At 41.0% G+C, this 51814-nt stretch carries 48 protein-coding genes, 24 tRNA genes, 2 rRNA genes, 1 pseudogene and 1 other annotated feature (1 of these 76 running past the window's edge); of the genes and pseudogenes, 9 read left to right on the plus strand and 66 right to left on the minus strand.

The features are described from left to right. Window positions 1-480 precede the first annotated feature (480 nt). The 17 genes and pseudogenes from AC4PHI_RS11040 to ykzS all read right to left on the minus strand — a co-directional run bounded on the left by AC4PHI_RS11040 (window position 481) and on the right by ykzS (window position 17612). Window positions 481-1026 (minus strand): hypothetical protein, encoded by a 546-nt coding sequence (locus AC4PHI_RS11040; protein ID WP_492199917.1) that lies wholly within the window; start codon window positions 1024-1026, stop codon window positions 481-483. 866 nt (window positions 1027-1892) lie between these two features. Beyond that, complete coding sequence (locus AC4PHI_RS11045) at window positions 1893-2636, minus strand: amino acid ABC transporter ATP-binding protein (protein ID WP_492199918.1); 744 nt, start codon at window positions 2634-2636, stop codon at window positions 1893-1895. A gap of 1 nt (window position 2637) precedes the next feature. Further along, window positions 2638-3273: an amino acid ABC transporter permease gene (locus AC4PHI_RS11050; protein WP_492199919.1), complete on the minus strand. Its 636-nt coding sequence runs from the start codon at window positions 3271-3273 to the stop codon at window positions 2638-2640. Window positions 3274-3359: 86 nt separating this feature from the next. Then, window positions 3360-4190, minus strand: a complete 831-nt coding sequence (locus tag AC4PHI_RS11055; protein WP_492199920.1) for an ABC transporter substrate-binding protein — start codon at window positions 4188-4190, stop codon at window positions 3360-3362. A gap of 761 nt (window positions 4191-4951) precedes the next feature. After that, the gene (gene yihA / locus AC4PHI_RS11060; RefSeq protein ID WP_492201589.1) at window positions 4952-5545 is read right to left on the minus strand and encodes a ribosome biogenesis GTP-binding protein YihA/YsxC; all 594 of its coding nucleotides are present in this window, start codon (window positions 5543-5545) and stop codon (window positions 4952-4954) included. 124 nt (window positions 5546-5669) lie between these two features. Then, on the minus strand, window positions 5670-6920 hold the full coding sequence (gene clpX, locus AC4PHI_RS11065; protein WP_492199921.1) for an ATP-dependent Clp protease ATP-binding subunit ClpX: 1251 nt from the start codon (window positions 6918-6920) through the stop codon (window positions 5670-5672). A gap of 136 nt (window positions 6921-7056) precedes the next feature. Beyond that, entirely contained in the window at window positions 7057-8340 is a 1284-nt protein-coding gene (gene tig / locus AC4PHI_RS11070) for a trigger factor (RefSeq protein WP_492199922.1), read from the minus strand. A 96-nt stretch (window positions 8341-8436) separates the two neighbouring features. Continuing rightward, on the minus strand, window positions 8437-9393 hold the full coding sequence (locus AC4PHI_RS11075) for a hypothetical protein (protein ID WP_492199923.1): 957 nt from the start codon (window positions 9391-9393) through the stop codon (window positions 8437-8439). A 2-nt stretch (window positions 9394-9395) separates the two neighbouring features. After that, complete coding sequence (locus AC4PHI_RS11080; protein WP_492199924.1) at window positions 9396-10037, minus strand: RDD family protein; 642 nt, start codon at window positions 10035-10037, stop codon at window positions 9396-9398. A 1-nt stretch (window position 10038) separates the two neighbouring features. Continuing rightward, complete coding sequence (sppA, locus tag AC4PHI_RS11085; RefSeq protein ID WP_492199925.1) at window positions 10039-11052, minus strand: signal peptide peptidase SppA; 1014 nt, start codon at window positions 11050-11052, stop codon at window positions 10039-10041. A gap of 56 nt (window positions 11053-11108) precedes the next feature. Then, window positions 11109-11342 (minus strand): YkuJ family protein, encoded by a 234-nt coding sequence (locus AC4PHI_RS11090; protein WP_492199926.1) that lies wholly within the window; start codon window positions 11340-11342, stop codon window positions 11109-11111. A 94-nt stretch (window positions 11343-11436) separates the two neighbouring features. After that, window positions 11437-12336, minus strand: a pseudogene (locus tag AC4PHI_RS11095) (NAD(P)-dependent oxidoreductase); the annotation flags it as partial. A gap of 89 nt (window positions 12337-12425) precedes the next feature. Continuing rightward, complete coding sequence (locus AC4PHI_RS11100) at window positions 12426-13673, minus strand: glycosyltransferase (protein ID WP_492199927.1); 1248 nt, start codon at window positions 13671-13673, stop codon at window positions 12426-12428. Window positions 13674-13703: 30 nt separating this feature from the next. Beyond that, window positions 13704-14750 (minus strand): LTA glycolipid anchor biosynthesis glycosyltransferase, IagA/BgsA family, encoded by a 1047-nt coding sequence (locus AC4PHI_RS11105; protein ID WP_492199928.1) that lies wholly within the window; start codon window positions 14748-14750, stop codon window positions 13704-13706. Between the two features lie 528 nt (window positions 14751-15278). After that, window positions 15279-17000 (minus strand): phosphoenolpyruvate--protein phosphotransferase, encoded by a 1722-nt coding sequence (gene ptsP / locus AC4PHI_RS11110; protein ID WP_492199929.1) that lies wholly within the window; start codon window positions 16998-17000, stop codon window positions 15279-15281. Beyond that, on the minus strand, window positions 17000-17266 hold the full coding sequence (locus AC4PHI_RS11115) for a phosphocarrier protein HPr (RefSeq protein WP_126809418.1): 267 nt from the start codon (window positions 17264-17266) through the stop codon (window positions 17000-17002). The genes ptsP and AC4PHI_RS11115 overlap by 1 nt, the downstream gene beginning before the upstream one ends. Before the next feature lie 157 nt (window positions 17267-17423). Next, the gene (ykzS, locus tag AC4PHI_RS11120; protein WP_492199930.1) at window positions 17424-17612 is read right to left on the minus strand and encodes a protein YkzS; all 189 of its coding nucleotides are present in this window, start codon (window positions 17610-17612) and stop codon (window positions 17424-17426) included. A gap of 147 nt (window positions 17613-17759) precedes the next feature. Between ykzS and AC4PHI_RS11125 the strand changes: the two genes are divergently transcribed. Next, a complete protein-coding gene (locus AC4PHI_RS11125) occupies window positions 17760-19985 on the plus strand; it encodes an ATP-dependent Clp protease ATP-binding subunit (protein ID WP_492199931.1) in 2226 nt (741 codons plus the stop codon). Window positions 19986-20197: 212 nt separating this feature from the next. Continuing rightward, the gene (locus AC4PHI_RS11130) at window positions 20198-20491 is read left to right on the plus strand and encodes a DUF1827 family protein (RefSeq protein WP_492199932.1); all 294 of its coding nucleotides are present in this window, start codon (window positions 20198-20200) and stop codon (window positions 20489-20491) included. A gap of 187 nt (window positions 20492-20678) precedes the next feature. On the opposite strand, the gene AC4PHI_RS11135 is transcribed toward AC4PHI_RS11130, so the two are convergent. From AC4PHI_RS11135 to AC4PHI_RS11155, 5 genes are read right to left on the minus strand one after another with little or no spacing between them, the layout of a single operon-like run. Further along, on the minus strand, window positions 20679-21935 hold the full coding sequence (locus AC4PHI_RS11135; protein WP_492199933.1) for a methionine gamma-lyase family protein: 1257 nt from the start codon (window positions 21933-21935) through the stop codon (window positions 20679-20681). After that, window positions 21932-23161, minus strand: coding sequence for a GTPase HflX (gene hflX, locus AC4PHI_RS11140; protein WP_492199934.1), 1230 nt, complete (start codon window positions 23159-23161; stop codon window positions 21932-21934). Before hflX ends, AC4PHI_RS11135 begins: the two co-directional genes overlap by 4 nt. A 14-nt stretch (window positions 23162-23175) precedes the next feature. Beyond that, a complete protein-coding gene (gene miaA, locus AC4PHI_RS11145) occupies window positions 23176-24117 on the minus strand; it encodes a tRNA (adenosine(37)-N6)-dimethylallyltransferase MiaA (RefSeq protein WP_492199935.1) in 942 nt (313 codons plus the stop codon). Further along, window positions 24107-24865, minus strand: coding sequence for a glycerophosphodiester phosphodiesterase (locus tag AC4PHI_RS11150; RefSeq protein ID WP_492199936.1), 759 nt, complete (start codon window positions 24863-24865; stop codon window positions 24107-24109). Before AC4PHI_RS11150 ends, miaA begins: the two co-directional genes overlap by 11 nt. Before the next feature lie 8 nt (window positions 24866-24873). Then, window positions 24874-25359, minus strand: coding sequence for a DUF7832 domain-containing protein (locus AC4PHI_RS11155; protein ID WP_492199937.1), 486 nt, complete (start codon window positions 25357-25359; stop codon window positions 24874-24876). A gap of 189 nt (window positions 25360-25548) precedes the next feature. Between AC4PHI_RS11155 and AC4PHI_RS11160 the strand changes: the two genes are divergently transcribed. The 4 genes from AC4PHI_RS11160 (at window position 25549) to AC4PHI_RS11175 (ending at window position 27917) form a co-directional block, all read left to right on the plus strand. Then, window positions 25549-25716 (plus strand): DUF3042 family protein, encoded by a 168-nt coding sequence (locus AC4PHI_RS11160; protein ID WP_492199938.1) that lies wholly within the window; start codon window positions 25549-25551, stop codon window positions 25714-25716. Between the two features lie 133 nt (window positions 25717-25849). Continuing rightward, complete coding sequence (locus AC4PHI_RS11165) at window positions 25850-26767, plus strand: ABC transporter ATP-binding protein (RefSeq protein ID WP_492199939.1); 918 nt, start codon at window positions 25850-25852, stop codon at window positions 26765-26767. Window positions 26768-26781: 14 nt separating this feature from the next. After that, entirely contained in the window at window positions 26782-27558 is a 777-nt protein-coding gene (locus AC4PHI_RS11170) for a DUF2705 family protein (protein ID WP_492199940.1), read from the plus strand. Window positions 27559-27605: 47 nt separating this feature from the next. Then, window positions 27606-27917 carry a hypothetical protein gene (locus AC4PHI_RS11175; protein WP_492199941.1) on the plus strand — a complete coding sequence of 104 codons (312 nt, stop codon included), beginning with the start codon at window positions 27606-27608 and terminating at the stop codon, window positions 27915-27917. Between the two features lie 94 nt (window positions 27918-28011). Here AC4PHI_RS11175 and AC4PHI_RS11180 read toward each other — a convergent pair whose 3' ends face one another. The 15 genes from AC4PHI_RS11180 to AC4PHI_RS11250 all read right to left on the minus strand — a co-directional run bounded on the left by AC4PHI_RS11180 (window position 28012) and on the right by AC4PHI_RS11250 (window position 44137). Then, complete coding sequence (locus AC4PHI_RS11180; protein WP_492199942.1) at window positions 28012-28929, minus strand: sensor histidine kinase; 918 nt, start codon at window positions 28927-28929, stop codon at window positions 28012-28014. A 13-nt stretch (window positions 28930-28942) separates the two neighbouring features. Then, entirely contained in the window at window positions 28943-29620 is a 678-nt protein-coding gene (locus AC4PHI_RS11185; RefSeq protein ID WP_492199943.1) for a response regulator transcription factor, read from the minus strand. A gap of 99 nt (window positions 29621-29719) precedes the next feature. Next, window positions 29720-29920, minus strand: coding sequence for a cold-shock protein (locus AC4PHI_RS11190; RefSeq protein WP_492199944.1), 201 nt, complete (start codon window positions 29918-29920; stop codon window positions 29720-29722). A gap of 164 nt (window positions 29921-30084) precedes the next feature. Further along, window positions 30085-30783, minus strand: coding sequence for a RadC family protein (radC, locus tag AC4PHI_RS11195; RefSeq protein ID WP_492199945.1), 699 nt, complete (start codon window positions 30781-30783; stop codon window positions 30085-30087). Window positions 30784-30887: 104 nt separating this feature from the next. Then, the gene (locus AC4PHI_RS11200) at window positions 30888-31550 is read right to left on the minus strand and encodes an HAD family hydrolase (protein ID WP_492199946.1); all 663 of its coding nucleotides are present in this window, start codon (window positions 31548-31550) and stop codon (window positions 30888-30890) included. Beyond that, window positions 31547-32842, minus strand: coding sequence for a bifunctional folylpolyglutamate synthase/dihydrofolate synthase (locus AC4PHI_RS11205; protein WP_492199947.1), 1296 nt, complete (start codon window positions 32840-32842; stop codon window positions 31547-31549). Before AC4PHI_RS11205 ends, AC4PHI_RS11200 begins: the two co-directional genes overlap by 4 nt. 20 nt (window positions 32843-32862) lie before the next feature. Further along, window positions 32863-35508 carry a valine--tRNA ligase gene (locus AC4PHI_RS11210; protein WP_492199948.1) on the minus strand — a complete coding sequence of 882 codons (2646 nt, stop codon included), beginning with the start codon at window positions 35506-35508 and terminating at the stop codon, window positions 32863-32865. Between the two features lie 118 nt (window positions 35509-35626). Then, window positions 35627-35853, minus strand: a binding site (T-box leader). Window positions 35854-35892: 39 nt separating this feature from the next. Continuing rightward, the gene (tpx, locus tag AC4PHI_RS11215; RefSeq protein WP_492199949.1) at window positions 35893-36384 is read right to left on the minus strand and encodes a thiol peroxidase; all 492 of its coding nucleotides are present in this window, start codon (window positions 36382-36384) and stop codon (window positions 35893-35895) included. 148 nt (window positions 36385-36532) lie between these two features. Further along, the gene (locus AC4PHI_RS11220) at window positions 36533-37189 is read right to left on the minus strand and encodes a redox-sensing transcriptional repressor Rex (RefSeq protein WP_492199950.1); all 657 of its coding nucleotides are present in this window, start codon (window positions 37187-37189) and stop codon (window positions 36533-36535) included. 134 nt (window positions 37190-37323) lie between these two features. Then, a complete protein-coding gene (gene thiI / locus AC4PHI_RS11225) occupies window positions 37324-38544 on the minus strand; it encodes a tRNA uracil 4-sulfurtransferase ThiI (RefSeq protein ID WP_492199951.1) in 1221 nt (406 codons plus the stop codon). Between the two features lie 9 nt (window positions 38545-38553). Further along, the gene (locus AC4PHI_RS11230; protein WP_492199952.1) at window positions 38554-39702 is read right to left on the minus strand and encodes a cysteine desulfurase family protein; all 1149 of its coding nucleotides are present in this window, start codon (window positions 39700-39702) and stop codon (window positions 38554-38556) included. Between the two features lie 206 nt (window positions 39703-39908). Beyond that, window positions 39909-41636: a septation ring formation regulator EzrA gene (locus AC4PHI_RS11235; protein WP_492199953.1), complete on the minus strand. Its 1728-nt coding sequence runs from the start codon at window positions 41634-41636 to the stop codon at window positions 39909-39911. A gap of 241 nt (window positions 41637-41877) precedes the next feature. Beyond that, complete coding sequence (locus AC4PHI_RS11240) at window positions 41878-42408, minus strand: pyrophosphohydrolase domain-containing protein (protein ID WP_492199954.1); 531 nt, start codon at window positions 42406-42408, stop codon at window positions 41878-41880. A gap of 3 nt (window positions 42409-42411) precedes the next feature. Beyond that, on the minus strand, window positions 42412-43263 hold the full coding sequence (locus AC4PHI_RS11245) for a Cof-type HAD-IIB family hydrolase (protein WP_492199955.1): 852 nt from the start codon (window positions 43261-43263) through the stop codon (window positions 42412-42414). A gap of 43 nt (window positions 43264-43306) precedes the next feature. Then, on the minus strand, window positions 43307-44137 hold the full coding sequence (locus AC4PHI_RS11250) for a DUF72 domain-containing protein (protein WP_492199956.1): 831 nt from the start codon (window positions 44135-44137) through the stop codon (window positions 43307-43309). A 130-nt stretch (window positions 44138-44267) separates the two neighbouring features. Between AC4PHI_RS11250 and AC4PHI_RS11255 the strand changes: the two genes are divergently transcribed. After that, window positions 44268-45239 carry an asparaginase gene (locus tag AC4PHI_RS11255; RefSeq protein ID WP_492199957.1) on the plus strand — a complete coding sequence of 324 codons (972 nt, stop codon included), beginning with the start codon at window positions 44268-44270 and terminating at the stop codon, window positions 45237-45239. 187 nt (window positions 45240-45426) lie between these two features. Here the strand turns inward: AC4PHI_RS11255 and AC4PHI_RS11260 are convergent, their stop codons facing one another. Further along, a complete protein-coding gene (locus tag AC4PHI_RS11260; RefSeq protein ID WP_492199958.1) occupies window positions 45427-45660 on the minus strand; it encodes a Veg family protein in 234 nt (77 codons plus the stop codon). A 158-nt stretch (window positions 45661-45818) separates the two neighbouring features. Further along, complete coding sequence (locus tag AC4PHI_RS11265; RefSeq protein ID WP_492199959.1) at window positions 45819-46394, minus strand: sigma-70 family RNA polymerase sigma factor; 576 nt, start codon at window positions 46392-46394, stop codon at window positions 45819-45821. A gap of 228 nt (window positions 46395-46622) precedes the next feature. On the opposite strand from AC4PHI_RS11265, the gene AC4PHI_RS11270 reads away from it, so the two are divergent. Next, complete coding sequence (locus AC4PHI_RS11270) at window positions 46623-47018, plus strand: DUF1694 domain-containing protein (protein WP_492199960.1); 396 nt, start codon at window positions 46623-46625, stop codon at window positions 47016-47018. A 90-nt stretch (window positions 47019-47108) separates the two neighbouring features. Here the strand turns inward: AC4PHI_RS11270 and dinB are convergent, their stop codons facing one another. Further along, the gene (dinB, locus tag AC4PHI_RS11275) at window positions 47109-48221 is read right to left on the minus strand and encodes a DNA polymerase IV (RefSeq protein ID WP_492199961.1); all 1113 of its coding nucleotides are present in this window, start codon (window positions 48219-48221) and stop codon (window positions 47109-47111) included. Between the two features lie 252 nt (window positions 48222-48473). Between dinB and AC4PHI_RS11280 the strand changes: the two genes are divergently transcribed. Next, a complete protein-coding gene (locus AC4PHI_RS11280) occupies window positions 48474-49190 on the plus strand; it encodes a DUF2087 domain-containing protein (RefSeq protein WP_492199962.1) in 717 nt (238 codons plus the stop codon). Window positions 49191-49260: 70 nt separating this feature from the next. Here the strand turns inward: AC4PHI_RS11280 and AC4PHI_RS11285 are convergent. The 26 genes from AC4PHI_RS11285 to AC4PHI_RS11410 form a co-directional block, all read right to left on the minus strand. Next, a tRNA-Glu gene (locus tag AC4PHI_RS11285) sits at window positions 49261-49332 on the minus strand. 7 nt (window positions 49333-49339) lie between these two features. Beyond that, a tRNA-Ser gene (locus AC4PHI_RS11290) sits at window positions 49340-49427 on the minus strand. Window positions 49428-49437: 10 nt separating this feature from the next. Beyond that, window positions 49438-49511: transfer RNA gene (locus AC4PHI_RS11295), tRNA-Ile, on the minus strand. 13 nt (window positions 49512-49524) lie between these two features. Continuing rightward, window positions 49525-49595: transfer RNA gene (locus AC4PHI_RS11300), tRNA-Gly, on the minus strand. An 11-nt stretch (window positions 49596-49606) separates the two neighbouring features. Further along, window positions 49607-49679 (minus strand) — tRNA-Phe (locus tag AC4PHI_RS11305). Window positions 49680-49685: 6 nt separating this feature from the next. Beyond that, a tRNA-Asp gene (locus AC4PHI_RS11310) sits at window positions 49686-49758 on the minus strand. Between the two features lie 9 nt (window positions 49759-49767). Continuing rightward, window positions 49768-49840: transfer RNA gene (locus AC4PHI_RS11315), tRNA-Met, on the minus strand. A gap of 13 nt (window positions 49841-49853) precedes the next feature. Next, window positions 49854-49943: transfer RNA gene (locus AC4PHI_RS11320), tRNA-Ser, on the minus strand. A gap of 13 nt (window positions 49944-49956) precedes the next feature. Then, window positions 49957-50028: transfer RNA gene (locus AC4PHI_RS11325), tRNA-Glu, on the minus strand. Window positions 50029-50050: 22 nt separating this feature from the next. Then, window positions 50051-50124, minus strand: a tRNA-Ile gene (locus tag AC4PHI_RS11330). A gap of 12 nt (window positions 50125-50136) precedes the next feature. Further along, window positions 50137-50207: transfer RNA gene (locus tag AC4PHI_RS11335), tRNA-Gly, on the minus strand. Window positions 50208-50225: 18 nt separating this feature from the next. After that, a tRNA-Asp gene (locus AC4PHI_RS11340) sits at window positions 50226-50298 on the minus strand. Between the two features lie 9 nt (window positions 50299-50307). After that, a tRNA-Met gene (locus tag AC4PHI_RS11345) sits at window positions 50308-50380 on the minus strand. Between the two features lie 13 nt (window positions 50381-50393). Beyond that, window positions 50394-50483: transfer RNA gene (locus AC4PHI_RS11350), tRNA-Ser, on the minus strand. Window positions 50484-50495: 12 nt separating this feature from the next. Further along, a tRNA-Ile gene (locus tag AC4PHI_RS11355) sits at window positions 50496-50569 on the minus strand. Between the two features lie 27 nt (window positions 50570-50596). Then, a tRNA-Met gene (locus AC4PHI_RS11360) sits at window positions 50597-50670 on the minus strand. A gap of 15 nt (window positions 50671-50685) precedes the next feature. Then, window positions 50686-50759: transfer RNA gene (locus AC4PHI_RS11365), tRNA-Pro, on the minus strand. A gap of 12 nt (window positions 50760-50771) precedes the next feature. Further along, a tRNA-Arg gene (locus AC4PHI_RS11370) sits at window positions 50772-50845 on the minus strand. Window positions 50846-50867: 22 nt separating this feature from the next. Continuing rightward, window positions 50868-50953: transfer RNA gene (locus AC4PHI_RS11375), tRNA-Leu, on the minus strand. A gap of 25 nt (window positions 50954-50978) precedes the next feature. After that, window positions 50979-51050: transfer RNA gene (locus AC4PHI_RS11380), tRNA-Gly, on the minus strand. A 9-nt stretch (window positions 51051-51059) separates the two neighbouring features. Beyond that, window positions 51060-51132, minus strand: a tRNA-Thr gene (locus AC4PHI_RS11385). A gap of 16 nt (window positions 51133-51148) precedes the next feature. Beyond that, window positions 51149-51230: transfer RNA gene (locus AC4PHI_RS11390), tRNA-Leu, on the minus strand. Between the two features lie 11 nt (window positions 51231-51241). Further along, a tRNA-Lys gene (locus AC4PHI_RS11395) sits at window positions 51242-51314 on the minus strand. An 8-nt stretch (window positions 51315-51322) separates the two neighbouring features. Further along, window positions 51323-51395, minus strand: a tRNA-Val gene (locus tag AC4PHI_RS11400). Between the two features lie 15 nt (window positions 51396-51410). Beyond that, window positions 51411-51526: ribosomal RNA gene (gene rrf, locus AC4PHI_RS11405) — 5S ribosomal RNA — on the minus strand. A gap of 71 nt (window positions 51527-51597) precedes the next feature. Next, window positions 51598-51814 (minus strand): 23S ribosomal RNA (locus tag AC4PHI_RS11410); it runs 2695 nt beyond the window's last position.

The following is a 51814-nucleotide window of genomic DNA, read 5'->3' on the forward strand; positions in this document are numbered from 1 at the left end:
TCTTTATATTATAGCGTAAATTTCATTTATTTTCACTAAATAGTCTTTCTTTTTTTAATCCTGAATTTTTAACCAAAGTTGATGGAAAGATAACGGGGGACGAACGGTTATGGAGTAAAAAGATTATCTTACAAAGTAGTATTGAAAAAAGTAAACAAGTTGGCAGTTGATTTTTATCTGGAATTTCTCATTCGTGCAGCAATCAGATTTTTAAAATTTTTAGAAGACTTTTAATGTACGGAAAACCTTCTTTTTTTCTTGTTCTATCACCTTTGTTGAAAAAAAACCGTCTAATCGCTTCTCAGAAGATTAGATGGCAAGTTTGTGTCGAAGCATGTATCTTTTTTAACGGTTGTATATTTTCTCAGATTTAATTTCATTATAGTTCTAGAATTTGTCATCATGATGGTGCTTCTTTATTTCATGTTCAATATCTTTTTTTGAATTTTTTCACTTACCAAAATATTGATATTCAGAGTGCTATTGAATCAAAAGATTGAATGTATAGACTTCCTCTAAAACATAGTCATCTTCATTCTTATCAAACAAAGCCAGCTGCCAAACATGATCTCCTATTTTAAAATACTTTGGATTCTCGATTCGAGACCAGCTATTTAAGAAGTGTTTTTCAGCCCCAGCAGCGGGTTCATTATAAACCTCTTGTTTCTCACCATCTACATAAAATACAATCCATTTGTCACTGGGAAGGCTTCTAAAACATAAAAACGCTGATTCTATCGTAAAATGTGAAAATTTATTTTCTATTTCTACATCCTCGCCCTCTACCCAAGCTTCAGCATCTTCTAAAGAAATAAAAGCTGCAATCTTTTCCGAATTTTCTTCCCCCTCTATATGAATCTCCTCAGGGATGTCAGAAAAAACAGCTCCTATTTTCGTCCCCTGACTTTCCTTAGATTGACTAGAATCTATGGTGATGTCTTCTTGGGGTTTCTTTTTTTCAGCACCACATCCCCCGATCAAAAATGCCATAGCAACAAACACTAAAAAATATAACATTTTTTTCATAACCAACACTCCTTACACCCTCATTAATTTTTTAATCATTCCAATTCTGTCAATTTACCCTATAGTCAACTCCCTTCTTTTTGAATTCTCTACTATCTATCTGCTATTTGTTTTAAGTATTCCACCGGCAAGCTATCAATCAATTAATGTGGATAAAGACTTTCGAATTGACCAACTACAGACTCTTATTGAAAAATTTTCATTTTGGAGCTTCTAGATAAAACCATCCCGCAATGAACAATACCTGCAAACCCAATTAACTCTTCTTAGTAAGTGAATTCACTGCAACTTTTACTGGATTTAAACATAATTCCGGATTACTCTTAGCGATTACAGAAAATAGCAAAGACGTATCCGCAGAAAAAACGCTTTCATTTATACCACCTGTTTTCGTCAAAGCCTTTTATTTGAAAGCAGACAGACATTTTTTTCTTATACATATTATATATAATGATAAGTTATCTCCATTTTAAAATCAATATCATGTCTGTAAAATAAAAAATTTCAAATTCACTCAAAAATAAAAGCAACTCGTCTTTGAAAACGATACATTTCACAGAAAAATGCTCTTAAAGAGCTCCTCATTCATGATGTCTTAGTTATCTTTCGGCCTTATCACATTCATTTTCAAAATAATGATTATAAAACATTCGAAAATTGTAGTGAAATAGAAAGGCTCTCATCTAACAAATCTATGTCTGCATTGTTTATACACACACTTTAATAAACTACTATTTTTAAAAAAGGTCCGCCTGCTTCCCTGGCAGTAGTTATTCAAAAACATCTCTTAATTACGAAACAAAAAACGGCTGTCCGCAGTATTTTAACTGCTGAACAACCGCCTTTCCCCTTTTTTTGAATAAATCCTACTCCCCCATTGGAGTCAACACGCGGGAAAGAAAATTTCTGCTCCGTTCTGTTTTAGGAGAAGTAAACATTTCTTCCGGACGCCCTTCCTCAACGATAATACCTTCGTCCATAAAAATGACACGATCAGCCACATCTTTGGCAAATCCCATCTCGTGAGTTACGACGACCATGGACATGCCCTCTTCTGCCACAGACTTCATCACCTGCAATACCTCTCCTACCAACTCAGGGTCCAAGGCGCTGGTCGGCTCATCAAACAGCAAAATCTCCGGGTCCATCGCAAGTGCGCGGGCAATCGCTACACGTTGAAGTTGTCCTCCTGAAAGCTGACTTGGTTTTGCATGTTTTTTATCCCCCAAACCGACTCGTTCAAGCAATGCTTCCCCTTTTGCCATTGCTTCCTCTTTTTTCATTTTTTTCACATATAAGGGACCTTCGACGACATTTTCCAAAGCTGTCATGTGACTGAAAATATTAAACCTTTGAAAAACCATGCCTGCTTGCATCCGCAACTCGTGAAGTTTATTTTCTTCTACACGTTGACCTTTAAAAAAAACTTCTCCTTTTTCAAAAGTTTCCAAATGATTGATACAGCGCAATAACGTACTTTTACCAGAACCAGAAGGACCGAGAATGACCACCCGCTCTTTTTTCTCCATGGAAAAACTGATACCTTTGAGTACGGTGTTGTCACCAAAACTTTTATGGATATTTTTTAATTCAAGTATCGGAACAGTCATACTAACCCAACCTCCTTTGCAGCCAATTTGATAAAATCATACATAGAGAAGTCATGATTAAGTATAGAGCTGCGACAGTGATATAAACAGGAAAATAGTTAAAAGATGAATTTGCAATGACTTGACCTTCACGAGTCAATTCTGCAACAGTAATCACTGATAAAATTGAAGAATTTTTTATCGCTGAAATAAATTGATTCACCATAGGCAGCATACATTGCTTAGCTGCCTGAGGAGCAACGATTCGACGCATTTCCGTCCAGTATCTCATTCCCAGTGCACGGGCTGCCTCTCTTTCACCGTTGTCCACCCCGTGGATCCCGGAGCGGACAATTTCTGCAATGTATGAACCATTGTTTAAAGTCATCCCTAAAATCCCTGCAACAAAAGGTGTCATGATGATATTAAATTGGGACAAACCAAAATAAATGATAAATAATTGAACCATTAGAGGAGTCCCGCGAAAAACCCAAATGTAGAACCATGAGATACCTGATAAGACTTTATAATTTGAATCTCTCATCAACGCAATAAAAATCCCCAGTAACAATCCCAGCACTAATGAGAAAAAACTATATTCAAGGGTTAAAAGAGACCCGTTCAGTAAATTCGGCAGCCTGCTGATCACAATTTCCATAAATTATTTCTCCTTCAAAAAGTCCAGTACATACACATGAAATCTCTTAAAAATGATTGAGAATCCCAATGTGTTTTTATAGAACTTTACTCAATCCATTTTTTATATAATTTTTCATAAGTACCATCTTTTTTATACTCCTTAATCAAGTCATTGATGACTGTCATCAAATCCACATTTTCTTTTTTTACAGCTACCGAAAGATTTGCTTGGGTGAATGGTTCGGTGATGATTTCCTGATCTGGAAAAGTTTTGTTCAACTCCATCTGATTCAATAAATCATTGACAACCACATCTACTCTCCCTGCCTGCAAATCCATTGCATGCCCCACTGTTTCGTCATAACCCTTGGGGACAAATTTAATCTTATGTTCTTCCATGGCCTCCAATGCCACTTTTTCAGAAGTACCTCCTACTTTGTAACCTACTACTAAAGAATCACAATCTGCCAAAGAAGTGATATTTTTTGGGTTTCCCTTAGGTGCAACGAGCACCATACCTGTGCTCATGTAGGAATCAGACATCAAAACTTGCTCCCGCCGTTTCGGTGTGTCATACATTGCCGCAATCGCAATATCATAATCCCCTTTCTGAACTGAGGGAACGATGCTTTTAAAATCCATATCAGTTACTTCCAAATCAACTTCGAGTTTGTCGGCAATTAATTGAGCAAAATCAACATCAAAGCCGATAATTTCATTTGTCTTCTCGTCACGGAATTCAAAAGGTACATACGTTCCAGTAGCCAGCGTGAGCACTCCTCTTTTTTTTATCGCCTCCACTGCTGATGACGCTTCTTCCGATGAAGAATCCTCTTTTTTTGAATCTTTAGAAGCCCCGCTTTCACCGCAACCGCTCAGTAAAAAAAGCAGCATCAGTAAAAAACAGCTCACAAAAACAAACCTTATCTTTCCCATTTATTCCCCTCCTATTTAATTTCTGATGAGTTTAACATTCCTAAAATATTTTCGAAACCTTCTAATACATAATCCCCCGATTATTAAAACGTTTATATCTCCATTGACTTCCGTCATTAAAAATAATGAAAACGCTTTAATAACTCACATGTTAACAATCGGCTTTTAGTAAGTCAAGAAGAAAATAAAAAAATTTTTAGTGATAATTATTTTTATTGCGTATATTATACTCCCAATCCCCTTAAGAAACGCTTTACAAAAAAATTAAAGATAAAAAAATGTCACAAATTGTTAAATATTGAATTTTAAAAATTATCTTTAAATGAAAATATCTAAAAATTCATTATTGGCAAAATTTTGGATGTGAGCCTGAACTTCTTCCATTTATAATTCAAAATCATATTTTCCAAAAAAATCAGCCCCCAAAAAGTTAAGTCAATAATCTAACTTTTTGGGGGCTTCTAACTTTTATTTATTTAGATTTTAAAAATGAAACTACCATTTAAAGCACGCTCAAATTGTATTTTCGACCTAAGAAATCAAAAACAGGCTACAAATGACCTACAAACAGCTTGCCAAAAATAAAATCACAATGATAAAATCATGCTTTTATTAAACTATCTTTCTCGGCATATAAATAAAACCGCTATCCAAGTGATAGGTTTAATTATTGCCTTTTCCTATCAGTAATAAAATTTGTCATTGTCGAGTTCATAATTTTTCTTAAAAACATTAAAATTTTTACTACGCTAACAAATATCCTAATCTTCCAATCCCAGATACCCTTCGATCAATTCCCACGCAGTTTCTTTTCCGTGCTTGGTTTCCGAAGAAAATAAAATAAATTTATCTTCTTTCTGAAAATTCAAACCTTTCTTCACTAAAGCTTCCTGCTTGTTCCACTTCCCGCGCGGAATCTTATCCATTTTCGTAGCGACCACGATTGTTGGCAGGCCATAATAGTTTAAAAATTCATACATTTGCTGGTCTTCTTTACTTGGGGCATGTCTGCCATCCACTACGATAATCGCGGCTCGAAGATTTTCCCGTTGAGTAAAATAGGTTTCTAACATGGGACCCCACTTGGCTTTTTCTGCTTTCGAAACTTTGGCGTAGCCATAACCGGGCACGTCCACAAAGTAGAACTTGTTTTCTATCAAATAAAAATTTAAGGTTTGGGTCTTCCCGGGTTTGCTTGACGTACGGGCTAAATTTTTTCGATTGATTAACGTATTGATAAAAGATGATTTTCCTACATTGGAGCGCCCTGCTAAAGCAATTTCCGGCAAGCCGTCCTCAGGATACTGACTTGGCGACACAGCGCTGATGATAAACTCTGCTTGATTGACATTCATATTCGACACCTCTTCAATTTCAATATGGTAACACAAATCAAACCAGCTGCCTAGTAAAAGATAGTAAACCAAATTTCTAAGCCTTCCCATAAAAAAAGTGCGATTTTCCATCGCACTTTTATCTCTATCCTACTTTTTTGCCGTTTTCTAAAATCAACATCGGATTGCTCTTATTTTCCACAGTTTCTTTTGTCACGATAACTTTCTTAATATCATCTCTATGAGGGATTTCAAACATGATATCCATCATCACCGTTTCAATAATCGAGCGCAACCCCCGCGCACCTGTGTTTCTTTCGATTGCCTGATTGGCTATAGCCTTCAGCGCATCCTCTTGAACTTCCAATACTGTGTCATCCAATTCCAATAATTTTTTATATTGTTTGATCAAAGCATTCTTCGGTTCTGTCAAGATACGGACCAAATCATTTTCAGTCAGTTTTTCCAGAGCGGCTGTCACCGGCAAACGGCCGATGAATTCCGGTATCAAACCGAACTTCAACAAATCTTCCGGGATAATTGCCTGCATCATGCTCTGGTCTTCATCAATTTTAGTTGAAGTTTTACCAAAGCCGATGATTTTTTCACCTAGACGTTCTTTTACAATCGTATCGATGCCATCAAAAGCACCACCGACGATAAATAAAATATTCGTCGTATCGATTTGAATGAACTCTTGTTGCGGATGTTTCCGTCCTCCTTGAGGGGGAACACTGGCCACAGTACCTTCTAAAATTTTCAGCAAAGCCTGTTGGACGCCCTCACCTGAAACATCACGAGTGATAGAAACATTTTCGCTTTTACGTGCAATCTTATCAATTTCATCGATATAGATAATCCCTTTTTCTGCCCGTTCCACATTGAAATCTGCAGCTTGAAGCAATTTCAGCAAGATGTTTTCTACATCTTCCCCGACATAGCCTGCTTCGGTCAGACTAGTTGCGTCCGCAATGGCAAACGGCACATTCAATGTCCGTGCCAGCGTTTGAGCAAGAAAAGTCTTCCCTGACCCTGTGGGACCAATCAAGCAAATATTACTTTTTTGCAACTCCACTTCATCTTCTTCATGAGCTTCCATATTGCTGACCCGTTTATAATGATTGTAAACCGCCACGGATAAGACTTTTTTGGCTCTTTCCTGACCGATTACATATTCGTCTAGAACAGATAAAATCTCATTCGGTTTAGGCACATCCAGGAACTCCTGAGCCGCCGTTTCATGGAACTCTTCATCTATAATATCTTTGCATAATTCGATACATTCATTACAAATATAGACTCCGGGACCAGCTACGATTTTACGTACTTCGTCTTGAGACTTGCCGCAAAATGAGCAACGTACTGTACCGTTACCATCCATTGAATCATCATACATTTTTTCTGGCCTCCCTTTTCCTTACATTTTCTGAAACAAGTTTATCACAAATGGTCCAATAAAGATACTAAACACATCCAAACAAGAAAAGAGCAAAGGAGACCCCCTCTACTCTTTCTCGCATAAACATATCCGACTAAACTTCTTTTGCTGTATCAGTGATTGTACTTAAAGCTTTTTTCAACGTGATATCATGCTTCAGCATATCTTCCGACAAAGCATTGCGGACAGCTTCCACTTCCATGCCGTAGCTCTCAGCCAAGCTGGAAATTTCTTCATTGATGTCTTCTTCAGTGACTTCGAAATCTTCTGCCGCAGCAATCGCCTCCACAACTAAGCTGGTTTTCACACGCTTGTCAGCATCTACTTCATACTGTTGGTGCAAGTCTGCTTCAGTCGTACCAGTAATTTGGTAATAGACTTCTGGAGAGATTCCTTGACGTTTCATGTTTGCAAAAAATTCATCCATTGCACGATGCACTTCATCATGAACCATGACTTCAGGCAACTCGACAACTTCTGCATTAGCTACCGCTTGTTCGATTGCAAGCTCTTCTACTTTATCTTTGGCAGCTTTTTCTTTTGCTTCTTCCAAATTCTTACGGATTTTTTCTTTATATTCTGCAAATGTTTCAACTTCTTCATCTGCATCTTTCGCAAAATCATCATCCAGTTCCGGCAATTCTTTTGCCTTGACTTCATGGACGATTACTTCAAAGACTGCATCGGCACCAGCCAAGTCTTCTGAATGATATTCTTCCGGGAATGTAACCTTCACTTCCATTTGATCGCCAGCTTTTGCTCCTACCAGCTGATCTTCAAAACCAGGGATGAATGAATTAGAACCTAACTCTAGGGAATGGTTTTCAGCTGTGCCGCCATCAAATGCTACACCATCTTTCATTCCTTTATAGTCAATGACCACAGTGTCGCCAAGAACTGCTTCCTCGTCTTCTTTCAAGACAAGCTCAGCTAAGGATTCACGTGTTTTTTCAATCGCTTCATCTACTTCTGCTTCTGTCACTTCTCGGTCTTGTTTTTCGACTGTCAGATCTTTATAGTCGCCTAGTTTAACTTCCGGTTTTACTGTCACTTCGGCTGTAATCACCCAAGCACCTTGGCCGTCCATTTTTTCCACGTCGATTTTCGGTTGAGAAACCGGATCGATTCCTGCTTCTTCGATGGCTGCTTCATAAGCTTTTGGCAGTAAAACATTCAAAGTGTCTTCATACAGTGCAGCTTCACCATACATACGATTAAACACAGTGCGTGAGATTTTTCCTTTACGGAACCCCGGTACACTTAGATTTTTTTTCACTTTATTAAATGTTCTTGTCAATTCTGGTTGAATCACATCTTGAGCGATTTCAAATGTTAAGACACCATCATTTGTGCCTTTTTTTTCCCATTTGGCTGTCATTTATCTATTCCCTCCACTATCAATATAGTCATTTACATACTTTACAATAGTACTACAAATGCCGGTAAATGTAAATGAAATAAGAAGTATATTCCCTTATCCCCCGGCAAAACTTTCGTCCAAAGATTTTTTTAATTTTTCCAATAACAGGTTTTCTGCTTGTCTTTCGCTTTTCGGCAGCCAGTCTAAAGACACCGCCAAAATCTCTTGATAAGGTGCCAAACAAGCTTGTACCCAACGCTCTTCATTTTTTATCCAGCGGTCGGCAAACGGGTATAAACAATTAAAGTACAATTGCTGTTCCCGCAACAATTGAGCCAGCTGCTCGTCCGCCGTTTCCGTCAACAATGATTTCATAAACTTTATCACTTTGAGAAACATTTGCTGTTCTCGTGCCAGTGGCAGTGTTGAGGGTACAACTTGGTATTGCTTGCCTTCAAAGTCAAGTATCTGCACTTCTTGATCAACTTTCAGATAAACTAATTTTTCTAAAAGCAAGGTCCGCAACAGCAATGGATAGCGGGTATCCGCCAAGATTTTTTTAGTTAATCGCAGATAATCCGCCAATGGCAGAGTCTCCAGTTCCGTTAAAAACCGATTGAGCTCATAAGTTTTCGGCTGTATGCTGCTCAACTCTTCGATTTTATCAGCCAGCTGGCGGCTTTGATAAGCTGAGAGAAAACCTTCAATTTCTTCTACCCGCTGTTCGAAGGCCGAGATTTTTTCATTATCTTTTAAATAATGTGCTGCAAGCATACGGCAAGTGATTAATTGCTGAGCCCCCAACAATAATTCCAGATAGATGTTAAGCAGTCGGCCATCCAGCAGATAATCTTGACGTTTTTCATTGGCGATTCCCAGGGCTTCTTGGTAACGGTTCTCTTGAGTCAGAGCCTTCACCAGCCATTCATTAGCCGCTAAACTATCTTTTTCATCATAAGCCACCTCAAAATGACTGATGGCTTCCGACGTTTTTCCGTCCTGTAAAAAACTTTTCCCTAAACGCAAGTGTCCTTCAAAGTTTTGCGGAAAATCCAGCAAGTCCTTACTCATTTTTATGCCTCTAAACCTTGATAAGCTTTGATGATATTGATACTGACCACACTGGTATCTGAAAACATATCGCCAATGTGTTGTTTCTTAGGCGAAAAAGCAGCCACCAGATAACCAAGCATAAAGAGCCCTTTTTGCAGGATGATTCGGCAAACCCCCTCACGGATAAGTACCGTTGTCCAGCTTAATTTTTCTTCATTGAAACAAACAACTTTTAAACCAAAAATCATTTTCCCGATAGTCTGTCCATTGGTAAACTTTGTCATGAGGATAAAATACCCTAAATAACAAACCAGTGCCCCCACAAGATACAATCGGCTGTCAGCAGACAAAGCCAAAATTTTTCCGAGAAAAACAGTCCTTATGCACAAAATCATCAATAGATCCACTAAAAAAGCGAAGAATCGTATCCAAAAGCCGGCATAAAAATAATTTGGAAACTGGTAATAGTTATTTGATTTTTGGGGCTTTTTACCTAGCAGCGAAAAATGTTCCGGTGTATCATCTGTCTCCTGAAAATCAAAAGATGTTTTCTGTTTTTTCGACTTTTCGTTCATAGCATCATCTGTGAATTCGGCACGGCTGTTTTCTTCTCCGGTATCTTTTTCCGGAATTTCCTGCCAATCATCTGAATGATTATTCATCCTACTCACCTCCATAAAGATACATCATTTGAGGTGCGTCTGCCGTCTCCATTTGTTGCAAGAGCTCGGCTTGAGTCGTCGCTTTTTTGCTTTGCAACACATCTTGCTTCGTAAAAATATTTAGAAAAGGAAAGTTTTTAGAGAAATATCCTTTGTCCAACTCATATTCAAACACTTGTGCATCTTGCAGTTGGTAATCTTCTTGGAGTGCTGTCAGAGCCTCCTCCGGAAAACCAATCTCGTCTATGAGCCCATTTTCCAAAGCTTGAGAACCGTCATAAATTCTGCCGTCAGCAATCTCACGGACGATTTTTTCGTCCATCCCGCGGCCGTCAGAAACGATTTTTACAAAGCGGTCATAAGAATTATTAATCATTGATTGAAGCACTTCCCGGTCTTTCTCTGTCCATTTGCGTGTAGATGACCCCACATCTTTCATCTCACCGCTTTTGACAGTGGTGTCTTCTACGCCCAATTCATCCAAGAAATCCGCGAAGTTCAACCCAGACATAATCACACCGATCGAGCCAGTCATTGTCTCTTCCGTTGCAAAAATCTTGTCGGCACTGGCAGAAACATAGTAGCCTCCGCTGGCAGCCATACTCTTCATCGACACATAAAGTGGTATTTTACGCTCTGTTTGGATTTCTTTAATTAAACGAGCGATTTCCGCACTTTCATAGACACCTCCACCAGGTGAGTTCACTTCCAAGAAAACAGCCGACACATTTTGATCATTGTAAATCTCATTCAACGATTGAATAAAGAAATCATGATCATAGGATGCTTCACTAAAGATACTGCCAGACCCTTGAGAAGTGATTGCTCCGTCGATTGTCAATTTTGCGATTTTTTTACTGCTATTTCCTTCTTGAATAACATTTTCTACTAATCCATTCTGGGACAGCAGTGCTTCCAGATTTTGATCCTGTTTTTTTTGCCGACTTGGCATGCTGATTGTAAAAATAACTATTGCAGCCGCAATAGCAATGGCTACCCATCTTTTAGTGTTCATTTTTTCTCTCCCTTATAAATGATAAAGACCCAAGAGTTATCTTGAGTCCTTGTTTTCTATACATCTAACAAATCAAAAATTTCTATAGCAACAAAGTCAATGTCATCGAATTGGTAAATTTTTTGAGTGTCCGACTCAGTCAGTTCAAAGGTCTCAGTCGCTGCATCATAAGTGACTAAACACTTTTCAACGCCGTCTTTTTCAAATCGGCGCACTTGCACCTCATTATCTGTAGCTTCAGTCATAGCATCCAATCGTTTAAGTATGGCAACTAATTTTGAATTTTTCATTGGATCTGCCTCCTTTAGTTTCACTTCCTGTTACATTGTATCAAAAAGTGTTGACTGTTGCACCGATAATAGAAAATTTAATCTAAATTTCATCTTATTTTGTACTTGCCGGTTTCCCGTCTGCCCACCACAATTTGATTAGGGCTTGGGTCCCATCATTTTCCCAACCTTTGTCTGCTAATTTTTGGTACAGCTCTTTAGCTTTCTCAGTGGACGGTAGCGAAATCTCCATTCTTTCAGCTTCCTCAAGCGCAATTTTCAAATCCTTGACAAAATGTTTCACAAAAAAGCCGGGACTGTAATCTTCTTTTAAAATTCTCGGTGCATAATTAGCCAAGGACCAGTTTGCTGCACTTCCTCCACCCACAGTTGCAATGATTTTTTCCAACTCCAAACCTGCCCTGTCAGCATAAACCAATAACTCTGTCATACCGGTCATTGTCCCGGCAATCATGATTTGATTGGCCATCTTGGCATGCTGGCCTTTTCCTGCCGTGCCCTGATGATTAATAGTATTTCCAAAAACTTGAAAAAGCGGATATGTTTTTTCATAGGCCGATAAATCACCGCCGACCATAATTGTCAGCGTACCGTTCTTAGCTCCCAAATCTCCACCGGAAACCGGTGCATCCAAGCTGTCCGCCCCTAACTCTTTTGCAGAATGATAAATCTTCTCCGCTAAGGTCGGTGTGCTGGTAGTCATATCCACCAATATTTTATTTTTAACTTCTCCGCTAAAAACCCCTTGGTCACCGTAGTAGATTTCTTCCACATCGGCTGGATAACCTACCATGGAAAAAATTACATCGCTTTGATCTACAACATCCTTAGGCGTTTCCTGCCAAATCGCCCCTTCTTTTTGTAATTCTACGGTTTTAGCTTTCGTTCGATTGTATACATTCACTGAATACTCAGCATTGAGCAAGTGTTTCACGATTGCTGCTCCCATGACACCTGTTCCAATAAATCCCACTCTTTTAGTCACTGGCTCGGCCTCCCTAAATTTTCCTTTATTATATCATATAAAAAAACAGACATCATTCACTGCTGTCTCAAATCCGATCATGCAGAGAATCATATCTGTCATTTATTTTCATCCTTTGACCGCTTTACAAAAAAACTTTTAGGCGCCATAATCTTCAACTGGTGAGGCAAACTGATACTCGCTTTAATCTCAACCATAAGCAGATGGTATTTTTTAGCTATTTCATAAAAGCCCAACACATTTTCAGCAAAGCGCTCGCTGGATATTTCTATTATTTTGGCCTCATAAGTCTCCCGACGAAGGGGCTGCTGTTCACTGCAAAAATGAATCAATGCTTCTGGAAAGTCCTGATCCTCCCTGAAAGTCCTTCCCAACTCATCTGAAGATAATAATTGCTTTAAATAATCGTTCTCTTTTGCTACAACTTTTGTACCGGCGGCTAAAGCCTCAATGAAAGTCAACCCCTGAGATTCAGAAGAAGAAGCTGAAACAAAAAAGTCTGCCGTCTGATAAAAATCTCTCACTTTATCATTGGGGACTTCCCCAATGAATTTGACTGCGTGGTCCAGAGAAAGTGCTGCAACCAACTCTTCCAGCTTTTCCTTATACGGACCATTCCCCACGACCATCAATTTTGTTTCCGGCATCACTTCCAAAATTTTGGGCAGTCCCTTGATGATTCCTTGAATATTTTTCTCATAAGAAATCCGGCTCAGAGATAACAGCAACAAATCATTTTCGCCCATACTGATTTGCGCCCTGACATCAGTCTCAGGCAATAAAGTTTCTTTAGCATAAAACTTATTTACCTCGATGCCGGTGGGAATTACTCTTAAAGGTGCTCTGACGCCATATTCTTGCATTTTTTTAACGACTCGCTGACTTGGACAGATGATGCCGCTCAGCCCCCGTGAAAAAGCCAGCGTAGCTTGTTTCACATGACTGGGTCTTATCAGCTTCCCTTTGGCGATGTAGTGCAGGTATTCTTCATACATCGTATGATAAGTGTGCACGACCGGTATATTCAATTTTTTCCCGATATACTTCCCTAACCATCCTACGCCGAACTCCGTGTGTGTATGTATGATATCCAAATGATGGTGTTTCACCCACTCATAAGCATCACTCATACCGCTGATTAAAATGCGGCGTTCTTTAAATGAAATAAAGGGTATACTGGGCAATCGGACAATCATTGGATCTTCATCTATTGCTTGAGGATCCGTCGTCGTAAAGATAATTACTTCGTGTCCCAATTTCTCAAGTTCAATTTTTAAAGTTTTAATAGAAGTCGCCACACCACTCACTTGGGGAAAGTAAGTGTCTGTAAACAAGCCTATTTTCATGAATTCTCCTCCAAATCAACTCAACCCTAACTAACATTGATGTGCTGTTTTAGAGTTTTCCGAGATTATTTTTTCTTCCAACACAGATGTGTATATTTTTTTCAACTCTTCCCCGATTTTTTTCATGCTCCTGTTTTCTACTATTTCATAGGCGGCATGACACAAATCCGGCTTTTCCCCTTCTACGATTTGCTGTAAAAGTTCAGCAAACTCCTCATTATTGTTGCCCATATAACAATTAACGTCCTTCTCCAACCAGCCTTCATAGACCGGTATTTCCCGTACTAATAATTTTTGATGACTGGCGATTGCTTCCAAAACCACAATCCCCTCCGTCTCCTCATAAGATGGGAAAAAGAACAGGTCACTGCCTGAATAGGCGCCTTCGATAATTTCTCCTCTGATGTAGCCTGGAAACTCAACATTTTCCGGGTGATCCTCTTTGACAATTTTACGGATGTGGGCCGGTATCGACATCAAGGGTACATGTCCAAACCAGATAAAGCGGTATTCCGGAAATAATTTTGCGATGTCGATAAAATCTATAATTCCTTTTCGTTCGAAGAACAATCCCACACAAATGATTATTTTTTCCCCATCTTTGATATTAAAATAATTGCGAAAAGCTGTTTCTTTTTCCTCGCTTTTTTTGTACCTGTCCAAATCAATGCCATTAGAAACCGCTGAAATAGGAACTGTCAGGCCATAACTTTTTAAAAGTTCTTTGGAATAATCTGTCGGTGTTACCAAATGATCTGCTTGAGAATATAAACTGATCAAATATTTTTTTACCAATGGCGACAATTGATTGGAACCAACAAACGAGTTCCTGAAGTCTTCCTCTGTCGAATGGGCGTGATAAACGATTTTTTTTCCTGCTTTTTTGGCTTTCTGCACCATTGACCTGCTCTTCAATCCATAAGTATTGATATGTATCACATCATAATCAGTGCAATGATGGTCTGTCGTATAGTCGACACCGACTGCCGACAATGCTTTTTTTTGATGTTCCAAAGCCCGGCCGATGCCTGATTTCCCCAGTGCCTTCTCCCCTTCAAAGTATAACAGTACTTTCATAACACTTCTCCCGTCTACCAAATATTTTTTAAATTGAAACTATTTGGTTGTTAATTCCACTATAGCATAAAAAATCAATTCTAAAATCAAACTATAGTCTGAGAGTTGATACATAAAAATTATATCATACTCCTGTAGATTCTTACCATAAAGTCTACATGGCATCGAAAGAACAGTAATTAGCTGTTATTTGAAAAAGACAAACGTTGATATCACAACGTTCGTCTTAGCTATAAAAGTTATTTATACCGGCATTTTTTATAAACCGCCAGATATAATCCGAGTACGATAACCACATGTATCAGCAGGATAAATATCCTTACTAAAAAAACGAGGATGATTAGAATTGATGATATCATTTAACGAAGAGCAAAAAAAAATCAACATAGCAGGAACTGACAAACCACTGACAGCACTCCAGTTTGAAAAAAACAAAAAAACTACCTAAGCAACTCGCTCAGGTAGTTTTCTGACTTCGTTAATCTATTCGGTCTTAATCAACATTAGTTGACAACAAACCAATAAATTTTATTTTACGTATTCTTGCACTAGAGCAACAACTTCATCAGCAGTGTCACAATCATTGATCGCTTTATCAGCTAATTCAGCCATTTTGCTTGTGTCAAGACGTTTCATCAAGCTGCGTGTTTTCAATATGCTTGTGGCACTCATGGAGAACTCATCTAAACCTAGTCCCATCAATAATGGCACAGCTGTTTGATCTCCAGCCATCTCCCCGCACATACCGGCCCATTTGCCTTCTGCATGAGCAGAGTCAATGACATGTTTCAACAAACGCAGAATTGACGGGTTGTATGGTTGATACAAATAAGATACCCGTTCATTCATACGGTCTGCTGCCATTGTGTATTGGATAAGGTCGTTCGTCCCCACACTGAAAAAGTCAACTTCTTTAGCAAATTTATCAGCAATAACTGCCGCTGCTGGAATTTCGATCATGATACCCACTTGAATATCATCAGCCACTGCGACACCTTCGTCGATCAGTTTAGCTTTTTCTTCTCCCAAAATTGCTTTTGCACTGCGGAACTCCACTAAAGTTGCTACCATCGGGAACATGATGCGCAATTTTCCATAAACAGATGCTCTTAGTAAAGCACGCAACTGTGTTCTGAAAATATCATCTTCCACCAATGAAATCCGAAGCGCACGGTAACCTAGAAACGGGTTCATTTCGTGAGGCAATGGCAAGTAAGGCAATTCTTTATCCCCGCCAATATCCATCGTACGAACAACTACTGGTTTGCCGTTCATTCCTTCAAGCACTGCTTTATAGGCTTCAAACTGCGCATCTTCTGTTGGAAGTTCAGAAGAATCCATATAAAGAAATTCTGTCCGGTATAATCCGACACCTTCAGCACCGTTGTTGTTGACACCTTCTAAGTCTTTTGGCGTTCCGATGTTTGCAGCCAATTCTAAATGTTTGCCGTCTGCAGTAACTGTTGCTGCATCCTTCAATTTATCCCATTCAGCTTTTAGCTTTGCAAACTCTTCGCCGGTTTTCTTAACTTTTGCAATTTCATCTTCTGCAGGATGAACGATTACTTCTCCAGCTATGCCGTCCACAGCGAGCATGTCGCCGTCTTTTACCATCTTGGTAATCGACTTAGTCCCAACAATTGCCGGGATTTCTAAAGAACGGGCCATGATTGCCGAGTGAGAAGTTCTACCGCCGATGTTTGTGACAAATGCTTTAACGTATCGACGATCCAACTGAGCAGTATCACTCGGAGTCAGGTCGTGTGCAATCACAACGACTTCCTCATTAATCATCGAAGGGTTAGGCAATTTGACATTCAACAAGTGACTCAACACCCGTTTCGTCACGTCTTTGATATCCGCTGCACGTTCCTGCATGTAAGGATTGTCTTCCATTGCTTCAAACATGCCGATAAACATGTCTGTCACTTCTTTTAATGCAGACTCTGCGTTCACTTTGTTATCTGTGATATTGGACTCGATCGCACCTGTCATTTCAGGGTCGGAAAGAACCATTAAGTGAGCGTCAAAGACTTGAGCTTCTGCTTCTCCAAGAGTTTCAGCAGCTTTGTCACGAATTTTTTGAATTTCTTCTGTAGACGTTGCCAAAGCTTGTTCCAAACGAGCGATTTCTCCCTGGGAGTCCTCCACTATGCGTTTGTCAAAGGAAAGATCAGGTTCTATCAGTAAATACGCCTTTGCAATTGCAACGCCGTCGCTAGCAGCAATTCCTTTTAGCATCTCTGACATTATTCTGATAATCCTTCCTTCTTCATTGTATCGACAATACCAGCCATAGCTTCTGCTTCGTCAGCACCTTCAACAGAAATCGTTACGTCAGCTCCTTGACCAACGCCCAAGGACATTACTCCCATGATTGATTTCAAGTTAACTGATTTGCCTTTATACTCCAGATTGATATCTGAATTAAATTTGCTAGCAGTCTGTACTAGTAAAGTAGCTGGGCGAGCATGAATCCCTGTGTCTGCAATGATGTGAAAATCTTTTTTTTCCATAATTGATCCGTCTCCTTTAGATGAAGATATTTTTTTATTTTAGGGCTTATTTTTAAAAACGAGAAACATCGTGATACGAAAAAAAAAGCCCCCTCATTTGTTTAGATTACCATCTTTTATGCTTACTTACAACTTTTTTATTTATTTATCGATAGTTTCACCCGTTTTTGCACATTTGATATCTAACTTCTCCGCCCAACCCTGCTTCCCCCTCTATTTTTTTCCTTTCAGGGTGTGCCAGATAAGCATCGCGAAAAAGCATAAATTCTTCTTTTGATACGATTAATTCTGTGATTTCCCCCGTAATCAGCTGATTAATTTTCAGCGTATATGGATTTTCGAGCATTCCCACTCACCTTGCCTTAGCTATTATTTTTTCAACAATTAAAATGCCTATTTCTTGAAAGTTTACTATTTAATGATATAATACTATTAAAGGTCAGACAAGGTCAATATCCTGTTTGGCTATTCATTTTGAAGGATGTGAAAAAGAATGCTTTGTCAAAACTGTAAACAAAACGAAGCTACAATCCATTTTACTGTTTATAATGGTCATGAAACGCAAAAAGTTTACCTTTGCCAGAACTGCTACCGCGAATTGAACGCCAAATATAGAGGAACCATGAATCCAAATATGTCGAAAGATCCTTACGGGTTCAGTTCCATCGAGGATTGGTACCGCTCATTGTCTCAACAAGGGCAATCACCAAACCAGTTCGGACAGACCCCTCCTACTCAAAGCGGGCGCGGAGGTATGCCCCCACAAGGTCCCGGTCAGCAAAGAGGAGGTTCTTTGTTGGAAGAATACGGTGTGAATCTCACTGAGGAAGCAAGACAAGGCCGGATCGATCCTGTCATCGGAAGAGATAGCGAAATTACACGGGTCATTGAAATATTGAATAGAAGAACAAAGAATAATCCTGTTTTGATTGGAGAGGCCGGTGTAGGAAAAACTGCTGTAGTAGAAGGTCTCGCTCAAAAAATCGTCAATGGGGAAGTTCCGCAAAAACTTTTAGATAAGGAAGTCATCCAGCTGGACGTTGTTTCCCTTGTTCAAGGCACCGGCATTCGAGGTCAATTTGAAGAACGGATGCAAAAGCTCATGACAGAAGTTCAATCCAACAAGAAAATCATCTTGTTCATTGACGAAGTCCACGAAATCGTGGGAGCCGGCAGTGCTGGCGACGGAAGTATGGATGCAGGAAATATTTTGAAACCAGCATTGGCCCGTGGGGAATTACAAATGGTCAGCGCCACTACTCTGAACGAATACCGGGTCATTGAAAAAGATGCTGCTCTGGAACGCCGGCTGCAGCCTGTTCAAGTTGATGAACCCACACAGGAAGAAACCCTCGCCATTTTGAGAGGGATTCAAAAACGTTACGAAGACTATCATCATGTGACTTATACTGATGAAGCCATCGAAAGTGCAGTTTCTCTGTCCAGCCGTTATATTCAGGACCGCTTCTTGCCGGACAAAGCCATCGACTTGCTGGATGAGTCTGGTTCCAAGAAAAACTTGACGATTCAAGCTGTTGATCCTGAATTGTTGGAAACACGTTTAAAAAATGCGATTGAACAAAAAGAAATTGCTTCTAACGAAGAAGATTATGAAAAAGCGGCTTACTACCGTGACCAAATCGCCACTTTAGAAAAATTGAAAGACAATCAGGTCGCAGATAAAGACATGCCGGTGGTCACTGAAAAAGACATGGAAGCAATCGTTGAACAAAAAACTGGAATCCCAGTTGGAGATTTGAAAGCCAAGGAACAAAATCAATTGAAATACTTGGCTGACGAATTGCAAAAGAAGGTCATTGGCCAAGATGAAGCCATTGATAAAGTTGCCAAAGCAATCCGACGCAATCGGATTGGATTAAATAAGAAAAACCGCCCGATCGGGTCATTCTTATTTGTCGGACCAACAGGTGTAGGGAAAACGGAATTGGCAAGACAGTTGGCTTTTGAAATGTTTGGTTCCAGCGAAACAATGATTCGTTTGGATATGAGTGAATACATGGAAAAACACAGCGTCTCCAAACTGATAGGCTCCCCTCCCGGTTATGTAGGATACGAAGAGGCCGGACAGTTGACCGAAAAGGTGCGGCGCTCTCCATATAGTCTGGTTCTGCTGGACGAAATTGAAAAAGCTCACCCGGACGTGATGCATATGTTCCTGCAAATTCTCGAAGACGGACGTCTGACAGATGCTCAGGGTCGGACAGTCAGCTTCAAGGATACTCTAGTCATCATGACCAGTAATGCAGGTACAGGTACTACTGAGGCTAATGTGGGATTCGGTGCGATCCGAGAAGGAACGACTCAATCAGTGTTAGGACAATTAAGTAATTACTTCAAACCTGAATTTTTAAACCGTTTCGACGGAATCGTTGAATTCAAGCCGCTATCAAAAGAAAACTTGCTGAAAATCGTCGACTTGATGATAAATGAAGTCAATGAAATGCTGGAAGACCAAAAATTACATATCGAGGTGCCGGCAAATGTGAAAGAAAAGCTGGTTGATCTGGGATACAACCCTGAAATGGGGGCACGTCCACTTCGCCGTGTCATCCAAGAACAACTGGAAGATAATTTGGCCAGCTTCTATCTCGATCATCCGGGAACAACGGATTTTGAAGCTTACCTTGATGAAAATGGAACAATTAAAGTTCATGCGAAAGTAGCAGAAAAAATGGAAATGAAAGAGACTCAATCCTAGGATTGAGTCTTTTTTTGTCTCTCAAAAGAATAACAGTTTAAGTAAGCTGTTTCGAAAATAAACTGAATACTTAGCAAGATGGGACTTCCGCTGAAATAAACGGCGTTGTAAAACGAAAGTCTTTTTAGATACACTTACACTTTCTGTTTCATTTTTTTTAAAAAAGAGGTACAATTAAGGTAATAAATTATGCTCTGATGGGAGGTAAGAAGATGAAACTAATCGATGTCACCAACAGTTATCCCCAACTTGTCACCAGTCAACTGGAAAATACTGACAGTCATCTGGTAAGAGTTTATACTGTTGGAAAAACCAACGTAATATATAGTGAGGCGCCCACCCATAATGAAATTGTCATCCAAAATAAAAACCGCAAAGTCAAAGACAGTGAAATCACTTTTGTTTTAGACAAATTGCTCCCGAAACACCAAGGCATTTCCCAGTTGGATCACATTCGAACGAATCATCTCGTTGAGATTTCCATTCCTGTGGGGTCGGAAAGTTAACCTGCACTTATTCAAAGACTGAACCCAGTGAAAACATGACAACTTGTTCTCTAAAAAACAGTAAGCAAACATGAATTGTCTGCTCTGCTTGTTTGGGGAGCAATTGTTTACGTTACACATAATCACTGTTATCAGTCTTATTTTTTGATTTATTACTTCTTTCTTGTTTACATGAAACAAGATTTTTTTATTGCTCAAAAAAAACTTCCTGTACCGCATGGCTGACGGCAATCTTCACATGCTCGTAAGTCAATCCTCCCTGCACATACAAACGATACGGCGGACGAATTGGTCCATCCGAAGTCAATTCCAAGCTGCCTCCTTGAATAAAGGTGCCCGCAGCCATGATCACATCATCTTCGTATCCAGGCATATAAGCGGGGATTGGAGACACGTGTGCATCCACAGGAGAATATTTTTGAATAGCTTGGCAAAATTTCACCATTTTTTCTTGGTCTTCCAACTCGATCATCTGAATTAAGTCCGTCCGCTCATCAGACCATTTGGGAGTAGAATGGACATCGAACTCTTCCAGCAGGGCAGCAGTGAATATTGCTCCTTGAATAGCCTGACTGACTGCATGAGGGGCCAAGAAAAAGCCTTGGAACATCTCATGACCGCTATAGATCATCGCACCTGCTTCTTTCCCCACACCGGGTGTGGTCAGCCGATAAGCACATTTTTCGATCAGCTCTTTACGCCCCACGATGTAACCGCCAGTTTTGGCAATACCGCCCCCAGGATTTTTTATCAATGAGCCGGCCATCAAATCAACCCCTACCTCAGTTGGTTCAATAGTTTCCGCAAATTCACCGTAACAATTATCAACAAATATGATTGCTTTGGGAAAATGCCGATTGACAAAATCAACCATCTCCCGAATTTCTTCCACAGTGAATGAAGGTCGCTGATCGTAGCCCCGTGAACGCTGGATAGCCACGACTTTAGTCTTCTCAGAAACTGTTTCCAACACTCCGTCAAAGTCGACACTTCCGTTTTCCTTCAAATCCACCTCATTATAAGATATATCATATTCCTTGAAGGAACCGATACCGTCCCCGTTGATACCGATGACTTCAAGTAATGTGTCATAAGGGGTGCCGGTGATATACACCAACTCATCCCCTGGGCGCAACACTCCAAACAGGGCCGTAGCAATCGCGTGGGTGCCTGAAATGATTTGCGGCCTCACGATGCCGTCTTCTGCACCGAAAACATCGGCATACACAGCTTCTAAAACATCCCTTCCCATATCGTCATAACCATAACCAGTTGACATGGCAAAATGACTTTCTGAAACTTGATGACGTCTGAAGGCGGCTAACACTTTGGCCTGATTAGTCAAGGCGATTTCCTGAATCTCTTTTCTTTTCTCCTCTATTTTTTTTTCAGCCAATACTATTTTTTGGCGTAGTTCATCATTTAAAGATTGATTCCAACTCATTGATTATCTCCGATCCATTTAGAATGTTTTGGCGCATAGCCAGTGACCCGATACACTTCTTTCTGCTCATCAAACATTTGTGAAGTGACCAGGGTATGTTTGCCTAATTCATGAATTTTTTTCCCATCCTCCGGGCCAAAGGTTAATTGATACGGTGAAAATATTTTTTTCACTTCTTCAATGATGGCCTGCTCCAATACTTTTTCACTGTCCGGTTCAAGAGCTGACAGCTGACAATTTGGAAAAAGGGTAGGGGCAAATTCGTGGGAAGCGACCAAATCCATTTTATTATACACGGTCAGCACAGGAATGGTTTCCATCTCCAACTCCTGCAGCAGAGACATCACCGTTTTTTCCTGAAGATGCCGGTCAGCCGAACTGGCATCCACCACATGAAGCAGCAAATCCATGACGCGGCTTTCTTCAAGGGTCGACTGAAAAGCCTCGATTAGCTGGGTAGGCAGATCCTGAATAAAACCTACCGTATCGGTCAAAGTAACTTCCATCGTCTGATTGATTTTCCAGCGCTTGGTCAATGGATCCAACGTGGCAAACAGCTCATCTTGGGAATAAGCTTCTGCATCAGTCAAGTTATTTAAAATTGTTGATTTACCGGCATTAGTATAACCAATCAATCCGATTTGAAAAACGTTAGCTGATTGACGTTTTTGCCGGCTGCGCTCCCGGTGAGCGGTCACTTCTTTTAAATCACGTTTGATTCCAGTGATTTTCCGTCGAATATGGCGCCGGTCCGTTTCCAACTGAGTTTCTCCGGGACCCCGTGTACCGATCCCGCCGCCTAGCCGTGAAAGTTCCAGCCCTTTTCCTACCAGACGAGGCAGTATATAATTCAGTTGTGCCAACTCCACCTGTAGTTGCCCTTCCTTTGAGCGGGCTCTCATAGCAAAAATATCTAAAATCAACTGTACTCTGTCAATGACTCGCAAATCAAGTTTTTCTTGAATCGTGATGCCTTGCCTTGGTGTTAATTCTTGATTAAACACCACTAAATCTACTTCATGGGCATCCACTAATTGTTTTAATTCAGCCATTTTACCTTGCCCGATGATTGTTCTCGAATCTACTTTAGGCCGTTTTTGAACAAGTTCAGCCACCACTTCTCCACGGGCCGTCTCCACTAAATTTTTTAATTCCTGCATGGATTCATGGAAAAATTCAAAATTTTCAGGAGTTTCAACACCAACCACTAAAACTCTTTCTTTCATCTTCTCTTCTCCTTTTATTTCAGCCAGTTTGCCAATGCTTCTTCCAGTTCCGTTATTTTTTCAGGCTCTTGTACTAAATCCCGCCATGAGACATTCATCCTGTTTCTGAACCACGTCAGTTGTCTTTTAGCATAGCGGCGCGAATTTTGTTTTACCTGGCTTACTGCTTCATCCAATGAAATCTCCCCGGAAAAATAAGGGAAAAATTCTTTATAGCCAATTCCTTGTGCTGACTGGGCATTCGGAGTTTCAAATACCATTCGAGCCTCCTCCAACAGCCCCGCTTTCATCATCAGCTCCACCCGATGATTAATACGCTCATAGAGCAGCTCTCTTTCCGTGGTCAAACCAATCAGCTTCACATCGTACAATGAAGCGGATAAATCAGTGATTTCTCTTTGCTGCTTTATGATACTCTTTCCAGTGGTTTCCATGATTTCTATTCCCCGGATGACCCGCCTGAGATTATTAGGGTGAATGCTTTCGGCTGCCGCCGGGTCGATTTGTTTCAAATATTCCCAGACAAATTCTTTGCCCTTGGCTTCCGATATTTGTTCCCATTGACGGCGGATGATCTGCTTTTCTTTTGTAATGTTTTCTTGTCCCCCCAACGTAAAATCAAACAAGAGCGCCTGAATATACAATCCTGTTCCGCCTACGATGATTGGCAGGTGCCCCCGTTCTCCGATTTCTTGAATGTACTTTCGGGCAGCTTTTTGAAAATCTCCTGCCGAATAACGGTCTGTCATTTCGATTTCATCCAGCAGAAAATGGGGAACTCCCTGCTGCTCCTCTTTCGTTGCCTTGGCTGTTCCGATATTCAGCCCCTTGTACACTTGCATGGAGTCTCCGCTGATAATTTCACCTTGGAATTTTTTCGCCAAGTCAACACTTAAAGCCGTCTTGCCCACAGCTGTTGGTCCCACAATTACAACGATTTTTTGTTTAGCTGCCATATATTTTTTGCCACTCTTTTCTCACATTCAGTGCCTTTTCAGGGTAATCAGTGTGGATAGCAGTCAATTTTTTATCAAAACAGACAATCATCTGCTCCTTTTTATTGATCGTCCACGGGCGCAAAGCTTTGGGAAAGTCAGACATATTTTGGGACTGCTTTTCAATCCAAGTATATTTTGGATGAAGACCGCTGATGATCGGACTGTAAACGCCCAGCTGAATCAGTTCTTCCTCGGCAAATAAGATTAATGCCTTGGGGATTTCAGGGGAAATCAAAGCCAGTTTCTCCAAAGACGGAAAATAAAAACTCGAATATAGGAAGGTGAAAGACCAAGGACGACTCATCATCCAATCGTTGACCTTTTGTTCTATGTTTTCATATTGAATCACATCAGTTTTAATTTCGATGTTCAATGTGCCGCAATAGTTTTTTTCCTGCAAAAATAAAGTAACCTCTTCCAAAGTAGGTATTTGAGTACCGGCAAATTTTCCAGAAAACCAGCTTCCCCCATCCAATTTTTTTATTTGTGCCAACGTCAGGTCAGCTATTCGGCCTTTGCCGTCTGTTGTCCGGTTCACTTTTTCATCATGAATTACAATCAGATGCCCGTCCCTCGACAGATGGACATCTAATTCGATGCCCTCTGCCCCACAATCGACAGCTGCTTCAAAGGCAGGTAATGTGTTTTCCGGATGTGTGGCCTTGCTTCCCCGGTGGGCAAAAATTTTTGTTTTTGTTTCTGTCATCTTTATCCTCATCCCTTTAAAGAATCATTTTCCAGCCACTTTTGATACGCTTTGAATCGTCCGTCCATAAGTTCTTTGACTTTTTGGTAATTGAGCTCATTGTAAATGACCCCTTGATAAATTTTTTCAAAGCCTTTGACATGCTCTAGCTGGGGCAAAACCTTTTCATAATCTTCCAAATAATTTCCGTTCTCCCGGGAAAATGTTTCTTTTTCCAAGTAGTAGGCATTGGCAAATCTAGCCCCTTCTGAAGTAAAATCTTCTTCCAGCAAGGTGCCGTCAAAAAAAACTGTTAGAAGTTCAAAAACATCTAAAGTGTTTTGTTTCACTTTATTTTGAATGTCAGGATACTCCTCTTGCAATTCGGTCCCCGAGAAGCCATTTTCTATCATCCACCGCAGGAAAAAAGCAATGTGTACTCCGCCCTGTTCATTGGCCAGCTCCCGCGGAAAATCCGGCACCTCGTAATGCCATGCTGATTGATCGATTGTCATGACGCTCTCCTTTTTTTGTGCTTGTCTTATCTCTTTTTTTAAAGCCTGTTCGTCCAGACTACCCTATCTATTATATGACGAAACAGCAATAAATTCACCTTTCTATTTTTTTTGTTTTAATGATAGGCTGACACTGGATTTTATAAAGCAAATATCGGATAATGTAAACATAGGAAAGGATGATGACCGATGAAAAAATTTACTTCTGGATTTTTTGCTGGAACATTTTTTACCTTGGCAGCAGTTGCTGGTGTCGCCTTTGGTGTAAAGAAGGCAATTATTGAGCCTATCGAAGAAAAGGAACACATGATTGAAGACAATCGTAAAAAAGCGATGCGCAAAAGCTACGCAAGATAATGAAACAAAAAACTCCTATTCCTTATCAGAAGGATAGGGGTTTTTTGATTTAAGAATGACTTAATAAATGATTTAAGAGTTAATTTAGCCTTATCCGTTATAGTGGAAATATAGAAAAGGAGGCGGACAAACAGTGACAGAAATACTATCCGTTAGAAATCTTTCAAAGAAGTACCACCAGCAGTCGGCTTTGACTAATATAAATTTAACCATCAGGCAGGGAGAGATTTACGGTTTGATCGGAAGAAACGGGGCAGGAAAAACCACCCTGTTAAAAGCGATCACCTCACTCACCAGTCCTACTGAAGGAGATGTGCAGCTCTTTGGCTCGCAAAATCATCGTGAACATATTCGTAATCTTGATCGGACCGGCAGTGTCATTGAAGCCCCTGTGGCCTTTGACAGCTTAACAGCTGAACAAAATCTGCGTTACTATTGTAAATTAAGAGGTATTTTAGAAAACGGGGACATCGAAAAAATCTTGGAGATGGTTGATTTGACCGATACAGGCAATAAAAAATTCAAGAATTTTTCGCTGGGGATGAAACAAAAATTAGGGATCGCCATTGCCTTGATTGGTCAGCCGGATTTACTGATTTTAGATGAGCCTATCAACGGATTGGACCCCATTGCCATCATTGATTTCCGGAAAATCATCCAGCGTCTGAATCAAGAGTTGGGCATAACGATGATTATTTCCAGCCATATTTTATCTGAACTTTATCATGTGGCAACCACATTCGGGATCATTCATAAGGGACGTCTAGTCAAAGAACTGACGAAAAAAGAATTTGAAACGATTTGCGATGAAAATATCCATATCAAGGTAGACGATACAGAAAAAGCCAGCTTTTTATTGATGAAAGCCGATAGCAGTGCCAATTTTAAAATCGTTGACCAGCAAACTATCAAGATTTATGATTTTAACGGGAATATTCCGGCCATTAATAAGATGTTGGTAGAAAATGATGTGGCCGTTTGTGAATTATATGAAGACAGGATGGAGCTGGAAACTTATTTTACAAAATTAATCAGCACCAGCCGGTTATAGGAGGAGATGTAAACATGATCAATACCATCAGAGCAGATTTTTATCGCTTGTTTCATACAAAAGGTTTCTGGATTTCTCAAGTCTTGCTCATTTTATTCATTATTACTTCTGTAGCAGGGCATGCCGCAGGGGGCATATCAATCAATAACGAATTTTCTGAAAGTATCGCTAAGGTCAACGAACTCCAATGGACGGGAATTGAAAGTTTTCAAACTATGGGCAGCCAGGTTAGCATCAGTATCTATATGATGATCCCTTTATTTGTCATCATCGTCGGCAGGGATTTCTCTTACAACACCCTTAAAAACAATTTAACTGTTGGAATCTCTCGTACGAAATATTTTTTCTCGAAATATATCACCCTTATGAGCGTTTTATTTGTTCAGATGCTTTATTATTACGGATTTTCTTTTCTGACAAGCAGTCTCCTTAACGGTCTCGGCGACGGTTGGACAAAGGACTTCATCATTCACACCAGTAGAAGCATCGGTTTTCAATTCCTTTTACTACTGGCAATTTTCACACTGGGAATCACGATGATTTACATCACATCCAGCGCAATCACAGCTATTATCCTTGTGATCACACTTCCGATTTTAATCAATGTGCTCCAAGTTACTTTTACAAAAATCAGCTGGCTGAAATATATTGATTTCAGTTCAGCCATGACCATGGGAATCTTCCAAGGGACGTCGGATAGTTTCTATATCAAAACTTCCTATGCTGCTTTAATCTTTATTGTTTCCCTCTGCGCCTTATCTTTGGTGATTTTCAAACAAAAAGAAATCTAACCATCGCAAGGGCTTTTCGAAAAAAAATCACCCATCGGAGGTCTAAAATGAATTGGTTTTTTCTCCCATTTGTTGTCATCGGATTATTTGGCAGTTTGATGCTGTTCACACCGAATACCCCATGGAACGACATCACCTGTTTTTTTAGGAAAGAGAAGAAAAAATATCTTCGCTTCAGCAATCAGTTTTGGGGAAAGTTCTGGTTTTTAGTCGCAATTTTTTCCGCAGCTATGACTGTTATTGCTTACGTAATGAAGTGGCAGCCTTCCCCAAAATGGTTCTTCTTCTATCTTGCCTTAGTCATCGCTGGGCAGTTGATATTGGAAATAAAATGGCGTAAAGCTGACAAAAAGAAATAAAAGAACCTGCTAACGGCAATTGTGCTGTAGCCCCTCCCATTTGATCTAGCTCTTGGGGGCGCTACAGTCGTTAGCAGGCTATTTTTAGTAATGGTTACTCTTTTGGAGAGGGTCCTTTTAGGGGGAGACGAACACTTAGTAAAAAAGTGTGCCCTTTACAAGTCAGAGCTACTTCTCCCCCCAAGTCTTTGGTCAGCTCTTGAATAATAAACAACCCCAGCCCGGCATTCTTTTTTTCTCTCGCCAGATCTTCTGTGTAAAATCTATCAAATAAACGTTGGGGAGACAAAATCTCCTGTGGCATTTGATTTTCTGCATGAATAATCAGCCAATTTTCTGCCTCTGTCAACAGGACTTCTCCTTTTTCTACCCCGTGTTCCAGCATATTTCCCATCATATTTTGAAAAATCCTCTTCAAATGGTCTTCTACCGTTATCGCTTTTAATCCAGAGGCTATTTGCACAGACAATTCCATCTCCTTTTCTAAAAAAGATGGATGGAATTTCAAGAGTTCCGACTGGATCAAACGGCTGACATCAAGCTCTGCGAATGTCAATGTCTCCTGTGTTTGTTTTTCTATCAGCCGATTGTATGTCAGTAAATTTTCCACTCTTTCCTCCACTGCGAATAAATTCCGGGATACTTTATCCAGAATCTCCCGGGAATCTTCCACTGAAAGGGTGTCCAGATGTTCTCTCAGATGTTGAGTGTAGCCATGGGCAACCGTTAACGGCGTACGCACATCATGGGCAATATTATGGATTGCCTGATCAAATTGGCGCTGCGTTTGTCTGGATAGTTGCCGAGTTGTCTTTTCTTTGCGGATGATCCGATTAATCATCAATGTTAACCGGACAAAAAGCGGGTACCGCCCGCTTAATTTAACTTCCTGATTCGTTTCACTGTCCCCAATCGCTTCCAGTTGTCTGACAATTGAAGCCATCGTCCACAGAAAACGTCCAAGCAAAAAAATCAAGAGGAAAAATATTACTGAGATAAAAATATACCACATAGAAACCCCTCCTTTACTTAGCCAGTTTCACGCCGATCCCCCAAATTGTCTCAATATACTCTTGAGTGGCGTCAAGAAGCTGAATTTTCTTCCTTAAGTTGCTTAGATGGACATTCAACGTATTTTCATCACCGAAATACGGTTCTTCCCAAACCAACTCATATAAATCCGCCTTTGTAAACACCCTCTCCGGATAGCGTCCCAGTATTTCCAGCAGTACAAATTCTTTTTTTGTCAAGGGAACCTCCTGCTGCTCCCGGGTGATTTTAAATAAATCCTTGTCCAGTTTGATTTCTTTGATCTTCATGTCCTCTGCCGGCAGACAGGCATGGGCAGGTTTATTTCTCAACTGTACAGCGATTCGTGCCATTAATTCTCCCCTATCAAAAGGCTTGGTGATATAATCATCGGCCCCTTGCTTCAAACACTCAACCACCAGTTGTTTGTCTGATAGAGCCGTCAGCATGATTACTGGAGTTGGGGAAAATTCTCTGATTTCCCTCAGCACTTCCTGACCATTTTTTCCTGGCAACATAATATCCAGGAGAATCAAAGCAAAAGATTGTGTTTGAAGTTGTAACAGAGCTTCCGTACCGGAGTATGAAAGGACGACCTGATAGCTCTCTTGTAATATTTTTTCCAGCATCTCGCTGACTTCCAAATCGTCTTCTACAATCAGTATTTTCTCCATCTCATCGACTCCTTTTTATATAACCCATCATACCAGATTTTATCCCCAAATATAAAAAAACCCTCATGAAAACATGAGGGATGAATGCGTTAGACAATTTTAGTTTTTAGTTACGTTTGCCGCTTGAGGTCCGCGATCGCTGTCTTCAACATCAAAACTTACGGATTGACCTTCTTCCAAAGTTTTAAAACCGTCTCCTTCAATAGCTGAGAAATGCACGAAAACATCATCGCCCTCTTCCCGCTGGATAAATCCAAATCCTTTTTCTGCATTGAACCATTTTACTGTACCTTGTTCCATCTTGTGTTTCCTCCTTGTGTTGATACACACATATACTTGTAACTCGTTGCGGCCATCTTTAGCAGTGCTTTGTTTCAAACTATACAACTAAAATAATCCCCACAAAATTACAATAACATCATACATGAAGACGCTAACAAATGCAACCAAGAACCCTGCCGTTTTTAAATAATCCCCTCTTCCCGCAAACTGATGTAGGATTCATGACCGACGATCAGATGGTCTAAAAGTTCGATGCCAATCAATTCGCCGCATTCAACAATCCGTTTGGTAAACTCGATATCATTTTGAGACATTTTTGGGTTTCCCGAAGGATGATTATGCACTAGAATAAACCTTGCAGCTGCATATTTAACCGCACTGCGGTAGATTTCTCTGGGATGGGCAATACTTTGATTCAGAGAGCCGATGAATAAAACCTCTTTTTTTATCATTTCATTTTTAGTATTCAGATAAATACCTATCAAGTGTTCCTGCTGCAAGTCTTTCAGCTCATCAATCATCGTCTTCCCCAATAAAGCGCTGGAGACCACCTGCCCCAACTTTATCTGATTGGCTTGAGCGATACGTACCCCCAGCTCAAACATCGCCGCCAACTCGATCGACTTGACTTTTCCAATCCCTGATATGCTTTGAAGCTCTTCCAAACTGGCCTTTTTCAAATCATACAGGCTCTCGAAGTGATGCAGTACTTCTGATGCCAGCCGCATCACATTTTTCCCATGGGAACCTGTACGCAAAACGATCGCCAGTAATTCTTGTTCTGACAATGCCCCTCCCCCGTACAACAACAATCGTTCTCTTGGCAAGCTGGATGGCGGCACTTCTCTGATTAAAGCAGTCCGTCCCTTTACCCTTTCCATAATTCCCCTTCTTTCAAATCATCTTGCTATTAATATTCGAAGAAGGGTGATTAATCCACGAATAAAAAAGCCTCGGTATTTTCTTACCAAAGGCTTCAGCAATATTATTTTACAATATACGGATGGGCGTCAAACAGGCTGTCGACAATCACTTTTGCTTTTGATGCCATCTCAGAGTTTGGTGCGATCAAATCAGGAATCACGATCACATCTACCTTAGCTTCATGAGAAGCTCTAACACCATTTAGCGAATCCTCCAGCATTAAACACTTTTCCGGTTCAAGACTCAACAACTCTGTTGCCTTAACAACGATTTCCGGATCCGGCTTAGCTCTTTCAACTTCATTAGCTGATACAATGCCGGAAAAATAATGGTCGATATTGGCTTTTTCTGTCAACAATTCAATAAATTCCCTTAAATTGCTTGATGCGATCACGCTGGGGATTTGATGTTGCTTAAGCAGCTCCAGCGTCTCTATTGCCCCTGGTTTCAACGGGGTTTTGCCGCTTTGGAACATTTCTCTTACTAGTGTACGCCCTGCTTGGAAAAAATCATCTAAGGTTTTACTAGGCAAATGAGAGAAATCATTGCGAATAGCGGCAAATACCTCTTCATCCGAAATACCGATAAAATTCATCATATACGGTTTATCCAAACCATGCAAACCAAAATCCGGTGCCAATGTCACATTTACATCAAGATACACCTGCTCAGTATCAAACAACAACCCGTCCATATCAAAAATAACACCTTGATAATTTGTCAATCATTCGTCTCCTTTACAAAATATTTCCTTACATTTGAAATAAAATACAACGACCCTGTGATAATCAAAAGCGTGTTTTCATCCAGTTGTTTTTTTAAACTGTCCACTCCCGCCCGCCATTCTTTGAATATGTGATCTTCAGGTATACCCAGTTGACGGTAAGTCGCCAGATCAACTGCTCTCGGGTAATCAAAGGTGGTCACATAAAAATTACCTTTGCTGGCACTGCTGATTTTCTTCATCATAGGCTGGATATCTTTTGTATTGATGGCGGAAAATAATGATATTATTTTCTTGTCCCCATAATATGCGGCAAGATTGTCAACCATCGCAGCCACTGCCGGCTCATTATGGGCACCGTCAATGATAATCAACGGTTGTTCCTGAACGATTTCCATCCGCCCCGGCCAGCGCACTTGTTTTAAAGCTTGCTGCACACGGTTCTCAGATGGTGTGAAACCAAATTGAGGAGCCAGCAGGAAAAAAGTTTCAATAGCGGTGCTGGCATTGTCAAATTGATGATAACCTATCAGCGGTATCTGCAAATTTTCCAAAACTTTTCCATTTGTTCTAAAAGTAAGACTTTGGCCCTCTTTGTCACTTTTATCATACACAAACTGTTCACCCAATACAAATAATGGGCTCCGGTTCTCATTGCTCACTTTTTTGATTACTTCTAACGCCTTCGGAGGTACTTTACCTAGAACAACGGGCTTATTTTTTTTAATGATTCCTGCTTTTTGATAGGCAATTTCCTCGATGGTGTCTCCCAAAATATCCATATGATCCAGACCAATCGTTGTGATTACTGACACTAAAGGATCGACCACATTGGTACTGTCCAGCAATCCCCCTAGACCGACTTCGACAATTGCCAAATCCACTTGTTCTTGTTTAAAATAATCAAACATCATCGCTGTGATGATTTCAAATTCAGTGATGCCCGCTAAGTCGCTGTGCTGATCCAGTTCAGCGACTAAGGGTTGGATTTTTTCAACATACTTCACTAAATCCTCATCGGAAATCGGAAGTTCATTGATGCTCATTCTTTCATTAAATTTAACTAAAAATGGAGAAGTGAATGTCCCCACTTTCAAGCCATATTCTTGAAACAAACTTCTAAGGAAGGCCACCGTTGACCCTTTGCCGTTTGTCCCCCCCACATGGATGATTGCCAACTCATGATGAGGATTTCCCAGGCGCTCCAGTAAGGCGTCTATTCTGATCAATCCAGGCCTCGAGCCAAATTTTAAACGGCTGTGAATCCAAGAAAGTGCTTCTTCATAAGTCATGCTCGCTCATCATTCCTATCTCAAACTTTTTTTAACTGATTAAGACGGTCTTTCACAGTCTGTTGCTTGGCTAAATAATCCGCCTCTTTTGCCCGTTCAGCCTCGACAATTTCAGCCGGAGCATTGGAAACAAAACGTTCATTTTTCAGCTTCCCTTGGACTCTTGCTACTTCTTTTGTCCACTTGTCCAACTCTTTTTCTAACCGGGCAATCTCATCTTCGATATTGATCAAGTCTGCCAAAGGAAGGAAAATTTCTCCTCCTGTGATAACTGCACTCATGGCCAGTTCAGGCGCTTGAATCTCTGCGCTGATTTCCAATGTTTCAGGATGACAAAAACGCTTGATATAATCCACATTATCCGCTAAAAATTCGCGAATCGTTTCATCTGTGGTTCTGATCAGCAAGGTAATTTCTTTCGACATCGGCGCATTTACTTCGGCACGGATATTTCTGACTGAACGAATTAACTCTTTTAAAACTTCCATCCCCTCAGCAGCCGGTTCATCATCATCTGCCGGGACTACTTCCGGGTAAGGGGCTACAACGATAGACTCTCCTTGATGGGGCAGAGATGTCCAGATTTCTTCGGTGACAAAAGGCATGATCGGATGAAGGAGTTTTAAAATTTTGTCCAGCACATAAGCCAGCAAACTCCGTGTCAGATGCTTTTGTTCCTCATTGTCGCCATAGAGCACTTCCTTGCTCATCTCTATATACCAATCACAAAAATCATCCCAAATAAAATTATACAAATGACGGCCTGCTTCGCCGAACTCAAACTTGTCGAACAAACGATTGACATTTGCCACAGTGTCGTTCAAACGGGTTAAAATCCAACGGTCGGCAACGCTCCGCTGACCTTCCAGAGAAATCTCCTCATAGGTCAATCCTTCCAAGTTCATGATTACAAAACGGCTGGCGTTCCAAATTTTATTGATAAAATTCCATGATGCATCCATTTTTTCATGACTGAAACGGATATCTTGCCCCGGTGAAGAGCCCGTTGCCAAGAACCAGCGTAATGCGTCAGCACCGTATTTTTCAATAACATCCATAGGGTCTATGCCATTGCCTAATGATTTACTCATTTTACGGCCATCCTCTGCCCGAATCAAGCCATGCAGCAACACATTGTCAAATGGTCGGCGGTCAGTGAATTCCAAACTTTGGAAAATCATCCGGCTGACCCAAAAGAAAATAATATCATAGCCGGTGACCAAGGTGGACGTAGGGAAATACCGTTCAAAGTCAGGAGACGTTTCATCCGGCCAGCCCATGGTAGAAAAAGGCCACAATGCCGAACTGAACCAAGTATCCAGCACATCTTCATCCTGTATCCAATTGTCAAGGTCCGCCGGTGCAGTCTCTCCTACATAGACTTCTCCAGTTTCTTTATGATACCAAGCAGGGATTTGATGTCCCCACCACAATTGACGGGAAATGACCCAGTCATGAACATTTTCCATCCATTGGATAAATGTCCCGTTAAAACGGGGCGGATAAAATTCGACCTTATTTTCAGTCGATTGGTTGCGGATTGCTTTCTCTGCTAAATCAGCCATTTTGACAAACCACTGGGTAGACAAACGGGGTTCCACCATCACACCGGTCCGTTCTGAATGCCCCACACTGTGGAACATTTTTTCAATCCTTTTCAGACGACCAGCCGCTTCCAAATCTTTGACGATTTGTTTTCGTGCAGCAAAACGGTCCATCCCATCATAAGGCGGATAAAAATCATTCATCGTCCCATCATCATTCATCACATTTACCCGAGGCAGCTGATGGCGATTGCCTACCTCAAAGTCATTTGGGTCATGGGCCGGCGTGATTTTCACGACACCAGTCCCAAATTCCATATCCACATAATCATCTGCCACCACAGGAATTTCTTTTTCCACCAAAGGCAGTATTACATTTTTGCCAATCAAATGCTGGTAACGTTCGTCTTTAGGGTGAACAGCCACTGCCGTATCCCCTAACATCGTTTCTGGACGAGTCGTAGCAATTTCTACAGTTTCTCCACTGCCGTCAGCCAGCAGATATGTCATGTAGTAAAAAGCCCCTTCCACATCTTTGTGAATGACTTCTATGTCAGAGAGAGCAGTTTTCGCCTGCGGATCCCAGTTGATGATGTACTCACCGCGATAAATCAACCCTTTTTTATATAGCTCCACAAACACTTTTTTGACCGCTGCAGACAGTCCTTCATCCAAAGTGAAACGTTCCCGGTCATAATCTAGGGACAATCCTAACTTCGCCCACTGTTCACGGATATGAGAAGCATATTCTTCTTTCCATTCCCAAGTTTTTTCCAAAAACTTTTCCCGTCCCAACTCATAACGGTTGAGACCTTCTTCACGCAGTTTTTCTTCCACTTTCGCTTGAGTAGCAATCCCTGCGTGGTCCATCCCTGGAAGCCACAGAGTATCGTAGCCTTGCATCCGCTTATGACGGATAATAATATCTTGTAAAGTGGTATCCCAGGCGTGGCCTAAGTGTAATTTCCCGGTAACATTTGGCGGGGGGATTACAATGGAATAAGGCTCAGCGTCAGGATTCCCACTGGGACGAAACACCTTGTCAGCCAGCCATCTGTCATATTTTCCTTGTTCTACTTTTTGCGGATCAAATTTTGTTGATAGATTTTGCTCTTCTGTCATTATCTTTTTCCTTCCTCCTAAAACTGACTTTATGAACAATAACTTCCTTGATTCAATGGGAAGTATTTTTACAGAGTTTACTTGTTAAAAAAAAATAAACCCTAGAACACATCATGTGTCCTAGGGCGAATAATCGCGGTACCACCTATTTTTACCGTAAAAACATACGGCTTCTCTCAGTGTCATAACGTTCACTAAACGAAATAGTCTACTGTTTCATCCAAAAAGGTTCAACTACTCAACTTCCAAGCTACTTTCACAAAGCAAAACTTGAAAATCTTTCAGCGGACGATTTTCTCTCTGACAAGTTTGACCTTTGCTACTCCTCTTGTTCACAGTCTTTTTACAAGTGTACAATGAAAATTGTCCCTCGTCAAATAGTTGTTAAACTAATTTTTTCAATTCAGCCAATGCTGAGTTGTAATCAGGTTCATCTGTCAATTCAGGGACAATCTGCCGGTAAACGATCGTGCCATCTTTATCAATCACAAAAACTGACCGTGCCAAAAGTCCTAAAGACTCGATCAGCACACCATACTCTCTGCCAAAGGTAAACTCAGTATCATGGAGCATCTCCATATCAACACCTTCTGCTGCACACCAGTTAGCTTGTTCTTCTTTCGTGTTTTTCGAGATTGTCACAAATGTGGCACCTTTGATGTCAGCTGCTTCTTGATTAAAACGTTTGGTCTGAATACTGCACACACTGGTATCAATATCAGGGACGATGTTCAGTAAGACTGGTGTGGCCAATAACTGACTTAACGAAACCGCCTGATCCTCTAAATTATCAAGTGTAAAATCTGGTGCCTTATCACCAACATTTCTCTCTGTCCCAACTAATGTTAAAATATCTTCACCTTTTGTTACGTTCATGGTCTTTGTCTCCTTCCATTATTTCCTTCATTATAACTAAATAAAAAAAAAGGAACAAAGATACTGCCTATAAACCAGAAACGCAAAAAAGCAGCTTTTCAGCGACAAATTACTGCACTGTTACCAAAAAGCTGAATTTTATTTCTAGTTAAAAACTGATTTGTTTACTGGACGTAAAGTTTTCATCAAAATAGATCAATGTCTGAAGCTCAGTAGTCAAATCGATATACTGTACTTTGACATTATCGGGCACACGAATCCTTCCCGGAGCAAAATTTAGGATTGCTGTGACACCAGCTGCGATGACTTTATCTGCCACAGTTTGCGAAAATTTGCTTGGAACAGTCAAAATTGCCGTTGTCACCCCTTCTTTTTTTATCCGCTCTTCTAAGCAGGACATATCTTCAACTGTGATATTTTTGATTTTTTCTCCTACAACCTCCGGATCTGTATCAAAAGCACAAACAATATTCAAATGATCATTGTTTTTGAAATTGTAGCGCCCTAAAGCTTTGCCTAAATTTCCTACGCCTACCAGAGCGATTCTCTTTTCTACTTCGGTGTTTAAGATATGACTGAATACTTCGATTAAAAAGCTAACGTCATAGCCATAGCCACTTCTTCCCAATTCTCCAAAATGTGAAAAATCTCTTCGGATTGTTGCAGAAGGGATTTGAATCATTTTGCTGAAATCTTTTGACTTGATTCTTTCTACACCTGACTCTTCAAGTGTTTTCAAATAACGATAGTACATCGGAATTCTTCTGGCAGTTGCGTTTGGTATTGGACACCCTTTTTTTTCCATTTTCGCCACCCCTTGTTAACTTTTTCACATCTAGTGTATCATTGAACACGCTTTTTTTCAATGTGTTTGTGAAAATGAAAGTATGACAACTGGAAAATAAAACTTACTTTCCAGTTGTCATTCAAAAGGATGGTTTATAACAAATCTTCAAACTCTTGGTGTCCGGCAGACAGGAAATGGTCGTTGGTTTGAATTTTTTCAAACGTCATTCCATCAAGTGCCCTTTGGATTAACCCTTCCACATCCAGTCGTTTTTCATACTCAAAAACTTTCTCCAGTTTTGGTTTAGTTTTAGGTTGAGGCGGGGCAAAAATCGTGCAGCAATCCTCAAAAGGCAATACTGCCAAATCAAAAGTATCAATAGTTTCTGCCAATTCGATGATTTCAAGCTTGTCCATAGTGACAACTGGCCGAATGACAGGTGTGGTAGTTACCTCATTAATGGCTGTCATACTTTCCAAAGTTTGTGAAGCCACCTGTCCCAATGATTCTCCGTTGATAATCGCCAATCCGCCTCTTTTTTCCCGTATCTCATCTGTCAGACGCATCATGAACCGGCGGGTGATCGTCATCAGATAACCGCTTGGTACCTTTTCTTTGATGGTTTCCTGAATTTCAGTAAAAGGCACAGTCATAAACTGAATACCGCCAACATAAGGTGTCAACTTTACTGTTAGTTCTTTAGCTTTATTCAGTGCTTGTTCGCTAGTATAGGGCGGACTGTAAAAATGCACCGCCTCGATCTCTACTCCCCGTTTCATTGCCAAATATCCGGCTACGGGCGAATCAATACCGCCTGACAGCATCAACATCCCCCGGCCGCTGGAACCCACCGGCAGTCCGCCGGCACCCTGTATGGTTGCGACTGAAAGATAAGCGGCATCATGTCGGATTTCGACACGCAATTCGATATCCGGCTGTCTCATTTTCACTTCGATTTCCGGAATCGCACAAATCACCGCATGGCCGATTTCCCGGTTCAGTCCGATAGTATCCAGCTCAAAAGCACGATCAGCCCTTTTGGCATTGACTTTAAAACTTTTCCCCGGCTCATATTCTGAAGCCACTAATTCTGCAGCCGCCTGATAGATTTTTTCCAATTGTTTCTCAACTTTGACTACTGGTGAAAATGTCTGAATACCGAAAATCGGTCTCAGTTTTTCAATAATCACCAGACTGGGTTCTTCATTTAAAATCAAATACATCCGGTCTCTTTGTGCATGGATTTTGACCTTGGGATGTGCTTGTAAAGCTGAACGAATATTTTTTGCCAGCTGTTGGATGAACAGTTTTATATTTTTTCCTTTGGTTGATAATTCGCCATACCGAATCATGATCTCCGAATACTCTAACATCTTTGTCTCCTATCTAGAAATTTTGGCAAATTTCTCATAAATATGTCTGAATGCCACCAAAAACTGCTCAAGTTCGCTCATAGTGGAGTGGCTGCTGAAACTGACACGCACAGCTGTGGTACCAATCTCACCCGGCACTCCCATGGCGTGAAGGGTGCTGCCTGTCACATGACTTCGGCTGGAGCAAGCACTGGTGGTAGAAATCAAAATATTTTTCTCCTCAAAGGCATGAACCAAAACCTCTCCTTTGATGCCTTTGATGCCGAAACAAACGATATGAGGAGCATACTGGTCTGTATAGTCAGTAAATAACGACACATTGTCAAAGGTTTTTAACGCTTCAATCAAGTAAGTTTGTAATTGGCGCTGCTGCTGACACTTGATAACGTCGTCGGTCAACTGCAGACGAACGGCTTTAGCCATGGCCGTTATCCCGGGTACATTTTCAGTGCCGCTGCGTCCGCCAAATTCCTGTCCGCCCCCGTTAAGCAGAGGGGCTAATTTTCTTCCACGCCGCCAAAAGAGAAAACCTACGCCCTTTGGTCCATGAAATTTATGAGAAGAAAAAGTGGCAAAATCGATGCGCTCTGTCAGCCAGTCAGTCAAAGGCAATTTTCCTAAACCCTGAACCGCATCCACATGATAGTGAATATTGGGATAACTTTCCAATAACTTGCTGATTTCTTTTATGGGTTGGATAGCTCCTACTTCATTATTGACCAGCATGGTGGAAATTAAAATTGTTTCCGGCCGGATCATCTCTGCCAACGCTTCGACTTTTATCCTACCCTTTTGGTCCACAGGCGCTCTGCTAATTTCAAAACCTAGCGTTTCCAGCTGCTCCGCCGCTTTTCCGACCGCAGAATGCTCAACGTCGGAAATGATAAGGTGTTTGCCAAAAGGATGTTTTTCAATCGCCGTCCCCTTAACAACCCAATTATTGCCTTCCGTGCCTCCGCTGGTAAAATAAATTTCACCAGCTTCCACGCCGAGCAACTGGGCGATCTGACCGCGAGCTTGCTGCAAAAGGCGGTTGGCTTGTGTCCCCAAAAAATGTAAGCTGGAAGGATTTCCGATGATTCGTTTGGTTGTCTGGAGGTACGTCTCCAAAACACCGGCATCCACAACTGTGGTTGCACTATTATCAAAATAGATCATTTAAACACACCGCTTTCTAAAATTCCTATTTATTATAAAGTGATTCCCCTGTAATATCAAACAAAACAAATAAGCAGAAGCGCTCATTTATCAGCCTCTTTGCCCTTCAACACTAGCTGAGTTTCTAGGCAAATACCGTTTTTCATGAGGTCTGCTCAGATTCAAAGGATTAAAAAAGCTGAGGATGTTTCCCTCAGCTTCTGATATTACATGTCATCTTTCGCCCGGAAGTAGTAGGACTCGATACGTTTAAATGCCCCCGGTTCCACTTGTTCCAAAGCAACTCCGATTTCATCAAGTGCATCTTGATAGCGATAGTCTTCGGAGAATAAAATCATACTCTTCTCAATCGCTCTTTCCACCAGCTCATGGGAATGACGGTAACGGTTTGCATATTGCAGCATCTGTTCAGTCAATGCCGCGCTGTCGATCAGCTCTTGTGTTTTTTCTTCCAGCAAGGCCAAATCCTCGTTGCACAACGTGACCAGCTTCTCGATATAATCCATATCAATGCGAATGCGGTTCAGCTCCCTGACCAACTCTTCCACTCGGTCAGATGCCACAAAGAAAAACTCTAAGTAATCCTGAGGAATTCCCGGCAAACGTTGCTTGTCCACTTGACGTTTTAATGTCTTCAGTTCAAATTCGTAACCCTCGATTTTGGAAGCTGCTTCCTTTTCGCCTTTACGCAAATCTTTAAGGGAAGTGCTGATCTGAACTTGTTGATTTTCCATTTCTTTCAGTATCTCAAATCCGTCACGCAAGCTCTTTTCGGCTTCACTGTAGACCACATCTTTTTTCTTGATCTGTTCATCCAGCTGAGTGATGGCCCGTCCCAATTCTTCAAGCTGTGTCTGAAAGCCGCGGGCACGGCCCAACTCGTTATTGTTCAACGTATAGCTTTGAGAAGTGTGATCCAACTCGATTAGCAGCTGACGGTTATTTTTCTCCACATGTTCCACGTAGTCGCGAACTGTTTTGACATTTGCATTGACGTAATCTCTTGCCTTGATTTCGATCTCCATTACCTCATAGAGTTCTTCGATACGTTCCTCAATGATCGTGTTGCCATTTTGCACATCGAGGACTTCGCACCTTTGCAAAGCGTTTGCCACGTCTTTTATCCGAACATTGACTTTTCGGATATCTTCGGAAAGATCGCCAGCAGAAAACTTATAGTGATCTTTGACCATTCGCTGATAGCCTTCTTCGATCTCTTTCATCTGAGCCGGGTATTCTTTGTCGATTTGCTCAAATAATGGCGGGACCGCCAAAATGATTTGTTCCAATTCATAGGTATGATTTTCCGCCTGCTGCAAAACACTGCTGGCTTCCATCGGATCTCCTGCGGTATTCAGGGCTACGAATTGGGTGAATTCATTTTCTATCTTCGTGACTTGCTTGCGGATCTCGTCAATTGCAGGACCAAATGTTTTCGCTTCTTCCTTGACCTGTTGTGCGATTTCTTCGTACTTATCCAGAGCTTCCTGCACTGCCAGAGAATTACGTTCTTCGCTGGTTTTTAATTCTCTTAAGCCTTCCCGGATTTCTTCGACTTCCTGCTCCATCTTATCCATAGTTTCATAGGCATCCTGGACCACGTCCTTGACTTTGATGAAACGGAAAGTTTCATTCAGATTTTCCACTTCGAAAATCTTGCTTTCCAACTCTGCGAACGAGGCTGTAGAAATATCCGTCCAACGCTGATTCCATTCGCGGAAAGTATTTTGACTTTGCCCGACCAGATGCATTTTTTTGATTTCTTCGATTTCTTCAAACACCGGCAGATCGAATAAAGCAATCTTTCGCTCTTCCAGTTTATCTAATTTTTCTTCATTTTTTCGTTTTAGCAAAACTGCTACGATATAAAAAATAGCAACCACGACAATAATGGCGACAAACACTATTAAAATTGTATTGATGTTGGCTTTCATGCATTTTCCTCCGTGTAGGTTCTTCCCTGTAAAAATAATTTATTAACTATCCATTTATTTACGTTAAATAATCCGTATAAAAACAGTTACCTGTAATTTTCATCTATCTTCGATTGTAACATATTTTTATTAGGCAATCACCATTTATCTTATTTAAATTTCACTTATTACCACTTGATAATTCTACCACAAAAACATTTAAGATTTAAGAGTGAATGTCAATTTAACACAATTCTTAACTTTAGTTGGGTATCTCACTTTGTTGCCGCAAAACAGCTCTGATTTTTTCTTCCGGACCGTAATTTTTTTCCCAACTTTCAGGTTTCAACACTTTGCCTGTTTCAGGATGATAGTGAACCTGTCCATCGGGAAATAATTTTCCCATGTTCGCCTGATGGACTATTTTGTGAAGCGGACGGGGGTCCACCCCCATCAAGACAAAACTGCCGTAGGTAAAATACAATAAGTCAAGCAGGGCATCAATCTGATGGATCAGCTGATTTTCTTCTCCTCGATACTCTTCCTTATTCGGATGGTTCTTTTTTATTTTCGTTACAGCTTGATCAATATCCTGATGCATTTGTCTCACCAACTGGTCAAATGCTTCACTCTCTCCCTGGGCAGAAGCATATAAGAACTCCACCAGCTCCTCTACTTTAAATCCTGCTCTATCACTGGCCTCTTTACAATCTAATCTTTTAGGTCTGACATTTTCAGTCGGGTGAAAAATCTTATGAAATTCAGTTGCATAAATAAAGCCGTCATCAGCCACAAACTATTCTCCTTTCAATAAACCAAAATACTTTAATGCATAGACGATACCATCGTCATCGTTACTTTTTGTGACAAAATCAGCCGCCTCTTTGACACTCTGCTCCCCGTTTGCCATTGCAATCCCAATACCGGACCCTTGAAGCATTTCAATATCGTTGGTACTGTCGCCAAAGACCATGACCTCTTCCAAAGAAAACTGATGGTACTTTGCCACTTGACTAATCCCAGCAAGTTTATTCCCGCCTTTTGGAAGGATATCTACACTTAAAGCATTTGACCGTGTTACATGATGATCAGGAAAACATTGGACCAGTCGCTCAGTTTCACTGTCGTCAGCCAACATGACACATTGATAAATCGGTTGGACGGGCAGTTTGATTACGTCCAGTTCGTATACGGGAGTCTTTTTTATCTGCTCCCTCACCCATTCTTTCACTGCTTTCTGATTAGAATGCCCAAATTTTGAAAATATCTTTTTGAGCAGAAAAAATGCTGGCTGTTGGGAAAATTTAAGCAGCCGATCCCCTTCAAATCGATTCCGGCCACCCAGCAGTATTTTCCGGTTTTCTTTCTTAGCAAATAAAACTAGCTGAAAGACAGCTTCCCTTGTAAACGGGCGGGCAAAATAGACCCGTTCGTCAGAAAAGGCATACTGTCCATTGTAAGCCACAAGCACGTCGACCTTCAGCCCTTTTATTAAGTGGGCTATTTTAATAGGACTGCGACCTGTAGCGATTCCGCAAAAAATTCCTTGTGCTCTCAATTCATCAATTGCTGCTCTGCTGGAAGCCGACATACTGCCATCGCTTGTCAAAAGCGTGCCATCAAGATCAAAAAAGACCGCTTTAATCATCTCAACACCCTCTATTTTTAAAAATTTTCATTTATCAAATCAGTTAGAATAAACCCATTTGTTCTGGATTTAAATCATCATAGGTAATTCCTAATATTTCCTTTAACCGCAAACAATTTTTTGCCGCATGGCCACCGGAATTATTATTGAAAATCACTACGACTTTTCGTGCGCTTGCCTCTAAATCTTTTAAATTTTTCCCAAGCAGCAGCAATTCTTCATCTGTATAGTCATACAATGTACGAACCTTCCGCCAATCTTGGGTTTTATCCTGCCACCCCACTGTGTTGCGTCCATGCAGCCGCACCAAGACAAACTCCGGATTAGTCACAACAGGAAGAAAGGGCACCGAGTAGTTAGGCACTTGCGGTTCATCGACGATTGTTAAATGGAATTGATGTTCCTTCATGAAATTCACCATAGACGTATAGTACCGGTTGGAATACCATGAATGATGACGAAATTCCACCGCCAATGGCAATCCGGCAAAAATCCTTCTTAACCTTTTTAAATAAGTGATATTCTCCTGAGTACAATCAAAATATGGAGGAAATTGACATAAAATCCCGGCAAGTTTATTGCTTGTCACTAAGGGCTGGATACTCTCAAAATAAAGCTGGTACATTTCTTTTTCAGACTTGAAAACCTCTGACCACTCTTTATGTAAAGTCATACACTGATGTGCTTTGATTACAAATTGAAAGCCGGCAGGGGTATCATCCACCCATCCTTGTACCACTTCTTTGCCTTTGATACCATAAAAAAAGGTATCCAACTCTACAACCGGTAATTTTGATGCATACAAAGGCAGTGTCACCTTTTTTTCCGCTGTTAATGTCTGATGTTCAGACCATGTAGTCAATCCTAATAACATAAAAATTCCTCCTGCCTCTCTAGTTTACACAATCCGCCCCGGCTTGGCAAAAAGATGGGAAAAAATTTTTCCCATCCAATAACAACCCTGTGATATGATAGAAACACACGATCAAAAAGGAAGAATGGACATGAAAAAAATTTTAGTTTTGCATACAGGCGGGACTATCGCAATGTCTGAAGACAGTGCCACCGGTGCCGTTTCAGTCACACAAATAAATCCTTTGCTGCAGCAGTCGCTGGTGCTGAATACAGAGACTCATTTGCAAATAGAGGATATTTTGCATTTGCCTTCACCGCACATCACACCGGAACACATGCTCATGCTTAAAAACAGGATTCTCAAAAGCATTGAAGAAGGCTATGACGGGGTAGTAATCACTCATGGCACGGACACACTGGAGGAGACTGCCTATTTTCTAGACATCACTATCGGTAAAAAAATACCGATCATTGTGACCGGCGCTATGAGATCCAGTAATGAATTAGGGTCTGACGGTTTGTCAAACTATCAGTCAGCCATCCGGGTCGCATCCTGTGAGGAAGCACAAGGCAAGGGAACACTCGTCGTGATGAACGATGAGATACATACCGCCAGATATGTTACCAAAACACACGCTACCAACGTGGCAACATTTCAATCACCTACCTTTGGACCTGTAGGACTGGTGACAAAGCATGCCATTCGTTTCTACCAGCAATTATTAACCCAAAATAATTTAGATGTCCATGCAGTGGATGGCGTAATTCCGATCATGAAAGCTTATGCCGGAATGGGAGACAGCCTAAATCTTCTCGCCAGTCAATCAATCAACGGTCTGGTCCTTGAAGCACTTGGCGCAGGAAATCTCCCGCCGAAAACGTTACCTGCGCTTGATAAACTGTTGGCAAATAAATTACCCATTGTTTTAGTTTCAAGGTGTTTCAACGGCGTTGCTGAAGGGGTCTATGATTATGAAGGGGGCGGCAGACAGTTAAAGCAAAAAGGCATCATCTTTTGCGACAGCTTAAACAGTCAAAAGGCGCGTATCAAACTATTGGTTGCCTTGAATGCCGGACTCTCACATTCAGAACTGGAACGCTTCATGATGAATCAAAGTTGAAGGTAGTTTTTCCTTGAGTGGCAGCTTACTTTTTGATTTTTGCATTCTTTTTGAAACAATACAAAAAACATCTGTACCTTTCAACTAACGGCGAATACTAGACAAACAGCAATTCTGAGTTCAGCTCAATTAAAAAAGACAAGCAAAAAGCCCTTAATCTAAAAACGATTAAGGGCATCCGACTCTTTTATAAAAATTCGACTTCAACAGTTTCTGTCAAAATATCTGTATAACTGTAGGACACTCGGTCACAGGAGTTCTCATCGGCGTCTAAGTCCACAATAAACACAGCCGGATAAGTCTCTGTCAAGACTCCGCAATGTTCTGTTTGGCGCTTTCTCCCCGTTTGCGCAGTCAACATAATTCTGCTTCCTACTCTTGCTTCCATTTTTTGCTTGATTTTAGACAAAGATTCTGGCATCCAATTCACTCCTTACCGAAAAAGTATACCATAAAATTCACAAAAGCTCAAATTTTAACACAGTTTATTTTCCTTTGCAACTATTTTATGAGTAAATTAAATTATTTAAATAATTTTCTTATAATAGCACATTTTTCCCGCTATAAAATTAAGAAAAATCAACAATTCATATGTTCTCTAAGTTTGCGTTTAACCCGGTCCAAGGCATTTCTAACCTTCCCCAATGAACAATTCAGCTCTTTAGAAATTTTTTCTTTGCTCTTTCCCTCAACATAGTGACGGAATGCCAATCTTTCAAAATCTGAAAGCTGTGAATCAAAGGTTTGCAATTGATCCCGTATCAAAACATAATCAAGGGCGACGAGTGCATCATTATCTTCCCGGACTAAGAAAAAGTCGCCGCCTTGCGCAATTTTCCCTTCCAGCGAAATAGCTTGCACATCTATTTTCCTTTTCAAAGCATTTTGTCTGCGAATAACACTGAAAATATGGCGCTGAAAATTCATTTTAAAAAAATACCCGAAAGAAAGACCTTTATCCAAATCATAAGATTTTATCGAATTGTAGCAAACGATTTGCCCTTCCTGCAGCCAGTCATCGTGATCGTAGCCTCTTAAGTAATACTCCTTTTGCAATTTAAAGATGATCGGCTGATATTTTTTAAAAATCTGCTCGAAAGCGTCTATATTCCCATGTTTCGCAGCTATGATTAATTCCCGATCTTTGTTCTTCATACTCCACCCCCAAAAGTAAGGAACCGCTTCCCGTTTTTCATCAATCATAGCACAATCATATTATAAATAACATATATTTATTGAAATGAATTAAAATTATTTACTATTCATGCGGAACTACATTTAAATTAAATAACTTTTATATGCGTAATAAATAATTGCATTAAATGATTATTTTTTGCAATATGGTATAATAAATCAGAGAAGATTATAGAAAGGGGGCCTCCCATGGCAACCAAAGATATTAATGACTATCTGCAGCAGAGCATCCGAGGCAAACCTGAATTACTGTCCGACGAGAAAAAACAGTATCTAGGCATCTTTCGTGAAAGAATTTTTCTAGTCATGACCGGAAAAGACATGAAAAACAGGAACTATCAGTTATTTTTTAAACAACTGCTCAAAAACAATCCCGGCGGTCAAATCAAAATAAGTGTTCACATTGATTCTTCGGTAAGAATGACTTATATTTCAATTGCACAAAATTTTAAGATTCCATTTACCCTTGTGGATACAGACCATGAAAACACTTCTGCTTCCATCGGGTTAGTCTATCATTTTGATACAGCCGTCAATGAGCCTGTAATCGAAATCGAAAAAAAATATCATCTGATGAAAGACTAAAAATGTTTCACAAAAAGATTTTTAGAGTAATACCACGGCACCCCAAAACAATATTGTTTTTGAGGTGCTTTTTTTAGCCAATTCTTATGATTACAATGGTAAAACAATATTATGAAAAGTTTTCGGCGCCAAGTTAGTCATAGTGATCCCCAATAATCTCACTTGAAAAATTTCATCTCCGCTCATCATACTTTGCCAAATATTGAAGGCATGAAAATATATTTCCTCTTCTGTATCTATAAATTCATCCAAAGTTTTCCTCTTGGTTTTAGTTTCATAGTCGGTCGACCTTACCTTCAAAACAACTGTCTGACCATGCTTTTGATTTTTAGTTAAAGATTTCGCAACATCACGGGCTAATTCTCTAAGATGAAAAATAACTTTAGCTTCATCCCGGACAGGTTCCCGGTAAGTCTGTTCCCGGCCGATAGATTTTCGCTCCCGGTTGGGATTGACAGGTGACAAATGTACTCCCCGAACCTTTCGATACAGTGAGTAACCCATCTTGCCAAAATGATAAATTAGATCCATCTCATTCCACTGATACAGGTCCTCTCCAGTATAAATCCCCAGTTGATGCATCTTAGGGACAGTTTTTTTCCCCACACCGTAAAAATCTTCTATAGGTAATTTCTTTAAGAAATCAATGGCTTCTTCCGGCAAAATCACTGTTTGCCCAGCTGGTTTATCAAAATCAGAAGCCAATTTTGCTAAAAATTTATTGTAACTAACCCCCGCAGAACAAGTCAAGTCCAGTTCTTTCCATATATCCTGCTGAATCATGCTCGCAATTTTTATGGCGCTGGTTGATTTTATTTTGTTATTTGTCACATCCAAATAAGCCTCATCCAATGACAAAGGCTCAATCATATCTGTGTATCTTTTAAATATTTTTCTGATTTCAGCAGAAACCTTTCTATAATAGTCCATCCGACCGGGGATAAAATTTGCGGAAGGACAAAGTTCGTAAGCTTCTCTTGCACTCATAGCAGAATGAATGCCAAACTTGCGGGCCTCATAGTTCGCAGTCGTCACTACCCCTTTGCCGCCAGTATCTTTAGGATGTTTAGCAATAACTAGAGGCTTCCCCCGCAGTTCCGGATTATCCCGCTCCTCTACAGAAGCATAAAAAGCATCCATATCGATATGAATAATTTTTCTTGAAAAATCATTTTGCAGAGGAATCTCAAAAAAGCCGGACATTTTCTCTCCCCACCCTTCCTATTACTCCATTTTACAAAAGTATATCACGAACATACATTCCCTTGCAAATGATGGTTTTTACGATTATAATGCAAACGTATAATATTTTTGTTTGTTAATTAGCAAACGTAAATGTTTTCGTTCCTGTTTAATATTTTCTATTTATATAATACGTACAAATGGATGCCAAAAAAGTCAGAAGGTTTAATATAAAACGAAATTTTCAAATAATTGAAAAGGAGTGCTTAAAAAATGACACAGCAACTTTTAGACCAAATCAAAACAATCAGTGATGGATACAGCAAAAACAATGGAAACTATCTTTGCAGCTACTGTGATTCCATTTTCAACGAAAAAAAAATATACCCTTCTGAAGGCGAATTGCTCACCGCAAAAGGAGCGATTGAAAGACATCTATTAACAAAACATCAAGGGAATTTTTTAGCTCTTATGGAAAAAGGACACAAAACACTGGGACTCACTGACATTCAATTACAGATACTTTATTGTTTCCATCAAAATATTTCTGACAAAGACATCGCAGAAAAATTCAATATCACACCTGCAACGGTCAGAAATCACCGCTTCAAACTGAATGAAAAAAAGAATCAGGCAATTCATTTACTAGGCTTGATGACTATCATGAATAAAAACTTGGAGGAAGAAAAGTTGGGTATCCAAACATTTGATCAGCGCTTCAATATTTCAAAACAAGAAAGAGAAAAGGCATTACAAACCTTCATCAATCCTGAGAGCAAACGAATCACAACTATGCCGCGAAAAGAAAAAACAAAAATCATCTTGCTTCAATATATTATGGGATTTTTACCCAATGAAACTTACTCGGAACAGGAAATTAACCTCTTTCTAAAAAATCACGTTGATGACTTTGTAAGTGTGAGACGCTACTTAATCGACTACGGTTTTCTCGCCAGAACGAAAGACGGTAAAACCTACTGGAAAATATAAAAAACTGACGGAAATCAGACACAATATCTGATTTCCGTCAGTTTTTTTCAACTCTGCTGATTTATCGTCATGACCCGTACGGGAATCGAACCCGTGTTACCGCCGTGAAAGGGCGGTGTCTTAACCGCTTGACCAACGGGCCTAAACTACGGAGAAGGAGGGATTTGAACCCTCGCGCCGCTTTCGCGACCTACACCCTTAGCAGGGGCGCCTCTTCAGCCTCTTGAGTACTTCCCCAAAAACAAAATGGGCCTAAATGGACTCGAACCATCGACCTCACGCTTATCAGGCGTGCGCTCTAACCAGCTGAGCTATAGGCCCCAAAAAAACAAAAAGCGGGTGACGAGAATCGAACTCGCGACAACAGCTTGGAAGGCTGTAGTTTTACCACTAAACTACACCCGCAAAATAGTGGATGGCTCAGGACAGAATCGAACTGCCGACACACGGAGCTTCAATCCGTTGCTCTACCAACTGAGCTACTGAGCCAGTGAACGGTTCCGACGGGAATCGAACCCGCGATCTCCTGCGTGACAGGCAGGCATGTTAACCCCTACACCACGGAACCTTGATATAATTGCGGGAGTAGGATTCGAACCTACGACCTTCGGGTTATGAGCCCGACGAGCTGCCAGCTGCTCCATCCCGCGCTAATGTTATTAAAGGAGGATAAGGGATTCGAACCCCTGCACGCTTTTACACGCCTGACGGTTTTCAAGACCGTTCCCTTCAGCCAGACTTGGGTAATCCTCCATTTTATTACTAATGACCCGTACGGGAATCGAACCCGTGTTACCGCCGTGAAAGGGCGGTGTCTTAACCGCTTGACCAACGGGCCAGACTTACAGTATGAAAATCAGTGGGCCTAAATGGACTCGAACCATCGACCTCACGCTTATCAGGCGTGCGCTCTAACCAGCTGAGCTATAGGCCCCAAAAAACAAAAAGCGGGTGACGAGAATCGAACTCGCGACAACAGCTTGGAAGGCTGTAGTTTTACCACTAAACTACACCCGCGTAGTTTAATGTGCCCAACGGTTCCGACGGGAATCGAACCCGCGATCTCCTGCGTGACAGGCAGGCATGTTAACCCCTACACCACGGAACCTTGATTCAATTGCGGGAGTAGGATTCGAACCTACGACCTTCGGGTTATGAGCCCGACGAGCTGCCAGCTGCTCCATCCCGCGCTAATGTTATTAAAGGAGGATAAGGGATTCGAACCCCTGCACGCTTTTACACGCCTGACGGTTTTCAAGACCGTTCCCTTCAGCCAGACTTGGGTAATCCTCCGAAATATGATTATGGACCTTGTAGGACTCGAACCTACGACCTAACGGTTATGAGCCGTTTGCTCTAACCAACTGAGCTAAAGGTCCAAATACACCAAGTAGCATAATTAAAAATCGCGGCGAAGGGGATCGAACCCCCGACCTCCCGGGTATGAACCGGACGCTCTAGCCAGCTGAGCTACACCGCGTTATTAAAAAACAAATCGGGAAGACAGGATTCGAACCTGCGACCCCTTGGTCCCAAACCAAGTGCTCTACCAAGCTGAGCTACTTCCCGTACTATTTCAAACGCACCCAAGAGGAGTCGAACCCCTAACCTTCTGATCCGTAGTCAGACACTCTATCCAGTTGAGCTATGGGTGCATATCACTATCAATTACTGCTATGCCGAGGACCGGAATCGAACCGGTACGGTAAAAACTTACCGCAGGATTTTAAGTCCTGTGCGTCTGCCAGTTCCGCCACCCCGGCTGGTCGTCATTCTTTCTTGAAATAAAGCGGAAAACGGGGTTCGAACCCGCGACCCCCACCTTGGCAAGGTGGTGTTCTACCACTGAACTATTTCCGCAAGATACTATGCCGGCTAAAGGACTTGAACCCTCGACCCTCTGATTACAAATCAGATGCTCTACCAACTGAGCTAAGCCGGCTCCTTTTTTCCTAATATGCGGGTGAAGGGACTTGAACCCCCACGCCGTTAAGCGCTAGATCCTAAATCTAGTGCGTCTGCCAATTCCGCCACACCCGCTCGTAGGTTAATGACCCGTACTGGAATCGAACCAGTGACCCTTTGATTAAAAGTCAAATGCTCTACCGACTGAGCTAACGAGTCTTATGAAATGGAGGTTAACGGGATCGAACCGCTGACCCCCTGCTTGTAAGGCAGGTGCTCTCCCAGCTGAGCTAAACCTCCAATATGTTTAAAAAAGCGTGGCAGCGTCCTACTCTCACAAAGGGAAACCCTTCACTACCATCGGCGCTAAGAAGCTTAACTGCTGTGTTCGATATGGAAACAGGTGTATCCTTCCCGCTATCGCCACCACACTTTTTCTCAGAGTGATTCTTCCTTCACTCAAAACTGGATCGAAACATCATTCATTCACTTCCCGAAAACTTTGGTTAAGTCCTCGACCGATTAGTACTGGTCCGCTGAATCTATTGCTACACTTACACTCCCAGCCTATCTACCTGATCGTCTCTCAGGGGTCTTACTTTCTTAAAGAAATGGGAAATCTCATCTTGAGGGGGGCTTCACGCTTAGATGCTTTCAGCGTTTATCCCGTCCACACGTAGCTACCCAGCGATGCTCCTGGCGGAACAACTGGTACACCA

Source organism: Vagococcus sp. QWL-13 (assembly GCF_058683555.1).

Coding starts and splice junctions, on each gene's coding strand:
- sppA (WP_492199925.1), bottom strand. CDS start 11,052: ATGAACACTAAAAGATGGGTAGCCATTGCTATTGCGGCTGCAATAGTT.
- AC4PHI_RS11160 (WP_492199938.1), top strand. CDS start 25,549: ATGAAAAAATTTACTTCTGGATTTTTTGCTGGAACATTTTTTACCTTG.
- ptsP (WP_492199929.1), bottom strand. CDS start 17,000: ATGTCAGAGATGCTAAAAGGAATTGCTGCTAGCGACGGCGTTGCAATT.
- miaA (WP_492199935.1), bottom strand. CDS start 24,117: ATGGCAGCTAAACAAAAAATCGTTGTAATTGTGGGACCAACAGCTGTG.
- AC4PHI_RS11045 (WP_492199918.1), bottom strand. CDS start 2,636: ATGACTGTTCCGATACTTGAATTAAAAAATATCCATAAAAGTTTTGGT.
- AC4PHI_RS11280 (WP_492199962.1), top strand. CDS start 48,474: ATGACACAGCAACTTTTAGACCAAATCAAAACAATCAGTGATGGATAC.
- AC4PHI_RS11105 (WP_492199928.1), bottom strand. CDS start 14,750: ATGAAAGTACTGTTATACTTTGAAGGGGAGAAGGCACTGGGGAAATCA.
- AC4PHI_RS11265 (WP_492199959.1), bottom strand. CDS start 46,394: ATGAAGAACAAAGATCGGGAATTAATCATAGCTGCGAAACATGGGAAT.
- AC4PHI_RS11170 (WP_492199940.1), top strand. CDS start 26,782: ATGATCAATACCATCAGAGCAGATTTTTATCGCTTGTTTCATACAAAA.
- AC4PHI_RS11050 (WP_492199919.1), bottom strand. CDS start 3,273: ATGGAAATTGTGATCAGCAGGCTGCCGAATTTACTGAACGGGTCTCTT.
- dinB (WP_492199961.1), bottom strand. CDS start 48,221: ATGTCCGGCTTTTTTGAGATTCCTCTGCAAAATGATTTTTCAAGAAAA.
- AC4PHI_RS11235 (WP_492199953.1), bottom strand. CDS start 41,636: ATGAAAGCCAACATCAATACAATTTTAATAGTGTTTGTCGCCATTATT.
- AC4PHI_RS11175 (WP_492199941.1), top strand. CDS start 27,606: ATGAATTGGTTTTTTCTCCCATTTGTTGTCATCGGATTATTTGGCAGT.
- AC4PHI_RS11150 (WP_492199936.1), bottom strand. CDS start 24,865: ATGACAGAAACAAAAACAAAAATTTTTGCCCACCGGGGAAGCAAGGCC.
- AC4PHI_RS11130 (WP_492199932.1), top strand. CDS start 20,198: ATGAAACTAATCGATGTCACCAACAGTTATCCCCAACTTGTCACCAGT.
- ykzS (WP_492199930.1), bottom strand. CDS start 17,612: ATGCTCGAAAATCCATATACGCTGAAAATTAATCAGCTGATTACGGGG.
- hflX (WP_492199934.1), bottom strand. CDS start 23,161: ATGAAAGAAAGAGTTTTAGTGGTTGGTGTTGAAACTCCTGAAAATTTT.
- AC4PHI_RS11270 (WP_492199960.1), top strand. CDS start 46,623: ATGGCAACCAAAGATATTAATGACTATCTGCAGCAGAGCATCCGAGGC.
- yihA (WP_492201589.1), bottom strand. CDS start 5,545: ATGAATGTCAATCAAGCAGAGTTTATCATCAGCGCTGTGTCGCCAAGT.
- radC (WP_492199945.1), bottom strand. CDS start 30,783: ATGGAAAGGGTAAAGGGACGGACTGCTTTAATCAGAGAAGTGCCGCCA.
- AC4PHI_RS11055 (WP_492199920.1), bottom strand. CDS start 4,190: ATGGGAAAGATAAGGTTTGTTTTTGTGAGCTGTTTTTTACTGATGCTG.
- tpx (WP_492199949.1), bottom strand. CDS start 36,384: ATGAACGTAACAAAAGGTGAAGATATTTTAACATTAGTTGGGACAGAG.
- clpX (WP_492199921.1), bottom strand. CDS start 6,920: ATGTATGATGATTCAATGGATGGTAACGGTACAGTACGTTGCTCATTT.
- AC4PHI_RS11100 (WP_492199927.1), bottom strand. CDS start 13,673: ATGAAAATAGGCTTGTTTACAGACACTTACTTTCCCCAAGTGAGTGGT.
- AC4PHI_RS11210 (WP_492199948.1), bottom strand. CDS start 35,508: ATGACAGAAGAGCAAAATCTATCAACAAAATTTGATCCGCAAAAAGTA.
- AC4PHI_RS11230 (WP_492199952.1), bottom strand. CDS start 39,702: ATGATCTATTTTGATAATAGTGCAACCACAGTTGTGGATGCCGGTGTT.
- AC4PHI_RS11090 (WP_492199926.1), bottom strand. CDS start 11,342: ATGAAAAATTCAAAATTAGTTGCCATACTTAAACGATTGGATGCTATG.
- AC4PHI_RS11040 (WP_492199917.1), bottom strand. CDS start 1,026: ATGAAAAAAATGTTATATTTTTTAGTGTTTGTTGCTATGGCATTTTTG.
- AC4PHI_RS11115 (WP_126809418.1), bottom strand. CDS start 17,266: ATGGAAAAAAAAGATTTTCACATCATTGCAGACACAGGGATTCATGCT.
- AC4PHI_RS11075 (WP_492199923.1), bottom strand. CDS start 9,393: ATGAGTAAGGACTTGCTGGATTTTCCGCAAAACTTTGAAGGACACTTG.
- AC4PHI_RS11155 (WP_492199937.1), bottom strand. CDS start 25,359: ATGACAATCGATCAATCAGCATGGCATTACGAGGTGCCGGATTTTCCG.
- AC4PHI_RS11080 (WP_492199924.1), bottom strand. CDS start 10,037: ATGAATAATCATTCAGATGATTGGCAGGAAATTCCGGAAAAAGATACC.
- AC4PHI_RS11125 (WP_492199931.1), top strand. CDS start 17,760: ATGCTTTGTCAAAACTGTAAACAAAACGAAGCTACAATCCATTTTACT.
- AC4PHI_RS11185 (WP_492199943.1), bottom strand. CDS start 29,620: ATGGAGAAAATACTGATTGTAGAAGACGATTTGGAAGTCAGCGAGATG.
- thiI (WP_492199951.1), bottom strand. CDS start 38,544: ATGTTAGAGTATTCGGAGATCATGATTCGGTATGGCGAATTATCAACC.
- AC4PHI_RS11135 (WP_492199933.1), bottom strand. CDS start 21,935: ATGAGTTGGAATCAATCTTTAAATGATGAACTACGCCAAAAAATAGTA.
- AC4PHI_RS11220 (WP_492199950.1), bottom strand. CDS start 37,189: ATGGAAAAAAAAGGGTGTCCAATACCAAACGCAACTGCCAGAAGAATT.
- tig (WP_492199922.1), bottom strand. CDS start 8,340: ATGACAGCCAAATGGGAAAAAAAAGGCACAAATGATGGTGTCTTAACA.
- AC4PHI_RS11205 (WP_492199947.1), bottom strand. CDS start 32,842: ATGACTTATGAAGAAGCACTTTCTTGGATTCACAGCCGTTTAAAATTT.
- AC4PHI_RS11260 (WP_492199958.1), bottom strand. CDS start 45,660: ATGCCAGAATCTTTGTCTAAAATCAAGCAAAAAATGGAAGCAAGAGTA.
- AC4PHI_RS11255 (WP_492199957.1), top strand. CDS start 44,268: ATGAAAAAAATTTTAGTTTTGCATACAGGCGGGACTATCGCAATGTCT.
- AC4PHI_RS11190 (WP_492199944.1), bottom strand. CDS start 29,920: ATGGAACAAGGTACAGTAAAATGGTTCAATGCAGAAAAAGGATTTGGA.
- AC4PHI_RS11180 (WP_492199942.1), bottom strand. CDS start 28,929: ATGTGGTATATTTTTATCTCAGTAATATTTTTCCTCTTGATTTTTTTG.
- AC4PHI_RS11250 (WP_492199956.1), bottom strand. CDS start 44,137: ATGTTATTAGGATTGACTACATGGTCTGAACATCAGACATTAACAGCG.
- AC4PHI_RS11245 (WP_492199955.1), bottom strand. CDS start 43,263: ATGATTAAAGCGGTCTTTTTTGATCTTGATGGCACGCTTTTGACAAGC.